The sequence below is a fragment of the Streptomyces sp. NPDC037100 genome (genome assembly GCF_055606225.1).
In genome coordinates, this window is the sequence record NZ_JBVJSX010000005.1 from 1 (window position 1) to 57671 (window position 57671).

Sequence of the window (57671 nt, forward strand, 5' to 3'; positions counted from 1 at the left end):
GCCCCGGCCCGCCCCGCGAGAGGGCTCCTCCCCGGAACGGCAGCGGCCCGGCCCGGGCCCCGCGAGGGGGCTCCGGACCGGGGCGCTGCCGGGGGCCCGGCCCCGCGAGGGGGCTCCGGGCCCGGGTGCGGCCGGTAGGGCTCAGGCGCCGTTGAACTCCGCCGGGTCCGGGCCGATGCGCCGGTCCTCGTTCAGGGCACTGATCGCCGCGAGGTCCTCGTCGTCGAGGCTGAAGTCGAACACCTCGATGTTCTCCTTGATCCGCGACGGCGTCACGGACTTCGGGATCACCACGTTGCCCAGCTGGATGTGCCAGCGCAGCACCACCTGGGCCGGGGTGCGGTCGTGCTTGCGGGCGATGGCCACGATCGCCGGGACCTCCAGCAGGCCCTTGCCCTGGCCGAGCGGGGACCAGGCCTCCGTGGCGATGCCCTGCTGCGCGTGGTACTCACGGGAGGCGGCCTGCTGCAGGTGCGGGTGCAGCTCGATCTGGTTCACGGCCGGGACGACCGACGTCTCGCCGATCAGCTTCTGAAGGTGCTCGGGAAGGAAGTTGGAGACACCGATGGCCCGAATCCGGCCGTCGGCGTGCAGCTTCTCGAACGCCTTGTAGGTGTCGACGTACAGACCCCGCTCCGGCGTCGGCCAGTGGATCAGGTACAGGTCGATGAAGTCCAGGCCGAGCTTGTCCAGCGACGTGTCGAAGGCGCGCAGCGTGGAGTCGTATCCCTGGTCGGCGTTCCAGAGCTTCGTGGTGACGAAGAGCTCCTCGCGGGGCAGACCGGCGGCGGCGATGGCCTTGCCGGTGCCCTCCTCGTTGCCGTAGATCGCCGCGGTGTCGATGCTGCGGTACCCGGCCTCCAGTGCCGTCCCGACGGCCGTCTCGGCCTCGGCGTCCGGCACCTGCCAGACGCCGAAGCCCAGCTGGGGCATCTCGACGCCGTTGTTCAGGATGATCGGGGGGACCTTGCTCACGAGCTCTCGATCCTTCGGTAAGTGGTCAGTGTGCTCCCATCGTCAACGATCACGGGCGGTGATGCATTCCTGACGGGAGAATTCCGAAGCCACACCTGCCCCGCGGGACGGAGGTCACGCCCGGTAGAGCGCGTCGACCTCGTTCTCGTACGCCTTCTCGATGGCCTTCCGCTTCAGCTTGAGGGACGGGGTCAGCAGCCCGTGCTCCTCCGTGAACGGCTGGGCCAGTATGCGGAAGGTGCGGATCGACTCGGCCTGCGAGACGAGGGTGTTGGCGGCGACCACCGCGCGGCGCACCTCCGTCTCCAGATCCGCGTCGCGCACCAGCTCCGCGGGGGACATCTGCGGCTTGGCCCGCATGGCCAGCCAGTGCTCCACGGCCTCCTGGTCGAGGGTGACCAGGGCGGCGATGTACGGGCGGTCGTTGCCGACGACGATGCACTGGTTGACCAGCGGATGGTCCCGGACGCGTTCCTCCAGCACACCGGGCGAAACGCTCTTGCCGCCGGACGTGACCAGGATCTCCTTCTTGCGGCCGGTGATGGTGAGGAAGCCGTCCTCGTCCAGCGCGCCGAGGTCGCCGGTGGCCAGCCAGCCGTCGTGCAGGGTCGCGTCGGTGGCCTTCTGGTTGTTGAGATACCCCTGGAAGACGTTCTCGCCGTGCAGCCAGATCTCACCGTCGTCCGCGATGTGCACGGTCATGCCCGGGATGGGCTGCCCCACCGTGCCGAACCGGGTGCGCCCGGGCGGGTTGGCGGTCGCGGCCGCCGTGGACTCGGTCAGACCGTAGCCCTCGTAGATGTGCACGCCCGCCCCGGCGAAGAACAGCCCGAGGCGGCGGTCCATCGCCGAGCCGCCGGACATGGCGTGCTTGATGCGGCCGCCCATCGCGGCGCGGATCTTGGTGTAGACGAGCTTGTCGAACAGCTGGTGCTGCATGCGCAGGCCCGCCGACGGGCCGGGGCCGGTGCCCCAGGCCTTGGCCTCCATCGCGTCCGCGTACCGGATGGCGATGTCGACGGCCTTCTCGAAGGGGCCGGAGCGGCCCTCCTTCTCGGCCTTGCGGCGGGCCGCGTTGAACACCTTCTCGAAGATGTACGGCACGGCCAGGAAGAACGTCGGCTTGAACGCGGCCAGATCCGGCAGCAGGGCCGCCGCGTTCAGCTGCGGCTGGTGGCCGAACTTCACCTTGCCGCGGATCCCGGCGACCTGGACCATCCGCCCGAAGACGTGCGCGAGCGGCAGGAACAGCAGGGTCGCCGCCTCGTCGCCGCGCCGGGAGTGGAACACCGGCTCCCAGCGCTCGATGACGGTGTCCGCCTCGTACATGAAGTTGCCGTGCGTGATGACACAGCCCTTGGGGCGGCCGGTGGTGCCCGAGGTGTAGATGATCGTGGCGACCGAGTCGGGCGTGACGGCCTGCCGGTGGCGGTGCACCACCTCGTCGTCGAGGTGCGCGCCCGCGTCGTACAGCTCGTGCAGGGCACCGGAGTCCAGCTGCCACAGCCGGCGCAACCGGGGGAGCCGGTCGATGACGGTGGCGATCGTCATCGCGTGGTCCTCGTGCTCCACGACCGCGGCCGTCACCTCGGCGTCGTAGAGCATCCAGAAGCACTGCTCGGCCGAGGACGTCGGATAGACCGGCACGACCTGGGCGCCGATCGTCCACAGCGCGTAGTCGAAGAGGGTCCACTCGTAGCGCGTGCGGGACATGATCGCGACCCGGTCGCCGAACCGGATGCCGCTCGCCAGCAGGCCCTTGGCCAGGGCGAGCACCTCGTCGCGGAACTCGGCGCTGGTGACGTCCTGCCATTGACCGGAGTCGTCCTTGCGGCCCAGCGCGATGTGCTGCGGGTCCTCCTGGGCATGCTCGAAGACCACGTCGGCCAGACCGCCCACCGGAGGTGCCAACGCGGGCGGAGGGTTGGTGAACTCGCGCAAACCCCGCTCCCCGTTCCTCAGCGCTCTTGTCGAGTGACGCCCCGCACAGCGCCGTGAAAGCTACCCCACCCGGCCAGGGGGCGGGAGGGGGTACGGAAGCGCACACCGTTCCGGTCCGCGCTGGTCAGCGAGGGAAAAAGCACTCACATGGGGAAGGGTCGGACACAAACCTGACGGTTGAGTAAGTTTCGGTGCCGTAATCTCCACCGAATCTGTACGAGTCCGGCCGGGGTGCGACGCGCCGCCGAACGGGGTCCCTTCTGTCAGCGGGACGGCGACGGATTCTGTCACTCCACTTCTGTCGGAGGCGACTGTCCGGCCAGGTCAGAGTCCCTTGCGCGCGCTGCCCCGCAGCCGGTCGCCGCCCGCCAGGACCGCCGCTGCCAGGGCGTCCGCCGCGCCCTGGGCGGAGGGGCGGCGCCGGCCGTGGACCAGGACGAAGTCGACCTGCCCCAGTTCCGGCAGCCCCGCCCGGTCAGGGACCCGGACCAGACCCGGCGGGATCAGGCCGCGGGAGTGGGCCATCACGCCGAGACCGGCCCGGGCCGCCGCGACGAGGCCGTTGAGGCTGCCGCTGGTGCACACCACGCGCCAGTCGCGGCCCTGCCGTTCCAGGGCCTCCAGGGCGAGTGCGCGGGTGATGCCGGGCGGCGGGTAGACGATGAGCGGCACCGGGCGGTCCGGGTCGAGCCGGAGACGTTCCGCGCCGATCCACACCAGCCGGTCGTGCCGGACCAGCTCGCCCCGTGGGTCCTCGGGTCGCCGCTTGGCCAGAACCAGATCCAGCTTCCCCGCGGCCAGTTGCTCGTGCAGCGTGCCCGACAGCTCTACCGTCAGTTCCAGGTCGACCTCCGGGTGCTCGTGCCGGAAGCCCTCCAGGATCTCGGGCAGCCGGGTCAGGACGAAGTCCTCCGAGGCGCCGAAACGCAGCCGGCCGCGCAGCCGGGTGCCCGTGAAGAACGCCGTCGCCTGCTCGTGCACCTCCAGGATCCGGCGCGCGAAGCCGAGCATGGCCTCGCCGTCCTCGGTCAGCTCCACGGAGTGCGTGTCCCGGGTGAACAGCGTCCGCCCGGTGGCGCCCTCCAGGCGCCGCACGTGCTGGCTGACCGTCGACTGCCGCACCCCGAGCCGCCGCGCGGCCTGCGTGAAACTCAGCGTCTGCGCCACCGACAGGAAGGTGCGCAGATGGGACGGGTCGTACATGAGCCCAGATTATCGCGGAACGCAATGACAGTGAGAGCGGTATGCGGGATTCCCGATCGCCGGTGGGCGAAGCAGGATGGAAGGGGGCCGCTACTGGCCCGGACCGACCGAAGTGCCAAAGCAAATGGAGCACCGTGAAACGCCTGCGCCGGCCGCATTGGATGCCGATCGACCCCTACATCCTGCTCCTCCTCGGGACGGTCGGCCTCGCCGCACTGTTCCCGGCGCGCGGGCCGGCCGCCGATGTCGCCTCGCGTGCCTCCACGGCGGCGGTCGCCCTGCTCTTCTTCCTGTACGGCGCCCGGCTGTCCACGCGTGAGGCGCTCGACGGGCTGCGGCACTGGCGGCTGCACGTGACGATTCTGGCCTGCACGTTCCTCATCTTCCCGTTGCTCGGCCTCGCGGCCCGCGGGCTGGTGCCGGTGATCCTGACGCACCCGCTCTACCAGGGCCTGCTCTTCCTCACCCTGGTCCCGTCGACCGTCCAGTCGTCGATCGCCTTCACCTCGATGGCCCGCGGCAACGTGCCCGCCGCGATCTGCGCGGGCTCCTTCTCCTCCCTCGTCGGCATCGTCGCCACCCCGCTGCTCGCGGCCTCGCTGCTCGGCGGCGGGGGCGGCTTCTCCGCCGACTCGCTGCTGAAGATCGTGCTGCAACTGCTGGTGCCGTTCCTGGCCGGGCAGTTGCTGCGCCGCTGCGGAGTCAGGAGGGGCCGCGCGAAGCGCGTCGGGCAGGGTGGTGGTGGGCGACGGGAGGGTGGCTTCGCCACGCGCCACAAGCAGGTCCTCGGACTGGTGGACCGTGGCTCGATCCTGCTCGTCGTCTACACCGCGTTCAGCGCGGGCATGGTCCAGGGCATCTGGCACCAGGTCAGCCCGGTGCGGCTCGGCGGCCTGGCCGTCGTGATGGCCGTGATCCTCGCCGTGATGCTGCTGCTCACCTGGTACGGCGGCAAGGCGCTGGGCTTCGGCCGGGCGGACCGGATCGCGATCCAGTTCGCCGGCTCGAAGAAGTCCCTGGCGGCCGGACTGCCCATGGCCGGCGTCCTGTTCGGCGCGCAGGCGGCGCTCGCCGTGCTGCCGCTGATGCTCTTCCACCAGATGCAGCTCATCGTGTGCGCGGTGATCGCCAAGCGGCGCGCGCGGGAGGCGGCGGCGGAGGTCACCGCACCGCAGCCAGTCGCAACGACACGAACCGCGGTCGGTACAGGGAGACGTTCCGGCTGAGCTGGGCGGCGGCGCCCGCCGTCTCCAGCCAGTTGACGTCATAGCTCAGGACGAGTCGCCCGTCACCGCTCAGCACCGGATGCGCCTGCGGGTTGTAGGCGGCCACCTGCCCCTGCGGCAGCGGCGGGCCGAACTCCTTCGCCGGGCCGTGCCACGGCCCGGCCGGGGAGCAGGCCCAGTAGGACGCCACGGTGGTCAGCCCCTTCGGGCCGGCGGCCATCGTGAACAGCACGTACGTACCGCCCTCCCGGACGACCGAGAACGCGCTGCCCACGCCCTTGCGCCGCCCGTCCCCGAGCACCGGCCGGGGGCGGGCGCGGGGCACCCACGCCGAGCCGCTCCAGTACTGCCAGGCCGCCGGATCCGCGAGCGCGCCCTCCGGCACCCGGGCCGCGTACGCGTGCGAGGCGGGCCTGGAGGCGGCCCGGCCGTCGTCACCGCCGAACACATAGGTCCAGCCGCCCTCCTCGACCAGCGTCGTGCCGAACAGCACCCGCCGGGACGGGTCGGGTACCGACTGCTGGCCGAGCACCTCGACGATCGACTCCAGACGCAGCTCGGGCAGCGACAGCGTGGCGACCTCGGTCGCGGTGGGCACCCCGTAGATCCAGGGGGCCTGCCCTGCCGTGCGCACCCACAGCAGCACCCGCAGGACCTGTTCCGGGGAGCCGGGGGAGCGGGGTTCGACGCGTGCGGCGACCGGCCAGCGCCACTGGTTCGGTGCCGGGTCGGCGAACAGCGGGGCGGGCAGGGTGGCCTCGAGCCGGCCGTCGCGCATCAGCACGGCCGAGTTGCGCACCAGCGGCGTGGTGGCGTCCCGCCAGGCGTAGGACTCACCGTGCGGGTTGGGCGGGCCGTACACCCGGCCCAGGAAGGTGTCCGAGAACAGCCACAGCACCCGGCCGTCCGGCAACCGCACCGAGTGGGTGCCGTCGCCACCGGTCCAGTCGTCCGTACGGCTCGCGTCGTCTCCGTAGCGGGCGAACTCGGCGTCGAGGGCGTCGTCCGTGTCCCAGGATCCGACGGTGAGCGCCTCACAGCTGTCGTCGTCGGAACCGTCGCCGCCGGGCAGGGCGATGAGCAGCGCCGCGCCGAGAACCAGGACCAGCAGCAGGCCGATCCCGGTTCCCGTGCGCTGTCGTGCTCGTAATGCTCCTGAGTCGTCGGGCACGTCCCGTGACGTTAGTTGCTGCCGCTCACCCGGTCCATGGGCAGCCACAGCACCGTGCCCCGGGAGGCCGCGCCCGAGGCGCCGGAGGCCAGCTCCTCGTCGCTCAGGGCCCGGTTCCACACCCGGACGTCGTCGATCGCCCCGGTGAGGAACGCCCGGCTGTCCATGCGCTGGCCGATGTGCACGCCGAACGGCGAGTTACGGCTGACCGATCCCGGCACGTCAGCGGCGGCGAGCGGCGTGCCGTCGAGGAACAGCGTCAGCCGCCCGCCGCCCCGGCGCAGCGCCAGGTGGTGCCAGTGGCCGTCGTTGTGGGCGCCGTCGGTCCACACCGAGGCCGACCTGACGGTCGTCGCACCGGACCTGGTGGTGATCAGCGCCCGGACCCGGTCGCTCGCGGGTTCCCCGCGCAGCCAGATCTGCGGCTGGGTGCTGCCGATGCCGCCCATCCACAGGAAGGGCTGCTCGCCGGCCGTGGCCGTGTAGCGGAAGTGCAGCGACGCCGTGAAGTCCCCTTCTCCGAGCGGCAACCTGGACCGGTACGGGAGCCGGACGGCGTCGTCGGCGCCGTCGAAGGACAGTGCGCCGCCCCGGACACCGTCCGTCCGCGCGGCACCGCCGAGCACGGCGGCGGGCCTGCCGCCCGCCGCGGCGTCACGCGTGGTCGGGTCGGCGCCCCGGCGTGGCTTCAGCCAGTCCTCGGTGAAGCGGGCGAAGCGGATCTCGTCGCGCGCGTCGACCGCACCGCCCTCGTACAGCAGCCCCACCGTCGTGCCGCCCAGGGCCGCCATGTCCGAGTAGCCGGACCAGTCCGTGGTGACGACGGTGCCCCGGTCCACGCTCTCCCAGGTGCGCCCGCCGTCGTAGGAGGAGCGGACCATCATCGTGCGGCGGCGGTCGGGGTCGGCCGGAGCGGACAGCAGCATCCGGTGGCCGAGGCGCAGGGTCGCGCCCTGGACCTGCGGGGTGTACAGGTCCGGCAGGTCGCGGAAGGGCGTGGCGAAGCTGTCGCCGCCGTCGAGGCTGAGGGTCTGGGAGCGGTGGCCCAGGTCGGTGCCGTCCTGTTCCCGGCCGCTGACGAGCAGGGCGCCGTCGGCGCGTTCGGTGAGCGTCACCTCGGACGGCTTCTGCCGGAACGTGCCGTCCTGCGCTATGGGCCAGGTGTCCGTGGCGCCGACCCGCCAGGCGTCGCCGCCGTCGTCGCTCACGACGAGCGCGGCGTGGTTGGCGGAGACCCGGCTGCCGTTCCACGTCTCGGTGTTGACGCCGAACACGAGCCGCCCGGCGTGTTTGCCGCGGGTCAGCTGGATGCCGTGCACGGGCCCGGTCGCGTACCAGGAGTTCCAGTCCTCCGGCAGGATCTCGCCGCTCAGGTCGCGCGGCTTCGACCAGGTACGGCCGTCGTCGTCGCTGTACTGCAGGTGCGGGGTGCGGTCGCAGGGGACGGTGCAGTTGCCGGCGTCCGTACGGCCGGTGTTGTACGTCTCGGCCAGCAGGATCCGGCCCGTCCTGCGGTCCACGACGGGCGCCGGGTTGCCGTGCGTGTCGCCCGCGCCCTCGGTGACGACCTGGAGCGGCCCCCAGGTACGGCCGCCGTCGGTGGAGCGCTTGACGACGATGTCGATGTCGGCCGCGTCACCGCAGTTGAGGACACGGCCCTCGGCGAAGGCGAGCAGGGTGCCGCTGGTGGTGCGCACCATCGCCGGGATCCGGAAGCAGGCGTAGCCCGGATCCTGGGACGCCTTGAAGAGCACCTGCTGCTCGAACTCCGTTGAGTCCGTGGCGGGTCGGCTGTGTGCCGGGGCGGTGGGCGCGAGCAGCGCCCCGGCGGCGACGGCGGCTGTCAGGGTGGATCTCAGACGTGCGCGAAGACTTGACGGCATGGTGCGACCTGCCCTTCATGCGTCTGTCGGCTGGACCACCGGGGCGTGGGAGAGGACATCCGGTCATCCGGACATTCCACGTCCAATGTCTGGGCCACAGACGGTACTTGGGTTCACAGACCCCCCACAAGAAGCGTGCGTCAGGGGATCAGGACGACCTTGCCCAGGTTGGACCGCCCCTCGATCTCCGCGTGCGCCTTCGCCGCGTCCTCCAGGGCGAACTCCCCGTGGACGACGGGCCTGAGCTCTCCGGCCGCGAACAGCCGCCACAGTTCCTCACGCCACTGCTCGTACAGCTCCGGCTTGCCCCGGGCGACGCGGGCCATCTGGAACCCGATGACCGACTTGGCGCCCACGAGCAGGTCGTAGGCCTGGATGGCGCCGCCGCCCGAGCTGTACGCAACCAGCCGCCCCTCGGGGACGAGTGCGTGCAGGGCGCGGGTGAGCAGCTCGCCGCCGACCGCGTCCAGGACGTAGTCCACCGGCGTTCCCCAGCTCGCGTCGCCGTAGGAGATGGCGTGGTCGGCGCCGAGACCGCGCACGAAGTCGGCCTTGCCCGGGTCGGATACGGCTCCCACCACGCGTCCGGCGCCGCGCGTCCTCGCCAGCTGTACGGCCAGCTGGCCGACGCCACTCGCGGCCGCCGTGACCAGGGCCGCCTCACCCGGCTCGGGGCGGGCCGCCTCCAGGGCGCCGAGGGCGACCAGGCCGCTGCGGACCAGGGCGACCGCGTCGACGGCGCTCGCGTGTCCCGGGACCGGGGAGGCCATGGCCTCGTGCAGCACCGCGAAGTCCGCGTAGCCGTGGCCGATGCAGAGCCCGGTCACCCGGTCGCCGGTGCCGAAGCGGGTGACGCCCTCCCCGACGGCCGTGACGTGCCCGGCGATCTCGCCGCCGAGCGGGACCGGTTCGGCCGCCTCGGTGACCTTGCGTACGACCGGGAGCGTGACGCCGATCGCCTCCGCGCGCACGAGCAGCTCTCCGGGGCCGGGCACGGGGAGCGGCGCCTCCTCCGTGAAGAGGGGGCCGCCTGGGGATTCGTAGCGGACGCGGCGCATCACACCTCCGGGTCGTTGGTGTCCCAACGAGATCGTTGGGATGCCCAACGGTATAGGAGGATCATAGGGAGAACCAACGATTTCTTGGCTAGGCTGCGGCCATGTCGGAAGCTCCCCTCCCCGCGATCCGCTCCCTGCCCAGCTGGCTGCTCGGCCGCGCCGCCGCCCGCGGCCGGGCCCTGGTGGTCGAGGCGCTGGCGGAGGAGGACATGCGGATGTGGCACCACGTGGTGCTGTCCGCCGTCCGCGACCTCGCCCCCGTGGCCCAGGCGGATCTCGCCCGCGGAGTCCGGCTGGACCCCAAGGACCTCGTCGGCGTGCTCGACGATCTCCAGTCGGCGGGTCTGGTGGTACGCGAGCCGGACCCGCGGGACCGCCGCAAGAACGCGGTGTCCCTCACCCCGCGGGGAGCCCGGCTGCTGAAGCGCTGCGAGAAGGCGGCCCGCGCCGCCAACGACGAACTGCTCGCACCGCTGTCGCCGGCCGAGCGGCAGCAGTTCACGGCGATGCTGGCCCGGATATCGGGTACGGCCGACTGAGGGCCCGGCCGGGGCCTGTCTTCGCGCCGGCAGGCCGAGACGAGGTCCTTCTCACCGAGCGGGGAACCGCCGTCGCTCTCATGGCCGCTCGATCACGGGGTGTCAGGGCAGGCCGAGCCAAGTCCCGGGCGGGTCTTCGTGAGGGCAGGCCGAGACGGGGCCCCTGCGGCGCAGGGGGCGCTCCCCGCCGGTCGGGGCCCCGCCGCCGTGCAGCGGAGGAACCTGCTCAGCCCTGGGCGGCCGCGGCCGGCAGGGCGATGCGGTCCCCACCCGCGTACACGTTCATGGAGCTGCCCCGCAGGAAGCCCACCAGCGTCAGGCCCGCCTCGGCGGCCAGGTCCACCGCCAGCGAGGACGGCGCCGACACGGCAGCCAGGACGGGTATGCCGGCCATCACGGCCTTCTGCGCCAGCTCGAAGGAGGCCCGGCCCGACACGAGCAGGATCGCCCGCGACAGCGGCAGCTCCCCGTTCTGCAGGGCACGGCCGACCAGCTTGTCGACCGCGTTGTGCCGGCCCACGTCCTCCCGGACGTCCAGCAGCTCCCCCTCCTCCGAGAACAGGGCCGCCGCGTGCAGGCCACCGGTCCGGTCGAAGACCCGCTGGGCGGCGCGCAGCCGGTCGGGGAGGCTCGCGAGCAGCTCGGGGGAGACCCGGACCGGGGGAATGTCGGCGACGGGCCACCGGGCCGTGGTGCGCACCACGTCCAGCGACGCCTTGCCGCACAGGCCGCAGGAGGACGTGGTGTAGACGTTGCGCTCCAGGGTGATGTCCGGGATCACCACGCCCGGGGCCGTCTTCACGTCGACCACGTTGTACGTGTTCGAGCCTCCCCCACTCTCGGCTCCGCTCGAGCGGGAGGTGCCCCCAGCCGTCGCCCCGGCGCAGTAGACGATGTTCTGCAGGTCCTGCTGCCCGGCCAGCACCCCCTCGCTCACCAGGAAGCCCGCCGCCAGCGCGAAGTCGTCGCCCGGGGTGCGCATGGTGATCGCCAGGGGCTTGCCGTTGAGCCGGATCTCCATCGGCTCCTCGGCGACGAGGGTGTCCGGGCGGTCGGAGACCACCCCGTCCCTGATGCGGATCACCTTGCGTCGTTCCGTGACTCGTCCCATGTCCTGATCAGCCCCGGTTCTGTACGTGCTGGTAGCCGAAGCGGCCCTTGATGCAGAGGTTGCCGTGGGTCACCGGGTTGTCGTGCGGCGAGGTGACCTTCACGATCTCATTGTCCTGCACGTGCAGCGTCAGGTTGCAGCCCACTCCGCAGTACGCGCACACCGTGGTCGTCTCCGTCTGCCGCGACTCGTCCCAGGTACCCGCCGCGCGCATGTCGAACTCGGACTTGAAGGACAGTGCCCCGGTCGGGCACACCTCGATGCAGTTCCCGCAGTACACGCACGCCGAGTCGGTCAGCGGCGCGTCGTGCTCCACGGCGATCCGGGCGTCGAAGCCGCGCCCGGCGACCGAGATCGCAAAGGAGTTCTGCCACTGGTCGCCACAGGCGTCGACGCATTTGTAGCAGAGGATGCACTTGTCGTAATCGCGGACATAAAGATCGTTGTCGACCCTCGGCTCCTCGTTCAGCCGCGCCGCGTCCGGACCAAAACGGTCCGGCTTCGCCTCGTACTCCTTGAGCCACCCGGCGACCTTCGGTGTCGTCGACAGGTCGACCGAGGACGCGAGCAGCTCGAGGACGACCTTGCGGCTGTGCCGGGCGCGCTCGGTGTCCGTACGGACCTCCATGCCCGGCTCGGCCTTGCGGGAGCAGGCAGGGACGAGGGTGCGGGCCCCCTCGACCTCCACGACACACACCCGGCAGGCGTTCTTCGGGCGCAGGGTGTCGCCCTCGCACAGGGTCGGGATGTCCTTCCCGGCCGCCCGGCACGCGTCCAGGATCGTCGAACCCTCGGGAACCCGCGCCTCCTCCCCGTCGATGGTGAACTCCAGCATGCGGCGCGGGATCCCCAGCGGTGTGACGGTCATTCGTACGCCCCCAGACGGTCGACGGCGGATTCCACGGCGTTCCACGCGGTCTGCCCGAGACCGCAGATCGAGGCGTCCCGCATGGCGCGACCCACCTCCCGCAGCAGTGCGATGTCGCCGGCGGCCTCGGCGCCCGTGCGCTCCACGATCCGGTGCAGCGCCTCCTCCTGCCGCGCCGTCCCGACGCGGCAGGGCACGCACTGCCCGCACGACTCGTCCCGGAAGAACTCCGCGATGCGCAGCAGCAGCCGGGGCAGCGGCACGCTGTCGTCGAAGGCCATGACGACCCCCGAGCCGAGCGTCGTCCCCGCCTCCCGCGTCCCTTCGAAGGTGAGCGGCACGTCCAGCTCGTCGGCCCGTACGAAACCGCCGGCCGCCCCGCCGAGCAGCACCGCCCGCAGCCCCTCGCGCACCCCGGCCAGGGCGAGCACCTCGCCGAGCGTCGCGCCGAACGGCACCTCGTAGACACCGGCCCGCTCCACACTCCCCGACACGCAGAACAGCTTCGGCCCGGTGGAGCGCCCGGTGCCGATCGCCGCGTAGGCCGGGGCGCCCATGGTCAGGATCGGCAGGACGTTGACCAGGGTCTCGACGTTGTTCTCGACCGTCGGCTTGCCGAACAGGCCCTTCTCCACCGGGAACGGCGGCTTGGAGCGGGGCTCGCCCCGATAGCCCTCGATGGAGTTGAACAGGGCCGTCTCCTCACCGCAGATGTAGGCGCCCGCGCCGCGCCGGATCTCGATGTCGAAGGCGTAGCCCTGCCCGAGGACGTCGTCACCGAGCAGTCCGCGGGCACGGGCCTGCGCGATCGCGTGCTCCAGCAGGCGCAGGGCGCGCGGGTACTCGCCGCGCAGGTAGAGGTACCCCTTGTGGGCGCCGGTCGCGTATCCGGCGATCGTCATCGCCTCGACCAGGGCGTACGGGTCGCCCTCCATGAGCACGCGGTCCTTGAAGGTGCCCGGCTCGGACTCGTCGGCGTTGCAGACGAGGTAGTGCGGACGGTCGGGCTGGGAGGCCGTGGCCTGCCACTTGCGGCCGGTGGGGAAGGCGGCGCCGCCGCGTCCGACCAGGCCCGAGCCGGTGACCTCGCGGATGACCCCGGACGGCCCCAGTTCGAAGGCCCTGCGCAGAGCGGCGTAGCCGCCGTGGGCGCGGTAGTCGTCGAGGGACGACGGGTCGGCCACGCCGACGCGGTGCAGCAGCATCAGCCCGTCCTGCCCGGCCTGGGGCACCGCCAGAGCGGCCGGCGGCTCCTCGGGCGCGGAGCCGGGCGAGCTCGCCGCGAGCACGGCGGCCCGGACGGTCGCCGGCGCCGAGACCGCCGTACGGACAGGGTCCCCCGCCTTGATCGCGAGCGCCGCCGGGGCGCGTTCGCACAGGCCCAGGCACGGGCTGCGCTCGACACTCACCCCGCTGCCGAGGCCCAGCCGCTCCTCGATCCCGGCGCACAGCTTTGGCGCCCCGGCCGCCGCGCACGCCAGGTCCGTGCACACGTGGAGCACGGTCGCCGGACGCGGCTCGACCGAGAACATGGCGTAGAAGGTGGCGACCCCGTAGGCCTCCGCCGGCGGCACCGTCAGCCGCCGGCACAGGTAGTCGAGGGCGCCCTCGCTGATCCAGCCGATCCGGTCGTTGACGGCGTGCAGCCCCGGCAGCAGCAGGTCGCGGCGGTCCCGGGCCTCGCGCCCGCCACGCGCCCACCTCAGATCGGCGGCTCGCATCTCGTCGCGGGCGGCTCCCTCCCAGGAGGACTCGGGAGGCCCGAGCAGGGCGTCGACGGCCGCCCGTTCCTCGTCCGTCGGTTTGCTGTCACCGAAGTGCAGGTCCACGTACGTTTCACCCCACGATGGTCGCAATGGGCAGCTTCTCGATCCGGATCGCCGACGCCTTGAACTCCGCCGTTCCCGCGATCGGGCAGTTCGCCTCGATCGTCAGCGAGTTGGTGTCCACCTCGTCCGGGAAGTGCATGGTCATGAAGGCGAGCCCCGGTCGCAGCGCGGGGTCCACCCACACCGGCGCCGTGACCGAGCCGCGCCGGGAGGTCACCCGGACGTGCTCGCCGACCACGACCCCGTAGCGTTCGGCGTCCTCCGGGCTCAGCTCGACGAACTCGCCGCGCCTGAGCGGCGAGGCGTAACCGCCGCTCTGCACCCCGGTGTTGTACGAGTCGAGCCGCCGCCCGGTGGTGAGCCGGATCGGGTACCGCTCGTCGGTGAGGTCCACGGGCGGGTCGTGCCGCACGAGGCCGAAGGGCGCGAGCCGGCCGCGCTTCGACGGGTCCCGTTCCCACAACCTGCCGTGCAGATAGGTCGGTTCGAGCTCGTCCGTGCTCGGACAGGGCCACTGGATGCCCTGGTGCGCCTCCAGGCGCTCGTACGTCATGCCGTAGTGGTCGGGTGAGACCGAGCGGAGTTCGTTCCAGACGGTCTCGGCGTCGGCGTACTTCCAGTCGTGGCCGAGGCGGGCCGCGAGGTCGCAGATGATGTCGATGTCCTCGCGAGCCTCACCGGGCGGGGTGACGGCCTTGCGGACGCGCTGCACCCGCCGCTCGCTGTTGGTGGTCGTGCCGTCGGTCTCCGCCCAGCCGGCGGTGGCCGGCAGGACGACGTCCGCGAGCTCGGCGGTCTTCGTGAGGAAGATGTCCTGGACCACCAGGAAGTCGAGGGCCTTCAAGCGCCGCACGGCCTGCTCGCTGTCGGCCTCCGACTGGGCCGGGTTCTCGCCGATGCAGTAGACGGCCTTGAGCGTGCCGTCCCCCATGGCCTCGAACATCTCCGTGAGGTTCAGGCCGTAGTGCGGCTGGATCACGGTGTCCCAGGCCGACTCGAACTTGATCCGCACATCCGGGTCGAGGATGTCCTGGAACCCGGGCAGGCGGTTGGGGATCGCGCCCATGTCGCCGCCGCCCTGCACGTTGTTCTGCCCGCGCAGCGGCTGCAGGCCCGAGCCGTAGCGGCCGACGTGCCCGGTGAGCAGGGACAGGTTGATCAGGGCGCGGACGTTGTCGGTGCCGTTGTGGTGCTCGGTGATGCCGAGGGTCCAGCACAACTGGGCCCGTTCGGCACGGGCGTAGGCGTGCGCCAGCTCCCGGATCGCCGCGGCCGGTACGCCCGTCACCTTCTCGGCGAGCGACAGCGTCCACGGCTCGACCAGTGCCCTGTACTCGTCGAAGCCGCTGGTCGCCCGCTCGATGAACGCCTCGTTCGCGAGCCCCGCGTGAATGATCTCGCGGCCGATCGCGTGCGCCATCGGAATGTCCGTGCCGACGTTGAGCCCCATCCAGCTCTCCGCCCACTCGGCGGTCGACGTCCGGCGTGGATCGACCACGTACATCCGGGCGCCGTTCCTGATCCCCTTCAGCACGTGCTGGAAGAAGATCGGGTGCGCGAACCGGGCGTTGGAGCCCCACATCACGATGACGTCGGTGTGCTCGATCTCCTCGTACGACGACGTCCCGCCGCCCGATCCGAACGCCGCCGACAGGCCCGCCACGCTCGGGGCGTGACAGGTGCGGTTGCAGGAGTCGACGTTGTTGGTGCCCATGACGACCCGGGCGAACTTCTGCGCCACGTAGTTCATCTCGTTGGTGGCGCGGGCGCAGCTGAACATGCCGAAGGCGTCGCGGTTGCGCCCGAGGCCCCGGGCGGCACGGTCCAGGGCCTCCTCCCAGGTGGCCTGCCGGAACGGCTCGTCGCGGGAGTCCCGGACGAGCGGGTGGCTGAGCCGGGTGTAGGTCTTGGGGGTCCGGTCGCGTTTCCTCATGCGGCGCTCCTCAGCGCGAGCAGGTCCGAGATGGCGTGCACGGTGCGCAGGGTGGGCACCTCCACGCCGGTGATCTCCGCCAGCTCGACGACCGCCGCGAGCAGCACGTCGAGTTCGAGCGGCTTGCCGCGCTCCAGGTCCTGGAGCGTGGAGGTGCGGTGGTCGCCGACCCGCTCGGCACCGGCGAGCCGGCGCTCGATGGAGACACCGACCTCGCAGCCGAGGGCCTCGGCGACCGCCAGCGTCTCGGTCATCATGATCTCGATGACCTTGCGGGTGCCGCCGTGCAGGCACATCTGCCGCATGGTCGCGCGGGCCAGGGCGCTGATCGGGTTGAAGGAGATGTTGCCGAGCAGCTTGACCCAGATGTCGCCGCGCAGGTCGGGTTCGACGGGGCACTTCAGGCCGCCCGCCTGCATGGCCTCGCCGAATTCGAGACAGCGGGCCGAGCGGCTGCGGTCGGGCTCGCCGATGGAGAACCGCGTGCCCTCCAAGTGCCGTACCACGCCCGGCCCTTCGAGTTCGGTCGCCGCGTAGACGACACAGCCGACGGCCCGTTCGGGCGCGAGCACCGCACTGACCGCGCCGTCCGGGTCGACACTCTCGACACGGTGGCCGTCGTACGGGCCGCCGTGCCGGTGGAAGTACCACCAGGGGATGCCGTTCTGGGCCGCGACGACCGAGGTCGTCGGGTGCAGCAACGGCGTGATCAGCGGCCCGCACGCCGCGTACGCGTTGGCCTTCAGGCCCAGGAAGACATGGTCGACCGGGCCGACTTCGGCCGGGTCGTCGGTGGCGTGGGGGCGCGCGGTGAAGTCGCCGCGTGGACTGCGCACCCGGACTCCGTGCTGCCTCATGGCCGTCAGATGCGGTCCACGGGCGATGAGATGCACCTCGGCGCCCGCGCGGTGGAGCGCGGCGCCGACGTAGGCGCCGATGGCACCGGCGCCGAGAACTGCGACTTTCACGGGAACACTCCGTTCGGTTCGAGGGATACCGCGGAGGTGGCTGCCGTCCCGCCGCTCACGGGTCGCGTATGGCTCACGGCGGCTTGTGTCGACGAAATATTGTCTACAGTATGGAGGTTGGGTGGGCAAGGGTGCGCGCGCCGACCGTTCGGCGCATGCCGGATACCGTTCACCGCATACGGTCGACGTGCCGACTTCCCAACTCCCGTGCGGATCCCTACCGTCCGGGGTTCATGAGTCCCCCAGTCGCGCCCCCGGGCTGGAGCCGCTGGCTCGTTCCGCCCGCCGCTCTCTCCGTCCATCTCTCCATCGGCCAGGCCTACGCCTGGAGCGTGTTCAAGCCGCCCTTGGAGTCCGCGCTCGGCCTCAGCGGCACGCAGAGCGCGCTGCCCTTCCAGCTGGGCATCGTCATGCTGGGTCTGTCCGCCGCGTTCGGCGGCACGCTCGTGGAACGCAACGGCCCGCGCTGGGCGATGACCGTCGCCCTGATCTGCTTCTCCTGCGGCTTCCTGCTCTCCGCGCTGGGCGCGTCCCTGGAGCAGTACTGGCTGATCGTGTTCGGCTACGGTTTCGTCGGCGGCGTCGGTCTCGGCATCGGCTACATCTCGCCCGTCTCCACGCTGATCAAGTGGTTCCCGGACCGGCCCGGCATGGCCACCGGCATCGCCATCATGGGCTTCGGCGGCGGCGCGCTCATCGCCTCGCCCTGGTCGGCCCAGATGCTGGAGTCGTTCGGCGGTGACAGCTCCGCCATCGCCCTCGCCTTCCTGGTGCACGGGCTGTCGTACGCGGTGTTCATGCTGCTGGGTGTGCTGCTGGTCCGGGTGCCTCGTACCGAGAAGCCCGTGGCGAGCGGGCCGAGTGTTCTTGCCGGCCCGCAGGTCTCCGCGAACCAGGCGCTGCGCACCCCGCAGTTCTGGCTCCTGTGGATCGTGCTCTGCATGAACGTCACCGCCGGCATCGGCATCCTGGAGAAGGCCGCGCCGATGATCACGGACTTCTTCGCGGACACCTCCACCCCGGTGTCGGTGACCGCCGCCGCCGGTTTCGTCGCGCTGCTGTCCGCGGCGAACATGGCCGGCCGTATCGGCTGGTCCTCCACGTCCGACCTCATCGGCCGCAAGAACATCTACCGCGTCTACCTGGGTGTCGGCTCCCTGATGTACGCCCTCATCGCCCTGTTCGGCGACTCTTCCAAGCCGCTGTTCATCCTGTGCGCGCTGGTCATCCTCTCCTTCTACGGCGGTGGATTCGCCACGGTTCCCGCCTATCTGAAGGATTTGTTCGGTACGTACCAGGTCGGTGCCATCCACGGGCGGCTGCTCACCGCCTGGTCCACGGCCGGGGTGCTCGGCCCGCTGATCGTGAACTGGATCGCCGACCGGCAGGAGGAGGCGGGCCGGCACGGCGCGTCCCTGTACGGGCTGTCCTTCGTGATCATGATCGGGCTGCTCGTCGTGGGCTTCGTCGCCAACGAGCTGGTCCGGCCCGTCGACCCCCGCCACCACGTCCCCGCCCCGAAGGAGGCCGCCCATGTCGAGCGACAGCAGTCAGAGTCCGCCTAGCCCGGACCGGCGGTGGCTGATCGCCCTCGCCTGGGTGTGGGTCGGCGTACCACTCGCCTACGGGCTGTACGAGCTCGTCCGCAAGGCCACCCAGCTGTTCACCGGATAGGCGCGGGTGTGCCCGGTGGGTGGTCGACAGGTGTCCGGGCGTCCGAGGTCCTGACCGAAGCTGACAACCCCGGCGCCTGTTTCCTGTCGCCTTGGCTGCCGTCGTACCCGTGAGTCACTGATCAGACTGGTGGATCCGCTACCCAAGGCAACGAGGGGGATCCACCCAATGAACGGCTCGCGCATCGCCGCCGTCGGCCACTACCAGCCCGCCAAGGTGCTCACCAACGAGGACCTGGCGGGCCTGGTGGACACCAGTGACGAGTGGATCAGGAGCCGGGTGGGCATCCGCACGCGTCACATCGCCGGCCCCGACGAGCCGGTCGACGAACTGGCCGCCCACGCCGCCGCCAAGGCCCTGGCCGCAGCCGGACTGACCCCGGCGGACATCGACCTGGTGCTGGTCGCCACCTCCACCGCCGTCGACCGCTCGCCCAACACGGCCGCCCGGGTCGCGGCACGCCTGGGCATTCCGCAGGCCGCCACCATGGACCTCAACGTGGTGTGCGCCGGGTTCACCCACGCCCTGGCCACCGCCGACCATGCCGTCCGCGCGGGGGGTGCGAGCCGGGCGCTGGTCATCGGGGCCGACAAGATGTCCGAGGTGACCGACTGGAGCGACCGCAGCACGTGCGTGCTCGTCGGGGACGGGGCCGGGGCGGCGGTGGTGGAGGCCGCGGGCGAGGCGGCCATCGGGCCGGTGCTGTGGGGCTCCGTGCCAGAGATGGGCCACGCGGTGCGGATCGAGGGCACCCCGCCGCGCTTCGCCCAGGAGGGCCAGAGCGTCTACCGCTGGGCCACCACACAACTCCCGCCCATCGCACGCCGGGCCTGCGAGCGGGCCGGGCTGGAGCCGGCCGACCTCGCCGGGGTCGTACTGCACCAGGCGAACCTGCGCATCATCGAACCCCTCGCGGAGAAGATCGGCGCCGTCAACGCGGTCGTCGCGCGCGATGTCACGGAGTCCGGCAACACCTCGGCCGCGAGTATCCCGCTGGCCTTCTCGAAGCTGGTCGAGCGGGGGGCGATCACCACGGGCGACCCGGTGCTGCTGTTCGGCTTCGGCGGGAACCTGTCGTACGCCGGGCAGGTCGTGCGCTGCCCGTGAGCGGCAGAGCGGTGTGACGCGGTCAACTCCCCGGAACCCTGGCTCTTGCGGGCCGTAGACTGTAGACGAAAGACAATCAATACTGACTCTGCGGCGACACCGGCTCGCGCCGTGTTGTGCACGGCCCTGCCGAGGAGGGGGACCGCGATGCTGTCGACAGGCCTGCCCCAGGGGGCGGTACCCAAGCTGGAACGCCCGGGTCCGCTGCGCGACCGTGTCTACGAGGCACTGCTCGAACTCATCACCACCCGTGCGCTGCAGCCCGGCCAGCATCTCGTCGAGAGCGAACTCGCCGGCCATCTCGGCGTCTCGCGGCAGCCGGTGCGCGAGGCGCTGCAGCGGCTCAACACCGAGGGGTGGGTCGATCTGCGGCCCGCCCAGGGCGCGTTCGTGCACGAGCCGACGGAAGAGGAGGCCGACCAGCTCCTCACGGTCCGTACGCTCCTGGAGGCCGAGGCGGCCCGGCTCGCGGCGGCGGGCGCGAACAGCGCGGGCATCGCCGCCCTGGAAGCGCTGTGCGCGGAGGGCGAGAAGGCCGTCGAGGCCGACGACGTGGACGGGGCCGTCGCCATGAACGCCCGCTTCCACGCCAAGATCATGGAGCTCGCCGGCAACGCGGTCCTCGCCGAACTCGCCGCCCAGGTCGACCGGCGCGTGCGCTGGTACTACACGCCGGTGGCCCGTCGGCGCGGTCACCAGTCATGGATCGAGCACCGCGAACTCATCGCCGCGGTCGCCGACCGGGACGAACAGCGCGCCACCCAGCTGATGCGCGCACACACCGAGCACACGCGGCGCTCGTACCACGCGCGTTCGCGTGCGTAGCACCGCTGCGCGTCCGTAGCGCCGCCACGCCTGCCCTGTGCTGCGGGGCAGGCGTGGCGGCTTCTTTGTCCACTGAGTGGAAAAAGTGGGGGGCAATTCCTGCGAGACTTCTTCCCACCCCCGGCAGCCACTGCTACGTTCCCTCCGAAAGCAAGCCACCGCGGTGGCGGGAACCCGGCGCGGACAGGCCGATCGAGGCGGGGAGGGGCTCGTGAGACGCATGACCGCACGACCCGGAAACGCCCACCAGGCCCGACTGCTCAAGCTGTTGCGTGACGGCGGCCCCAACTCCCGTGCCCAGCTGGGCGACCAGGTCGATCTCTCGCGGTCCAAGCTGGCCGTGGAGGTGGACCGGCTGCTGGAGACGGGGCTGGTCGTAGCCGACGGACTCGCCGCCTCGCGCGGCGGCCGCCGCTCCCACAACATCCGGCTCAACCCCGAGCTGCGCTTCCTCGGCGTCGACATCGGCGCGACCTCGGTCGACGTCGCCGTCACCAACGCCGAACTGGAGACCCTCGGACACCTCAACCAGCCCATGGACGTGCGCGAAGGCCCCGTCGCGGTCTTCGAGCAGGTCCTCGCCATGGCCGCGAAACTGAAGGCCTCCGGGCTCGCGGAAGGGTTCGACGGCGCCGGCATCGGCGTCCCGGGCCCGGTCCGCTTCCCCGAGGGCATCCCGGTGGCACCGCCGATCATGCCCGGCTGGGACGGCTTCCCCGTGCGGGAGGCGCTCAGCCAGGAGCTCGGCTGCCCGGTCATGGTCGACAACGACGTGAACCTGATGGCGATGGGGGAGCAGCACGCGGGCGTCGCGCGCACGGTCGCCGACTTCCTCTGCGTCAAGATCGGCACCGGCATCGGCTGCGGCATCGTCGTCGGCGGTGGGGTCTACCGCGGCACGACGGGCAGCGCCGGCGACATCGGGCACATCCAGGCCGTCCCCGACGGCCGCCCCTGCGCCTGCGGCAATCGGGGCTGCCTGGAGGCCCACTTCAGCGGAGCCGCCCTGGCCCGCGATGCCACGGAAGCCGCCCAGCAGGGGCTTTCGGCCGAACTGACCTCGCGGCTGGAGACGAACGGCGGTCTCACCGCCGTCGACGTCGCCGCCGCGGCCGCCGCCGGTGACGCCACCGCCCTCGATCTGATCCGCGAGGGCGGCAACCGCACCGGCCAGGTCATCGCCGGCCTGGTCAGCTTCTTCAACCCGGGCCTGGTGGTGATCGGCGGCGGGGTCACCGGCCTCGGTCACACCCTGCTCGCCGCGATCCGCACCCAGGTCTACCGCCAGTCGCTGCCGCTGGCGACCGGCAATCTGCCCATCGTCCTGGGCGAGTTGGGCCCCGCCGCCGGAGTGATCGGCGCGGCCCGGCTCATCAGCGACCACCTGTTCTCTCCCGCATAAGCGCACTCCAGTACGCCAGCACCACGCTTTCGGTACCGAGCTCTGCTCTGCCCTGCCCTGACACCGGCCCACCCGCCAAGGGGAATCAGCATGGCACCAGAACCACCGCTGCTCAGCATGTCCGGCATCACCAAGTCGTTCCCCGGAGTCCGGGCCCTCGACGGCGTCGACCTCGACGTCCAGGCCGGCGAGGTGCACTGCCTGCTCGGCCAGAACGGGGCCGGCAAATCCACCCTCATCAAGGTGCTGGCCGGCGCCCACCAGCCCGACACCGGCCGGCTCCGCTGGCGCGGCGAGGAGGTCACGCTCCGCTCGCCGATCGCCGCCATGCGCCTGGGCATCGCCACCATCTACCAGGAACTCGACCTGGTGGAGCACCTGTCGGTCGCCGAGAACGTCCATCTCGGGCACGAGCCGACCGCCGCGGGATTCGTCGTCCGGGGCAAGGCGGCCAAGGCGTCAACGGCCGCTCTTCTGAAACGACTTGGTCATCCCGAGATCGATCCGGCCCGGCTCGTGGGGGAGCTGTCGGCGGCGCAGCAGCAGATCGTGTCCATGGCGCGGGCGCTCTCCCACGACGTGCGGCTCATCGTGATGGACGAGCCGTCCGCCGCCCTCGACCCGGACGAGGTCGACAACCTCTTCCGCATCGTCGGGGACCTGACCGCGGCCGGAGTCGCCGTCGTCTACATCTCCCACCGCCTGGAGGAGATCCGCCGCATCGGTGACCGGGTGACGGTGCTCAAGGACGGACGGGCCGTCGCGCACGGGCTCCCGGCGAAGTCGACGCCGACCCGCGAGGTCGTCGCGCTGATGACGGGCCGCAAAGTCGAGTACGTCTTCCCCGACCGGCCCGTCTCGCCGCCACCCGGCGAACCCGTGCTGACAGTCCGAAAGTTGTCCAGGCAAGGGGAGTTCGAGCCCTTGGACCTGGAGGTCCGACCGGGCGAGATCGTCGGCCTCGCCGGACTCGTCGGCTCGGGCCGCTCCGAGATCCTGGAGACCGTCTACGGCGCCCGTAAACCGACGGCCGGTCAGGTTCTGGTCGAGGGAAGGGCGTTGCGGCCGGGCAGCGTACGCGCCGCCGTCCGGGCCGGACTCGGACTCGCCCCCGAGGAACGCAAGGCGCAGGCCCTGCTGATGCTGGAGTCCGTCACCCGCAACGTGTCGGTCTCCTCCATGTCCCGCTTCTCGCGCGGAGGCTGGATCGACCGGGGTGCCGAACTCGGTGCCGCCCGGGCCGCCACCCGCGAACTGTCGCTCCGGCCGGACAACCCGTCCGTGCCCGTGCGCACCCTGTCCGGTGGCAACCAGCAGAAGGCCGTACTGGCCCGCTGGCTGCTGCGCGGCTGCAAGGTGCTGCTGCTCGACGAACCCACCCGCGGCGTCGACGTGGGCGCCCGCGCCGAGCTCTACGCGGTCATCCGCAGGCTCGCGGACGAGGGCCTCGCCGTGCTGCTGGTCTCCAGCGAGGTGCCCGAAGTGCTCGGCCTCGCCGACCGCGTGCTGGTGCTGCGCGAGGGCCGGGTCGTGCACACGGCCCCCGCGCGCGAACTCGACGAACACCGCGTACTCGACCTGGTCATGGAAGGAAGCCCGGCGTCATGACGCAGCCCGTCTCCCCGCCGCGGGACGCCACCGCGAAGGTGCCCGAGGCCCGGCCCCCGGCCTGGCGCGGCCTGCTGGCCCGCGCCGACGTCCGCACCCTCTCCCTGCTCGGCGTGCTCGCCGCGCTGATCGTCGTCGGCGGCATCACCAAGCCCGACGAGTTCCTCGACACCCGCAATCTGCAACTGGTCCTCACCCAGGCCTCCGTGGTCGGCGTCGTCACCGTCGGCATGACCTTCGTCATCGTCTCCGGCGGTATCGACCTGTCGGTCGGCGCGATCGTCGCCCTCGCCTCGGTGTGGGCCACCACGGTCGCCACCCAGGAGTACGGCTTCGCCGGCATCCTCTTCACCGCGATCGTCGTCGGAGTCGGCTGCGGCCTGGTCAACGGGGTGCTCATCGCCTACGGCTCGATGGTGCCGTTCATCGCCACCCTCGCCATGCTGGCCTCCGCCCGCGGCCTCGCCCTGCAGATCACCGACGGCAAGACACAGATCGTCACCGTGTCCTCGGTCCTGGACCTGGGGGAGCGCGACGCCTACGTCCTCGGCATCCCGCCCCTGGTCATGGTGTTCGCCGTCGTCACGGTCATCGGCTGGCTGGTGCTCAACCGCACCACCTTCGGCCGCCGCACGGTCGCGGTCGGCGGCAACCCGGAGGCCGCGCGGCTCGCCGGTATCGACGTCCGCCGCCAGCGGCTCTACCTCTACCTGCTGTCCGGGCTGTGCTGCGGCATCGCCGCCTTCCTGCTGATCGTCCTGTCCGGCTCCGGCCAGAACACCAACGGCAACCTCTACGAACTCGACGCCATCGCCGCCGCGATCATCGGCGGCACCCTGCTCACCGGCGGCCGCGGCACCATCACCGGCTCCGTGCTCGGCGTCCTGATCTTCTTCACGATCACCAACATCTTCGCCCTGAACAACCTGCAGAGCGACGTCCAGCAGATCGCCAAGGGCGCGATCATCGTCGCCGCCGTGCTGGTCCAGCGCCGTACCGCGAGCACGACCTGAGGAAAGGGTTCCCCGCCATGCCAGAGATCACGAGCCGCAGAGGGCTGCTCTTCGGGGCCGCCGCCGTCTCCGCCGGTGCCCTCCTCACGGGGTGCACGAGCAACGAGCCGTCCGAGTCCAAGGACGAGCCGGCCGGCAACGACCAGCCGGCCGCCGACGACAAGCCCGGCAAGCAGGTCACCATCGGCTTCGCCGGCCCGCAGGCCGACCACGGCTGGCTCAACGCCATCAACGACAACGCCAAGAACCGCGCCGAGAAGTACTCCGACGTCACCCTGGAGATCACCGAGGGCTCCAACGACACCGCCCAGCAGATCGGCCAGATCGAGACCCTCATCAACAAGAAGGTCGACGTCCTGGTCGTGCTGCCCGCCGACGGCAAGGCCCTCACCCAGGTCGGGCTGAAGGCCATGCGCGCCGGTATCCCGGTCGTCAACCTCGACCGGATCTTCAACACCCCGCAGGCCTACCGCTGCTGGATAGGCGGCGACAACTACGGCATGGGCCTCAACGCCGGGCACTACATCGGCGAGAAGCTCAAGGGCAAGTCCGGCGCCCGCGTCATCGAACTGGCGGGCCTGGACAACCTGGAGCTCACCAAGCAGCGCACCCAGGGCTTCGACGACGCCCTGAAGAACTACCCCAACATCAAGAAGGTCGCCCGGCAGGCCGCCGAGTTCACCGTCGAGTCCGGGCAGGCCAAGATGGCCCAGCTGCTCCAGGCCCAGTCGAAGTTCGACGCGCTGTGGAACCACGACGACGACCAGGGCGTGGGCGCCCTGCGAGCCATCGAGCAGGCCGGGCGCGACGACTTCCTGATGGTCGGCGGCGCCGGTGCGCTCTCCGCCTTCCAGGCCATCAAGCAGGACGGCGGTGTGCTCAAGGCGACCGTGCTGTACCCGCCGACCATGGCCGCCTCCGCGATCGACCTGGCCCGCGCCCTCGGCCAGAGCAAGGGCATCGGGGGCCTCGCCGAGTTCGAGATCCCGTCGTCGCTCACCCTCTACTCGGCCGTCGTCGACAAGACCAACGTCGACCAGTACATGTCCACCGGCTTCAAGTGAGCCACCCCGCACCCCCCACGTGCGCCACCCCGACCAGGACGAGGAGGACACCCGTATGGGACAGCCGCAGGAGCAGCCGGAGGGGACCGAGGCAGGCAAGCCACCCCTGCGTGTGGGGATGGTGGGCTACGCCTTCATGGGCGCCGCCCACTCCCAGGGCTGGCGCACCGCGGGCCGCGTCTTCGACCTGCCGCTGAACCCCGTGCAGGCGGTGATCTGCGGCCGGGACGGCGCCGCCGCCCGGGCCGCGGCCGACCGGCACGGCTGGGAGTCCACCGAGACCGACTGGCGGGCCCTCGTCGAACGGGACGACGTCGACCTCGTCGACATCTGCACCCCGGGCGACAGCCACGCCGAGATCGCGCTGGCCGCCCTGGCCGCGGGCAAGCACGTCCTGTGCGAGAAGCCGCTCGCCAACACCGTCGCGGAGGCCACCTCGATGGCGCTGGCGGCCGAGGAGGCCCACGCGCGCGGCAAGGTGGCGATGGTCGGCTTCAACTACCGCCGGGTCCCCGCCGCCGCCTTGGCCCGCCGCATGGTCGCCGAGGGCCGCCTGGGCAGACTGCGGCACGTGCGCGTGACGTACCTCCAGGACTGGCTGGTCGACCCCGCGTTCCCGCTGACCTGGCGGCTGCGCAGGGAGCAGGCCGGCTCGGGCTCGCTCGGTGACCTGGGGGCGCACATCGTCGACCTCGCGCAGTATCTGGTGGGGGAGCCGCTGGCGGGCGTCTCCGCGCTGACGGAGACCTTCGTACGGGAGCGGCCCCTGCCCACCGGCCCCACGAGCGGGCTGTCCGCCGTCACCTCCGCCGGCACCGGGCAGGTCACCGTCGACGACGCCGCCCTGTTCACGGCCCGCTTCCTCTCCGGTGCACTGGCCTCCTTCGAGGCCACCCGCTACGCCACCGGCCGCAAGAACGCCCTGCGCATCGAACTCAACGGGGAGCGCGGCTCGCTCGCCTTCGACCTGGAGCGGCTGAACGAGCTGTCCTTCCACGACGCCACCGCGCCGGGCGCGGAGGCGGGCTTCCGACGGATCCTCGTCACCGAACCCGACCACCCCTACATGGACGCCTGGTGGCCGCCGGGCCACGGCCTCGGCTACGAGCACACCTTCGTCCACCAGGCCCGCGACCTCGTCCACGCCATCGCCGAGGGCCGCCGCCCCGAACCCTCCTTCGCCGACGGGCTGCAGGTGCAGCGTGTGCTGGCGGCGGTCGAGGAGAGCGCCGAGAAGAACTCCGTCTACACGCCGATCTCGGTCTGAGGAGGCCATGAGGATGCCGCGCACCTTCACCCTGTTCACCGGCCAGTGGGCGGACCTGCCCCTGGAGGAGGTCTGCCGCCTGGCCCGCGACTTCGGCTACGACGGCCTGGAACTCGCCTGCTGGGGAGACCACTTCGAAGTCGACAAGGCGCTCGGTGACCCGTCGTACCTGGACGGCCGCCGGGCCCTGCTCGACAAGTACGGCCTGAAGTGCTGGGCCATCTCCAACCACCTCGTCGGCCAGGCCGTCTGCGACGCCATCATCGACGAACGCCACCAGGCCATCGTGCCGGGTCAGGTGTGGGGCGACGGAGACCCCGAAGGAGTCCGGCAGCGGGCCGCGGACCGCATGAAGGACACCGCCCGGGCCGCGGCGGCCTTCGGCGTCAACACCGTCATCGGCTTCACCGGCTCCGCCATCTGGCACCTGGTCGCCATGTTCCCGCCCGCGCCCGAGGCGATGATCGAACGCGGCTACCAGGACTTCGCCGACCGCTGGAACCCGATCCTGGACGTCTTCGACGCCGAGGGCGTGCGGTTCGCGCACGAGGTCCACCCCAGTGAGATCGCCTACGACTACTGGACCACCCAGCGGGCTCTGGAAGCCGTCGGCCGGCGCCCCGCCTTCGGCCTCAACTTCGACCCCAGCCACTTCGTGTGGCAGGACCTCGACCCGGTCGGCTTCCTGTGGGACTTCCGCGACCGGATCTACCACGTCGACTGCAAGGAGGCCCGCAAGCGCCTCGACGGACGCAACGGCCGCCTCGGCTCCCACCTGCCCTGGGGCGACCCGCGGCGCGGCTGGGACTTCGTGTCCGCCGGGCACGGTGACGTCCCCTGGGAGGACGTGTTCCGCATGCTGCGCTCCATCGACTACGCGGGCCCGGTCTCCATCGAGTGGGAGGACGCCGGCATGGACCGGCTCCAGGGCGCCCCCGAGGCGCTGACGCGCCTCAAGGCCTTCGACTTCGAACCGCCCAGCGCGTCCTTCGACGCCGCGTTCAACAGCTGAACAGCGCGCCCGGCGCTGGTCGGGAGCGGGGACCGGCGGCATCGCCGATCCCCCCTCCGGCCTGCGCGGATCCCGCTTTGTCCTGAGGCGGGGGGAAGTTCGACCGAGTCGGTCGCAAGGGGTGTTCGCCCCGGACGGACGCGGTTACCGTCCTTGATGTGTTCAGGACACACACACCTCCGGGGTGCCGGCGCGCCCCGGCGCCCGCACCGCACGCTACGCACCCGCCCCGTACGGCCCACCCCGTTCCCGGAGGGACTTCGTGCACAGAATGAGACCCGGAAGCACCCGCGGCCCCAGGCGGCCCGGACTGCGCACCACCGTCGCCCTGTTCACCGGCCTGCTCCTCGCCGTCGGCACCCCGGCCACCGTCGCCGGCGCCCACCCCGGACACCCGGAACACGACGAACCCGCAGCCGCGGAGGGCCAGTTCCAGCAGGTGCCGCTCGCCAAGGGCGAACCCGAGACGGGCGAGCCCATGTCGCTCGCCGTGCTCCCCGACCGCAGCGTTTTGCACACCTCGCGCGACGGCACGCTGCGCCTCACCGACCAGGGCGGCGTCACCAAGATCGCCGGCAAACTCGACGTCTACAGCCACGACGAGGAAGGCCTCCAAGGCGTCGGGATCGACCCGGACTTCAAGAACAACCGGGCGATCTACCTCTACTACGCCCCGCCGCTCGACACCCCCGCGGGCGACGCCCCCGAGACCGGCACTGCCGACGACTTCAAGAAGTTCGACGGCGTCAACCGCCTCTCCCGCTTCGTCCTCAACCCCAACGGCACGCTGAACCTGTCCAGCGAGAAGAAGGTCCTGGACGTCGCGGCCTCCCGGGGCATCTGCTGCCACGTCGGCGGCGACATCGACTTCGACGCGGACGGCAACCTCTATCTGTCGACCGGTGACGACACCAACCCCTTCGCCTCCGACGGCTTCACACCCATCGACGACCGGCCGGGCCGCAACCCGGCCTTCGACGCCCGCCGCAGCTCCGCCAACACCAACGACCTGCGCGGCAAGATCCTCCGCATCAAGGTCGCCGAGGACGGCTCGTACACGGTCCCGGAGGGCAACCTCTTCGCTCCCGGCACGGAGAAGACCCGCCCCGAGATCTACGCGATGGGCTTCCGCAACCCGTTCCGGATGAGCGTCGACGACAAGACCGGCACCGTCTACGTCGGCGACTACGGCCCGGACGCCGGCGCCGCCGACCCCAAGCGCGGCCCCGGAGGGCAGGTCGAGTTCGCCAAGGTGACCAAGCCCGCCAACTTCGGCTGGCCCTTCTGCACCGGCGACAACGACGCCTACGTCGACTACGACTTCGCCACCAAGGAATCCGGCGAGACGTTCGACTGCAACGCCCCGAAGAACACCTCGCCGCACAACACGGGCCTCACCGACCTGCCGCCCGCGCAGGCCGCCTGGATCCCGTACGACGGCGGATCCCTGCCCGAGTTCGGCAACGGCTCCGAGTCCCCGATGGCGGGCCCGGTCTACCGCTACGACCCCGCGCTGAACTCCAGCGTGAAGTTCCCGGAGTCCTACGACGGGGACTTCTTCGCCGGTGAATTCGGCCGCCGCTGGATCAAGCGGATCGAGGAGAACGCGGACGGTTCCGTCGCGAAGATCAACGACTTCCCGTGGACCGGCACCCAGATCATGGACATGGAGTTCGGCCCCGACGGCGCGCTCTACGTCCTCGACTACGGCGTCTCCTGGTTCCAGGGGGACGAGAACTCCGCGTTGTACCGGATCGAGAACGCCGAGGACGGCTTCTCACCGATCGCCGAGGTGAGCGCCGACAAGACCTCCGGAGCGGCCGGCCTGAAGGTGAAGTTCACCGCCTCCGCCAAGGACGCCGACTCCCCGAACCTCACCTACAGCTGGGACTTCGGCGACGGCACCAAGGGCGAGGGCCTCACCCCCACCCACAGGTACAAGAAGGTCGGCACCTACAGCGCGACCTTCACCGCCAAGGACCCCGAGGGCAACACCGGCAACGCCAGCGTCCGGATCGTGGTGGGCAACACCGAGCCCAAGGTGACGATCGAGACCCCGGGCAACGGCAGCATGGCCGCCTTCGGCAAGCCCGTCCCGTTCAAGGTGAAGGTCACCGACCCCGAGGAGACGGTCGACTGCTCCAAGGTCAAGGTCACCTACAGCCTCGGCCACGACTCGCACGCCCACGAGCTGACCAGCGAGATGGGATGCGAGGGCACCCTGACACCGCCTCCCGGTGACGGCGGCCACGACCCCAACGCCAACATCTACGGCGTCGTCGGCGCCGGCTACACCGACGGCGGGGCGAACGGCCAGGAATCCCTGACCGGCACCGCCCGCACCGTGCTCCAGCCGCTGCACCGCCAGGGCGAGCACTTCACCACCCAGTCCGGCGTGTCGGTCATCGACAAGACCGGCGCCAACGGCGGCAAGACCGTCGGCGACATCAACGACGGCGACTGGATCTCCTTCAGCCCCTACCGGTTCGACGGGCAGAAGAAGATGACCGTGCGGGCCTCCTCCGGCGGCGCGGGCGGCTTCATCGAACTGCGCACCGGCTCGCCCGACGGACCACTGCACGGCTCGGCGTACATCCCGCCCACCGGCGGCTGGGAGACGTTCCAGAACGTCGACGTGCCGCTGCGGTCGCTGCCGAAGAAGACCACCGACATCTACCTCGTCTTCAAGGGCGGCGAGGGCGCGCTCTACGACGTGGACGACTTCGAGTTCTCCAAGGAGCCGTTCAAGGGCGGCAAGAAGGTTCTGGTCTTCTCCAAGACCGCCGGTTTCCGGCACGACTCCATCCCGGCGGGCATCACCGCCCTGAAGGAACTCGGCGGCCCGGCCGGCATCACGGTCGACGCGACCGAGGAGGCCAGGCAGTTCACCACGACCAACCTCGCCAAGTACGACGCGGTGGCCTTCCTGTCCACCACGGGTGACGTGCTGAACGCCGAGCAGCAGAAGGCGTTCGAGAACTACGTGGCCGGCGGTGGCGGGTACATGGGCATCCACGCGGCTGCCGACACCGAGTACGACTGGGCGTTCTACGGCGGCCTCGTCGGGGCCTACTTCGACTCGCACCCGGCCATCCAGAAGGCCACCGTCCGCGTCGAGGACCACGACCACCCGTCGACCGCGCACCTGGACGACGCCTGGGAGCGCACCGACGAGTGGTACAACTACCGCACCAACCCGCGGGAGAAGGCCAAGATCCTCGCCACCCTGGACGAGACCACCTACCAGGGCGGCACCATGAAGGGCGACCACCCGATCGCCTGGTGCCAGAGCTACGGCGGCGGCCGGTCCTTCTACACCGGCGGCGGCCACACCAAGGAGTCCTACGCCGACGCTGCCTTCCGGGCCCACCTGCTCGGCGGCCTGCAGTACGCCACCGGCCAGGTGAAGGCGGACTGCAAGCCCGGCAAGGACCACCGGAAGATCTTCAACGGCCAGACCCTGGACGGCTGGAAGCAGGCCGGACCCGGCAAGTTCGTCGTCAAGGACGGCGTGATGGAGTCCGAGGGCGGCATGGGCCTGCTCTGGTACCAGGCCAAGGAGCTGAAGTCGTACTCGCTCAAGCTCGACTGGAAGATGCGGGGCGACGACAACTCCGGGATCTTCGTGGGCTTCCCCGCCTCCGACGACCCCTGGTCCGCGGTGAACAAGGGCTACGAGATCCAGATCGACGCCACCGACACGGCCGACCGCACCACGGGCTCCGTCTACTCCTTCAAGTCGGCGAACATCAAGGCCCGTGACCAGGTCCTGCGGCCGCCCGGCCAGTGGAACTCCTACGAGATCAAGGTCCAGGGCGAACGCCTCCAGGTGTTCCTCAACGGAGTCAAGATCAACGACTTCACCAACAAGGACCCCCAGCGGAGCCTGACCGACGGCTACATCGGCCTGCAGAACCACGGCGCCGACGACCATGTCTCCTTCCGCAACATCCAGTTGAAGGAACTGCCCACCACGGGCGACTGAACGGCGGCGGGCGGGGGACGCCGGACCCCCGCTCGCCGTCTCCGCATCTCCCCCCAGGGCTCGCGCACGATCAGGAGGCTGCCCATGTCCGCGTCCCTCTCCCGACCGCGTGCGGGGGTGTGGCTCATCGGAGCGCGAGGCTCCGTCGCCACCACCGTCGTCACGGGCTGCGCCGCCGTCACCGCGGGACTGCACCCGCCCACCGGCATGGTGACCGAAACACCGGCGTTCACCGACAGTGGCCTGCCCGCGCTGTCCGGCCTCGTCTTCGGCGGCCACGACACCCTCGACTGCCCCCTGCCCAAACGCGCCGAGTCCCTGACCGCCGGCGGAGTCCTCCCACCCGGCGTGGCCACCGCGGTCGCCGCCGAACTCGCCGCCGCCGACCGCGAGATCAGGCCCGGCGGCCCCGCCCCGGGGGACACCAGGAGCGAGCCCGAACTGATCACGGCCTTCGCCGACGACATCCGCGACTTCATGCGCCGCCACGAGCTGGAGCGGGCCGTCGTGGTGAACGTCGCCTCCACCGAACCCGCCTCCCCGGGGCCCGACGCTCCGCTGCCGGCCAGCACCCTGTACGCGCTGGCCGCCCTGCGCGCGGGCTGCCCCTACGTCAACTTCACCCCCTCCGAGGGCATGCACCACCCGGTCGCCGCCCGAGAGACCGAGCGCAGCGGCCTGCCCCACGCCGGCCGGGACGGCAAAACCGGGCAGACCCTGTTGCGGGCCGTCCTCGGCCCGATGTTCGCGCAGCGCGCGCTGACGGTCCGGGCCTGGTCGGGTACGAACCTGCTGGGCGGCGGCGACGGCGCCGCCCTCGCCGACCCGGCCGCCGCCGCGGCGAAGAACGCCGGCAAGGAACGCGTTCTCGCCGACACCCTCGGCGCCGTCCCCGAGGGCGAGGTCCACATCGACGACGTCCCGGCCCTCGGCGACTGGAAGACCGCCTGGGACCACATCGCCTTCGACGGTTTCCTCGGCACCCGCATGATCCTCCAGACCATCTGGCAGGGCTGCGACTCGGCCCTGGCCGCACCTCTGGTGCTGGACCTGGCCCGCCTGACCGCCCGCGCCCACGAGGCGGGGCTGTCCGGCCCGCTCGGCGCTCTCGGCTTCTACTTCAAGGACCCGGTGGGCGACGGGCCGTCGGGGCTGGCCGAACAGTTCGGCGAACTGGTCCGTTTCGGGCGGAGCCTGGGGGAGCCCGACGCGGAGGGCCGCGGCACTCGGGCGGCGCGGGGCACGCAGGAGACAGGGGGAGCCCTGTGACGCTGCGCGGGCGCCTCGGCGGATGCTCCTACGGGACTCCCACGGCCACCCCGGGAGACACCGCCGCCGCCACGGCCCCCCAGGCACGCACCGGCGGATCCCGCCGACGCCACGCCTGGGCCGAACTCCTGCGCCTGCCTGCCTTGTTCAGCGTGCCCGGCGACGCCCTGGCTGGCACGGCGGCAACCGGCGCACCCCCCAACTCCCGCACCCTGCTCGCCATCGCCTCCTCCCTCTGCCTGTACGAGGCCGGCATGGCCCTCAACGACTGGGCCGACCGCGACATCGACGCCGTCGAAGGCCCGCACCGCCCCCTGCCCTCCGGCCGCATCCGCCCCGCCACCGCCCTCACGGCGGCCGGAGCCCTCACCGGAGCCGGACTGGCCCTGGCCGCCCGCGCGGGCCGCCCCGCCCTGGCCGTCGCCGTCCCCCTGGCGGCGACCGTCTGGGCGTACGACCTCGGTCTGAAACACACGCCCGCGGGCCCCCTCGCCATGGGCACGGCCCGCGGCCTCGACCTGCTTCTGGGAGCCGCGGCCACGACGGGCAGTACACGACCGGCCCTGCCCTCCGCCGCACTCCTCGGCACCCACACCCTGGCCGTCACCACGGTCTCCCGCCAGGAAGCACAGGGCGGCTCGCCCTTGCCCCCGCTGGCAGCCCTCGCAACGACCGCGCTGCTCACCCGACTGGTGACACACCGCTCCGCTGCCTCCGCGAGAGGCCGCAGGCAGGCAACCGCCCACGCGCGGACGGGCCCCCGAGCTCCCTGGCGCCCGGGCCAGGAGCCCGCGGCACTGCTCACCACCGCCCTCGGAGCCGCCTACGCCGCGACGACCGCCCGCCCCTACGTCCACGCCGTCTTGAACCCCTCACCTCCCCTCACCCAACGCGCCGTCGGCGCCGGCGTCCGCGCCACCATCCCCCTCCAGGCCGCCCTCACCGCCCGCTCCCGGGGCACGGCCACCGCCCTCCTCATCGCAGCCCTCGCCCCCCTCGGAGCCCGGTTCGCGAAGAAGGTGAGCGTCACATGAGCCCCGAGGCCAACGCCCACACCCCCAAGAGCCGTGCCGGCGCCGTCCCCTCCCTCCGCTTCGGCTACGGCACCAACGGTCTCGCCGACCTCCGGCTCGACGACGCCCTCGCCCTCCTCGCCGACCTCGGCTACGACGGCGTCGGACTGACCCTCGACCACATGCACCTCGACCCGCTCGCCCCCGGCCTCGCCGCCCGCACCCGCCGGGTCGCGCACCGGCTGGACGAACTCCAACTGGGCGTCACCATCGAGACGGGCGCCCGCTATGTGCTCGACCCGCGCCGCAAGCACGGCCCGTCCCTGCTGGACCCCGACCCTGACGACCGGGCCCGCCGCGCCGACCTCCTCGTGCGGGCCGTCCGGGTCGCCGCGGACCTCGGCGCGCACGCCGTCCACTGCTTCAGCGGGGTCGTCCCGCAGAGCACCGACACGGACACCGCGTGGAAACGCCTCACCGAGACCCTCGCCCCCGTCCTGGACGCCGCCGCCTGCGCGGGCATCCCGCTCGCCGTCGAACCCGAGCCGGGCCACCTCCTGGCCACCCTGGCCGACTTCCACCACCTCCGCAGCGCCCTCGGCGACCCCGGCCCCCTCGGCCTCACCCTGGACATCGGCCACTGCCAGTGCCTCGAACCCCTATCTCCGGCCGACTGCGTGCGGGCCGCCGCCCCCTGGCTACGGCACGTCCAGATCGAGGACATGCGGCGCGGTGTCCACGAGCACCTTCCCTTCGGAGACGGAGAGATCGACTTCCCCCCGGTCCTGGCGGCCCTCGCCGCCACCGGCTACCAGGGCCTGACCGTCGTCGAGCTGCCCCGCCACTCCCACGCCGGCCCGCACTTCGCCGCGCACTCCCTCCCGTTCCTCCGCCACGCCGAGCGGACCGCGGCCACGGCGTCGCCTGCTTCCGCTCCGGCCCTCCAGCAGGCCGCGCCACCCCACGGCGCTCCCTCCACCACCCATGAGGGGAGCAGCACCAGATGACCCAGCCCCGAGCCACCCCAGCGGCGAGCACCGAGAGCACCGACAGCACTGAGAACACCGAGAGCACCGAGAACACCCAGGACGCCCAGAGCCCCGAAGAGCCCGACCGGGCTGCCCAGGACCCCGGCGACGCCCGCACCCGCGCCCGCCTCCCCACCCGGGACACCGCCCCCACCCCCTCGCTCACCGACCTCCGCCACCACCTCACCACCCACCTCGACCCGCCCGCCCGCACCTGGCTCGAACGCGCCCTCGACGAGGCCGCCGCACACCCCGGCCTCCACGGACCCATCTCCGTCTGGGAGCTGCGCCTCGCCGAAGCCGGCCGGCGCTGCGGCCCCGCGCACGCCGACGCCGCACGCGTCCTCATCCTGGACGCGGCCCGCGCCGACGCCGACGCCCTGACCCGGGTGTACTTCCAGGGCACCGCCGACGAACGCCGAGCCGTACTGCACGCCCTGCCCCACCTCGTGTCCGGCCCGGGCGCCCTCCCGCTGATCGAGGACGCCCTGCGCACCAACGACACCCGGCTCCTCAGCGCCGCGGTCGGCCCCTACACCGCCCGGCACCTGACCGCCCACGCCTGGCGGCACGCCGTGCTGAAGTGCCTGTTCGCCGGGGTCCCGGTCGATGACGTGGCGGACCTGCCCCGGCGCGCCGGCGGCGACGGCGAACTCGCCCGCATGCTGGTCGACTACGCCGCCGAACGCACCGCTGCCGGCCGCACCGTCCCCGAGGACCTGTACCGCGTCCTGGACCTGACCGAGTCCGTCACCCCGGCCCCCGGCACGGACCACCCCCACGGCAAGGAGTCCTGATGCGCATCTTCGACCCCCACATCCACATGACGTCCCGGACCACCGACGACTACGAGGCCATGTACGCCGCCGGTGTCCGCGCCCTCGTCGAACCGTCCTTCTGGCTCGGCCAGCCGCGCACCTCGCCCGCCACCTTCCGTGACTACTTCGACTCCCTCCTCGGCTGGGAGCCCTTCCGCGCCGCCCAGTACGGCATCGCCCACCACTGCACGATCGCCCTCAACCCCAAAGAGGCGAACGACCCCCGCTGCCTGCCCGTCATCGACGAACTGCCCCGGTATCTCGTCAAGGACAACGTCGTGGCGGTCGGAGAGATCGGCTACGACTCCATGACCCCCGCCGAGGACACCGCCCTCGCCGCGCAGCTCCAGCTCGCCGCCGACCACGGCCTGCCCGCCCTCGTGCACACCCCGCACCGCGACAAACTCGCCGGACTGCGCCGCACCCTCGACGTCGTCCGGGAGTCGGCACTGGGACCGGAGCGGGTCCTCGTCGACCACCTCAACGAGACCACCGTCAAGGAGGCCCGGGACAGCGGCTGCTGGCTGGGCTTCTCCGTCTATCCCGACACCAAGATGGACGAGGAACGCATGGTCGCGCTCCTGCGCGCCTATGGCACCGAGCAGGTCCTGGTGAACTCCGCCGCCGACTGGGGGAAGAGCGACCCCCTCAAGACGCGCAAGGTCGGCGACCTCATGCTGGCGGAGGGCTTCGACGAGGACGACGTCGACCAGGTGCTGTGGCGCAACCCCGTCGCCTTCTACGGGCTCAGCGGACGCCTGAACCTCGACGTCACCGGCACGGGAACCACCCACGAGGGCAACTCCGTCCTCCGCGGCGTCCCGAAGGACCCGCACGAGCCGGACACCGGCCCCGGCACACCGGCCCGTGTCCCCGCCGCGGAGGCGTGAGCCATGCGCTTCCGCCACCCCGACGGCTCCGTCGTCCACCTCGCCTACTGCACCAACGTCCACCCGGCCGAGACCCTGGACGGGGTCCTCGCCCAGCTCCGCGACCACTGCGAGCCCGTCCGCCGGCGCCTGGGCCGTGACCGACTGGGCATCGGGCTGTGGCTCGCCAAGGACGCCGCACACGCCCTCGTCACCGACCCGTCCGCCCTGCGCGGCCTGCGCACCGAGCTCGACCGGCGCGGCCTCGAGGTCGTCACCCTCAACGGCTTCCCCTATGAGGGCTTCGGCGCCGAGGAGGTCAAATACCGCGTCTACAAGCCGGACTGGGCCGATCCGGAGCGCCTCGACCACACCACCGCCCTGGCCCGCGTCCTCGCCGGTCTCCTCCCGGACGACGTCACCGACGGGACCATCTCCACGCTGCCCCTCGCCTGGCGCACGGCGTACGACGGCACCCGCGCGGAGACCGCCCGCACCGCGCTGCGCACACTCGCCGAACGCCTCGACGCCCTCGAGGAACTGACCGGCCGCTCCATCCGCGTCGGCCTGGAACCGGAACCCGGCTGCGTCGTCGAGAGCACCCACGACGCCATCGCCCCGCTCACCGCGATCGGCCACCACCGCATCGGCATCTGCGTCGACACCTGCCATCTCGCCACCTCCTTCGAAGATCCGCACACCGCCCTGGACGCGCTCACCGCAGCCCGCGTCCCCGTCGTCAAATCCCAGCTCTCCGCCGCCCTGCACGCCGAGCACCCCCATCTCCCCGAGGTGCGCGAAGCACTGGCCGCCTTCGCCGAACCCCGCTTCCTGCACCAGACCCGCACGGCGACCGCCGCCGGCCTGCGCGCCACCGACGACCTCGACGAGGCCCTCGCCGGACACGCCCTGCCGGACGCCTCACCCTGGCGCGCCCACTTCCACGTCCCGCTGCACGCGGCCCCCGCCGCGCCCCTCACCTCCACCCTCCCGGTCCTGAAAACCGCACTGACCCGGCTGGTCGGCGGCCAGGTCCCGCTCACCCGCCATCTGGAGGTCGAGACCTACACCTGGCAGGCCCTTCCGCCCGAGCTGCGCCCCAAGGGCCGCACCCAGCTCGCCGAGGGCATCGCCGCCGAACTCTCCCTCGCCCGCGACCTGCTGACGGACCTCGGCCTGAAGGAGCTGCCATGAGCACCGGCCCCCATGAGCACCCCGACCCGGCCGTCACTCAAACGCCCGCCCCGCTTCCGGCGGCCACGGACCACCCCACCCCGCTCCTCGTGCTCGACGTCGTCGGCCTCACCCCCCGCCTCCTCGACCACATGCCCCACCTCAAGGCGCTCGGCCAGTCCGGCTCCCGCGCCCCGCTGGGCACCGTCCTGCCCGCCGTCACCTGTGCCGCCCAGTCCACGTTCCTCACCGGCGCCATGCCCTCGGAGCACGGCATCGTCGGCAACGGCTGGTACTTCCGCGAACTCGGCGACGTCCTGCTGTGGCGCCAGCACAACGGGCTCGTGACCGGCGACAAACTCTGGGACGCCGCCCGTCGCGCCCACCCCGGCTACACCGTCGCGAACATCTGCTGGTGGTACGCCATGGGCGCCGACACCGACATCACCGTCACCCCCCGCCCCGTCTACTACGCCGACGGCCGCAAGGAACCCGACTGCTACACCCGCCCGGCCGCGCTCCACGACGAACTCACCGACAGGTTCGGCACGTTCCCCCTGTTCCACTTCTGGGGCCCCGGAGCCGACCTCGTCTCCAGCCGGTGGATCATCGACGCCACACGCCACATCATCACCACCCGGCACCCCGACCTGACGCTCTGCTACCTCCCTCACCTCGACTACGACCTGCAGCGCTTCGGCCCCGACGACCCGCGCTCCCTGAAGGCGGCCGCTGACCTGGACACCGCCCTCGCTCCGCTGCTGGACGACGCCCGCGCCGAGGGCCGTACCGTCGTCGCCCTGTCCGAGTACGGCATCACCCGCGTGAACCGGCATGTCGACATCAACCGCGCCCTGCGCCGGGCCGGCCTGCTGGAGGTGCACACACAGGACGGCATGGAGTACCTCGACCCGATGGCGTCGCGTGCCTTCGCGGTCGCCGACCACCAGATCGCCCATGTCTATGTGCGCCGCCCCGAGGACCTGGACGCCACCCGGGCCGCCCTCGACGGTCTGCCCGGCATCGAGCAACTCCTCGACGACGAGGGCAAGAAGGCCCATCACCTCGACCATCCGCGCGCCGGCGAGCTCGTCGCCGTGGCGGAAGCCGACGCCTGGTTCACGTACTACTACTGGCTCGACGACGAGCGCGCGCCCGACTTCGCGCAACTGGTCGAGATCCACCGCAAACCCGGGTACGACCCGGTCGAACTCTTCATGGATCCCCTCGACCCCTACGTCAAGGTCAAGGCGGCCACCGCACTGGCGCGCAAAAAGCTCGGCATGCGCTACCGCATGGCGGTCGTGCCCCTGGACCCCTCACCTATTCGCGGCAGCCACGGCCGCCTACCGCAGAGCGACGACGACGGTCCGCTCCTCATCTGCTCCACCCCCCGCGCTGTCGGCGACCGTGTCGCGGCCACCGATGTGAAGTCACTGCTGCTCCGACTCGCCGGTCTCGCCTGAGGCCAGAGCCCTCAGCACCGACCGCTCACAAGTGAAGCACTCACCACTGACAACGCCCCGCGATCACGAGGAGTTCCCCGCATGAGCCGCTTCTCCCAGCCCGACCCCGAACTCGGCCTCCGCCTCAGCAGACGAGGCATGCTCGGCGTGGCCGCCGGTGCCACCGCCGCCGCCCTGCTCGGCGCCGCGGCCCCGGCGAGCGCCGCCACCGGCAACGCGACCGCCGCCACCGGCAACGCCACGCCTGCCACCGCCTCCGGTGCCAAGGGCCGCGGCCGCCCCGTCCTGCCGCCCGGTCGCCTGGGCATACAGCTCTACAGCCTGCGCGACAAGGTCTCCACCCTCGGCTTCGGTCCCGTCTTCGCCGAACTGGAGCGCTACGGCTACGACGAGGTCGAGTTCGCCGGCTACACCCAGGGCTCCGCGGGCCCCATCACACTCGCCCAGCTCAAGCGGCTGGCCCGCAACCACGGCCTGAACTCGATCGGCAGCCACGTCGGCTACTACTCCAGTGACCCGAACGCCTACACCTTCGCCCAGAACCTCACCAAGGTCCTCGACGACGCCCAGGCCCTCGGCCTCAAGCACATCGGCACGGCCTCCGGCCCGTTCCGCTACGGCTCGACCGTCGACGCCTGGAAGCGCGCCGCCGAGGACTTCAACACCTACGGGGCCGCGGCCAGGGCCCGGGGCATGAAGTTCTACCAGCACAACCACTCCGAGGAGTTCTCGTTCGCCACCGACAACCCCAAGGTCCGCCTCTACGACATCCTGCTCCAGGAAACCGACCCGGACCTGGTGTTCCTGGAGATGGACATCTACTGGGCGTACGTCGGACAGTTCCGCTTCTCCAAGCGGCCCGACGGCACGCCCGCCCCGTTCGAGCCGTTGAACTACGTCCTGCGGCAGCCCGACCGCTACCCGCTCTTCCACGTGAAGGACGGCGAGAGCGACCCGTCGAACCCGTACGGCTACCGCATGACCGACGTCGGCGACGGGGACATCGACTACCAGCGGTTCATCTCCGCCGTGACCCGGCTGCGCGGCCACCGCATGGCCCACCACTGGCAGGCCGAGCACGACAACCCGGCCGAGTCCTTCACCTTCGCGCGCCGCTCCAGCGCGCACCTGCACTCCCTGAGGGAGAAGTGCTGACCGCAGTACGGACATGAGGGGGCCCCTCCCCGTACAGGGAGGGGCCCCCTCATGGGTGCCGCGGCCGTCAGCCGCGGTCCCTGCAATGCCACCTGCGAGCCGTGCCCGAGTCGGTGCGCGACCCGGCCGGCGCAGCAGCAGGGCCACCAGAGCGGCGAGCATCGACACGGCGCCGGTGAGCGCGTACGCGCCGTTGTAGCCCCGGGCCGCGACCACCATCGGGCCCAGTCCGCCGCTGAACAGACCACTGCACAGGCCGCTGATCAGCTTGCCGCTGCAGACCAGCCCGTGGTGGGTGGCGTTGTGGTTCTCGCCGAAGGGACCCGTACGCGGGCGATCCATGGCAGATACACCATGATCTTGCGGGAGTGGCCGAGGATGTCCCGGTCGGTCTCGCCGAGGCGGCAGACACGGCCGTGGGAGTCGGTCACCTCGCGGCAGGGACGGTGTGCGGCGTCGGATGGTAAGGGAGCGGTGCGTGCTTCCTGCGGATCTGCCGTCATGTCAGGCTGTGTCCTCGCCGAGCGGTCGCGGGTTGGGGGAGATGCGGCGCGTTTCCTTGTCGCGTCCCGGCGGCGTCAGAAACAGCGCCACGCAGCCGGCGAAGAGGGAGATGGAGCCGGCCAGGATGAAGGCACCGGAGTGCCCCCAGGCGCCGACGACCACGGCACCCATGCCGGCGCCCAGGCCGGAGACGAGCTTGGCGCTGTAGACCATGCCGTAGTTGGAGGCGTTGTTGTTCTCACCGAAGTAGTCGGCGGTGAGCGCCGCGAACATCGGGAAGACGGCACCGCCGCCGAAGCCGGAGATCGCGGAGAAGATCAGGAAAAGGGTCAGGTTCTCGCTCTCGGCCGACCAGAGGATGCCGTACTGGGCGAGGCCCAGGATCAGGCAGACGACGAGCAGGCACCGCTTGCGGCCGTACAGGTCGGACAGCCAGCCGATGACGCCGCGGCCCGTTCCGTTGACGACCGCCTTCAGGGACATGGCCGTGGCCACGATCCCGCCGGCGAATCCGGCCTCCTCGCCGATGTCCACCTGGAAGGCGATACCGAAGATGTTCACGCCGGAGGTGCACGCCAGGCAGAACCACATCAGGGCGACCCGGCCGGTCTTCCACGCCTCCTTGGGGGAGTACTGGCGCACCGCCGGCGGGTTCATCCGCAGCGAGCGGGCCGCGCGCGGGTCGTCCGGAGGGTTCAGCGGGTCGATCGTGGAGGGCCACCAGTTCTTCGGCGGGTCCCTGAAGAAGTAGCCGGAGCACGCGACCGTCCCGGCCAGGAACACACCCACCGAGACCAGCACCCAGCGGAAGTTGGTCAGATCCATGTAGCCGTTGAAGAGGAAGACGAAGGGCACCGAGCCGTAGGCGAAACCGCCGTTGACGAAGCCGGTCTTGCCGCCCTTGCGTTCCGGATACCACTTGCCGACCATGTTGACGCAGGTGGCGTACACCATGCCGGCGCCCATGCCGCTGAACATGCTGAAGCCGATGTAGGCGAAGATCACGTGCGGCGCGAAGGCGAGGGACAGGTAGCCCAGCAGGGTGCCCGTCGCGCCGAGCATCATGGCCCAGCGGGCCGGCAGTTTTCCGCTCTCACGCAGCTTGCCCGCGGGGAAGGCCACCGCGGCCTGGAAGAAGACCCAGACGGTCATCATCCAGAAGATGTGCATGCTGTTCCAGCTGTGTGCCGTGTGCAGGGTGTCCTCGGCCGACGCGAACGCGTACTCGGCGGAGGAGATGCCCATCATGCCGATCCAGGGCAGGACCACCATCCACTTGCGCTTGCGGCCCATGATGTCGATGTCGGTCTCACCGAGGCGGTAGACGCGGCCGTTCGCGTCGGTGACCTCCCGGTAGGGAACCGTGGTGGGCAGATCGGTCGTTGTCATGTCGTGTCGCACCCCTTGCGTCGAAAGATCTGGCCAGCGCCCCCTGTCCCATGCCTTTCGTGCGCGTGCGGGTCCCGGGGCCGGCCGACGCGCACCGTCGGCCGGCCCCCCGCTCAGTCACCTCATGTACCGCCCCCCAGCCGTCCCGCCTCCCGCGCCCAGCGGTACTTCGCGCCGAGCACGGCCACCGGCTTCTCGGTCGTGTACGGGTACGCCACGACCCCGCGCTCGAAGAGGTACTGGCAGGCCTCCTCGACCTCCACGTCCCCCGCGAGCGACGCCACCACCGGCTTGACGATCCCGCGCTCCCGGAACTCGGCCACCACGCGCGCGGTGAGCTCCGCGAAGACCATCGGGGGAGTGACGATGGTGTGCCAGTAGCCGAGGACCAGCGCGTGGATGCGCTCGTCCTCCAGACCCAGCCGGATCGTCGCCTCGTACGTCGACGGCGGCTCGCCCCCGGTGATGTCCACCGGGTTGCCCGCGGCCCCGAAGGGCGGGATGAACATCCGGAACGCCTCGTCCAGGTCCGGCGGGATCTCCATCAGCGACAGGCCGTTGTCCGTCACCGCGTCGGAGAGCAGCACACCACTGCCACCGGCGCCCGTGATGATCACGACGTTGTCGCCCTTGGGCGCGGGAAGCACCGGCAACGCGCGCGCGTACTCCAGCATCTCGTTCAGCCCCGGCGCCCGGATCACCCCGGCCTGCCGCAGGATGTCGTCGTACACGGCGTCGTCACCGGCCAGGGCTCCGGTGTGCGAACCGGCCGCCTTGGCCCCCGCCGCCGTCCGCCCGGCCTTCAGCACGACCACCGGCTTCTTCGGCACGGTCGCCCGTGCCGCCTCCACGAAGGCGCGGCCGTCCTTGAGGTCCTCCAGGTGCATCGCGATGCAGTCGGTGTGCGGGTCCTCACCGAACCAGGTCAGCAGGTCGTCCTCGTCCAGGTCCGACTTGTTGCCGAGCCCGACGATCGCCGACACACCCGTCTTGGTGGTGCGGGCGAAGCCCAGGATGGCCATCCCGATGCCGCCCGACTGCGAGGTCAGCGCCACCCCGCCCTTGACGTCGTACGGCGTGCAGAACGTGGCGCACAGGTCCTGCCAGGTCGAGTAGTAGCCGTAGATGTTCGGCCCCAGCAGCCGGACGCCGTGCCGCTCGGCGATCGCCACGATCTCCGCCTGGAGTTCGTGCTCGCCGGTCTCCGCGAACCCGGAGGGGATCAGCACGGCGTTCGGGATCTTCTTGCGTCCCACGTCCTCCAGGGCCGAGGCCACGAACTTGGCGGGGATCGCGAAGACCGCCACATCCACCTCACCGGGAACGTCCGTGACACTCTTGTACGCCTTGCGGCCCAGAATGTCATCGGCCTTGGGGTTCACCGGGTGGATCTCGCCCGCGAAGCCCCCGTCGACGAGGTTGCGCATCACCGAATTGCCGATCTTGCCCTGCTCGTTGGAGGCGCCGATCACGGCGACCGAGCCGGGCTGCATCAGCCGGCGCATCGAGGTGAGGATCTCGTCGCGCAAGTACCTCCGGCGCGGCGCGGGCTGCGACTCGGCGAGGATCACCCGGATGTCGGCCGCGACGGCCCCCTCCGCCGTCGCGATCACCGGATTGAGGTCCACCTCGGCGATCTCGGGGAAGTCCGCCACGAGTTGGGACACCCGGCGGATCTGCTCGGCGACGGCCCACCGGTCCACACCCGCCTGGCCGCGCACCCCGCGCAGGATCTCCGCCGACCGGATCGAGTCCAGCATCGACAGCGCCTCGTCGGCGGTCACCGGCGCGAGCCGGAAGGTGACGTCCTTCAGGACCTCGACGAGCACCCCGCCGAGCCCGAACGCGACCACCTTGCCGAACGTCGGGTCCGTGACCGCCCCGACGATGACCTCCTGCCCCTGCGGCAGCAGTTCCTGCACCTGCACGCCCGAGATGCGGGCATCGGCGTCGTACGCACGCGCGTTGTCGATGATCGTGTGGAACGCGGCCCGGACGTCGGTCGCGCCCTCGACCCCGACGATCACTCCGCCGGCGTCGGTCTTGTGCAGGATGTCCGGCGAGACGATCTTCATCACGACGGGACCGCCGAAGCGCGCGGCGAACGCCACGGCCTCGTCGACGTCCGTCGCCAGCTCTTCGCCCGGTACGGCGATCCCGTACGCGTCGGCGATCACCTTGCCCTCGGGCGCGGTCAGCGCGGTCCGCCCCTCGGCCCGCACGGACTCCAGGAGGGACCGCACCCGCAGGACCCGGTCTTCCGCCATCACGTCAGATCACTCCGTTCGACTTGAGCAGGCGCACTTCCTCGTCGCCGAGGCCCAGTTCGCCGACGTAAACCTCTTCGTTGTGCTCGCCGAGCAGGGGGGAGCTGGTCACCTCGACGGGGGAGTCGGACAGCTTGAGCGGGCTGCCCACGGTCACGAAGTCGCCGCGCTCGGGGTGCGGGACGGTGACGACCATCTCGTTGGCGACCAGCGAACGGTCCTCGATGATCTCCCGGGTGGACAGGATCGGCCCGCACGGGATGTTGTGCGCGTTGAGCCGCTCCAGCACCTCCCACTTGGGCAGTGTCGAGGACCACTCCTCGATCAGCTGGAACATCTTGCCCAGCTTGGGCAGCCGCGCCTCGGGCGTCGCCCACTCGGGGTCGGCGGCCAGCTCGGGCCGGCCGATCAGCTCGCTGAGCGGCTGCCAGCCGACGGGCTGCACGATGACGTACACGTAGTCGTTCGGGCCGCCCGGCGCGCACTTGACCGCCCAGCCGGGCTGCCCGCCGCCGGAGGCGTTTCCGGACCTGGGAACCTCGTCGCCGAAGTCGTCGTTGGGATATTCAGCGAGCGGCCCGTGTGCCAGGCGTTGCTGATCCCGCAGCTTCACCCGGCACAGGTTGAGTACAGCGTGCTGCATGGCCACGTTGACCCGCTGCCCGCGCCCGGTGCGCTCCCGTTGGTAGAGCGCGGCGAGGATGCCCGCCACGGCGTGCACACCCGTCCCCGAGTCCCCGATCTGGGCCCCCGTCGCCAGCGGCGGTCCGTCCTCGAAACCGGTGGTCGACATCGACCCGCCCATGGCCTGCGCGACGACCTCGTACGCCTTGAAGTTGGTGTACGGGCCCTCGCCGAACCCCTTGATGGAGGCGTAGACGATCCGTGGATTGATCTCCTGGATGCGGTCCCAGGTGAAGCCCATCCGGTCCACCGCGCCCGGGCCGAAGTTCTCGACCATGACGTCGGAGCGCCGGATCAGCTCGGTGAGGATCTCTTTGCCGCGCTCGGTCTTGGTGTTGAGGGTGATGCTCCGCTTGTTGCAGTTGAGCATCGTGAAGTAGAGGGAGTCGACGTCCGGCAGGTCACGCAGCTGCCCCCGCGTGATGTCGCCGGTCGGAGCCTCCAGCTTGACGACGTCCGCGCCGAGCCAGGCGAGCAGCTGGGTCGCCGACGGCCCGGACTGGACGTGGGTCATGTCCAGGACGCGGATGCCTTCGAGGGCCTTGGTGGACGGAGAAGTCATCGGGGGGCACCTCACTTGTACATGGTCTGGTTCATGGTTCCGGGGGCGTACGCGTCCGGGTCGACCCAGACGTTGATCAGCGACGGCTTGCCGGACTCGCGGGCACGCAGCAGGGCCGGGCCGATGTCGGCGGGGTCGCGGACCTCCTCGCCGTAACCGCCCAGCATCTGGGCGAACTTGTCGTAGTGGACGTCGCCGAGGGTGTTGCCGACCCGGTCCCGGTCCTTGCCGTACTTGGCGGCCTGGCCGTAGCGGATCTGGTTCATGGAGGAGTTGTTGCCGACGATGCCGACGAACGGGAGGTCGTAGCGGACGAGGGTCTCGAAATCCCAGCCGGTCAGGGAGAAGGCGCCGTCGCCGAAGAGCGCGACGACCTCCTTGTCGGGCCGTGCCTGCTTGGCCGCGAGCACGAAGGGGACGCCGACGCCGAGCGTGCCGAGGGGACCGGGGTCCATCCAGTGGCCGGGCGACTTGGGCTGGACGACCTGCCCGGAGAAGGTGACGATGTCGCCGCCGTCGCCGATGTAGATCGAGTCCTCGGTGAGGAAGTCGTTGATCTCGCTGACCAGGCGGTAGGGGTGGATCGGTGAGGCGTCCGACTTCAGGTTCGGCAGCCGCTTCTCCAGAGCGGTCTGCTCGGCCGCCCGCAGCTCGTCCAGCCACTCCTTGCGCCTGGACGCACCGCCGTTGACGCGCCCGGAGGCCGCCTCGGTCACCGACTTCAGCACCAGCCCGGCGTCGCCCACGATGCCGAGGTCGATGTCGCGGTTCTTGCCGACCGTGCGGTAGTCGAGGTCGATCTGCACGACGGTCGCGTCCGGGGAGAGCCGCTTGCCGTAGCCCATGCGGAAGTCGAAGGGCGTCCCGACGACGACGATGACGTCGGCGCTCGAGAAGGCGTACCGGCGGGAGAGCTGGAAGTGGTGCGGATCGCCGGGCGGGAGGGTGCCGCGTCCCGCGCCGTTCATGTAAGCAGGGATGTTGAGGGTCCTGACGAGCTCGATGGCCGACTCGGTGCCCCGGGTCGTCCACACCTGGCCGCCGAGCAGGATGGCCGGCTTCTCGGCGTGCACCAGCAGGTCGGCGAGCTTCTCGATCGCCTCGGGGTCGCCGGCCGAGCGGGTCGAGGCGCGGTAGGCGCCGCCCTGCGGCACGCGCGCCTTGGCCGCCGGGACCTTGGCGTCCAGCACGTCGCGCGGGATCTCCAGGAAGGAGGGGCCGGGCGCGCCGTGGAAGCACTCGCGGAACGCCATGGACACCATGTCCGCGGCGCGGGCCGTGTCGGGCACGGTCGCCGCGAACTTGGTGATGGGGTTCATCATGTCGACGTGCGGCAGGTCCTGCAGGGACCCCATCTTGTGCTGGGTGAGGGCCCCCTGACCGCCGATCAGCAGCATGGGGGACTCCGCGCGGAAGGCGTTGGCGACACCGGTGACGGCGTCGGTCGTGCCGGGCCCCGCGGTGACCACCGCGCAGCCGGGCTTGCCGGTGATGCGCGCGTACCCGTCGGCGGCGTGGGCGGCGACCTGCTCGTGGCGTACGTCGACGACCTCGATGCCCTCGTCGACGCAGCCGTCGTAGATGTCGATGATGTGGCCGCCGCACAGCGTGTAGATGCGATCGACTCCCTCGGCCTTCAGCGCCTTGGCTACGAGATGACCACCGGAAATCAAGTCCTGGGTGTCGTCGGGCATGGCGAAGTCCTGTCCCTTCATAGGGGGTTGGAGCTGCTCGCAGTACATTGCATACAGTCGACGAATACTGTATGAAGCTTGTTATCCCGCATCCGGTGGGTGGTGTCCAGGGGGCGTGCGGCATTTTCGGGCGACTGGGGTCGCTCCCCAGAAGACACAGCAGTCAGGAGCCGAAATGGACCTGTACGAACACCAGGCAAGGGAACTCTTCGAGGAGCACGGCATTCTGGTGCCGCGGGCCGAGGTGACCGACTCGCCCAAGGAAGCCCGCGAGATCGCACGCCGGCTCGGCGGGCGAGTCGTGGTGAAGGCCCAGGTGAAGACCGGTGGACGCGGCAAGGCGGGCGGGGTGAAACTCGCCGCCGATCCGGCCGCCGCCGAGCTCACTGCCCGTCAGATCCTCGGCATGGACATCAAGGGCCACATGGTCGGCAAGGTGATGCTGGCCCAACCCGTGGACATCGCGGACGAGTTCTACGTGTCCTACGTACTCGACCGCGCGGCGGGCCGCTTCCTCGCGATCGCCTCGGCCGAGGGCGGCATGGAGATCGAGGAGGTCGCCGCCACGAGGCCGGAGGCGGTCGCCCGCATTCCCGTCGACCCGGCCGAGGGCGTGATCTCGGCCAGGGCCACTGAGATCGCCGACGCGGCCGGGCTGCCGCCCCAGGCCGTCGACGTCCTCGTACGCCTGTGGCAGGTCCTGGTCCGCGAGGACGCCGTCCTCGTCGAGGTCAACCCTCTCGTCCGCACGACGCAGGGCCGGATCCTCGCGCTCGACGGCAAGGTCACCCTCGACGACAACGCCCGCTTCCGGCAGGCACGCTGGGGCGCGGACGACACCGGGCACGACGACCCGCTGGAGGCGGCCGCCGCCGCGAAGGGCCTCAACTACGTCAAGCTGGACGGCGAGGTCGGCATCATCGGCAACGGCGCCGGCCTCGTCATGTCGACCCTCGACGTGGTTGCCGGGTGTGGCGCGCGGCCGGCCAACTTCCTCGACATCGGCGGTGGAGCGAGCGCCCAGGTGATGGCGGACGGGCTGTCGGTCATCCTCTCGGACCCGGCAGTGAAATCCGTCTTCGTCAACGTCTTCGGCGGGATCACCGCCTGCGACGCCGTCGCCGACGGCATCGTGCAGGCCCTGGAAACCGTCCGGCTGACCAAGCCACTCGTCGTCCGCCTGGACGGCAACAACGCGGCCCGGGGCCGGGCCGTCCTCGACGAGCATGCGCATCCGCTGGTCCAGCAGGTCACCACCATGGACGGCGCCGCCGCCCGTGCCGCCGAACTCGCCACCACGGCCTGAGGAGAGGGAACGCCATGGCCATCCACCTCACCGAGGAGAGCAAGGTCCTCGTCCAGGGCATGACCGGCGGCGAGGGCATGAAGCACACGCGGCGGATGCTCGCAGCCGGCACGAACGTCGTCGGCGGGGTCAACCCTCGCAAGGCGGGCCACACCGTCGACTTCGACGTCCCCCAGTGCCTTGAGGGCCTGGGAGGTGCCCCCAGGGCCGTGCCCGTCTTCGGCTCGGTCGCCGACGGCATGCGCGCGACGGGAGCGGACGTCACCGTGGTCTTCGTGCCGCCCGCCTTCGCCAAGGCGGCCGTCGTCGAGGCCGCCGACGCAGGCATCGGCCTCGCCGTCGTCATCACCGAGGGCATACCCGTCCACGACTCCGTCGCCCTCACCGCCTACGCGAAGGACAAGGGCACCCGCATCATCGGCCCCAACTGCCCGGGCCTCATCACGCCCGGCCAGTCCAACGCGGGCATCATCCCGGCCGACATCACCAAGCCGGGCCGCATCGGACTGGTCTCCAAGTCGGGCACGCTGACGTACCAGCTCATGTACGAGCTGCGCGACATCGGCTTCTCCACCTGCGTCGGCATCGGCGGCGACCCCGTCGTCGGCACCACCCACATCGACTGCCTCGCCGCCTTCCAGGACGACCCCGACACCGAACTGATCGTCCTCATCGGGGAGATCGGCGGCGACGCGGAGGAACGGGCGGCGGCGTACATCCGTGAACACGTCATCAAGCCGGTCGTCGGCTACATCGCCGGTTTCACCGCACCCGAGGGCAAGACCATGGGGCACGCGGGCGCCATCGTGTCCGGCTCCTCCGGCACCGCACAGGCGAAGAAGGAGGCACTGGAGGCGGCCGGGGTGAGCGTGGGCAGCACACCGACCGAGACGGCGAGGCTGGTGCTCGCGCGGCTCGAAGGCCGCTAGCGGCCACCCGCGCCGCCTCTCCGGCCGGTTACCGACCGGCCCACCCGCGCTGACTCCTGGCCGGTTACCGGCCTGCCCACCCACGGTGACCCCCTGGCCCCTTACCGGCCCACCCACGTCGACTCCCTGGCCGATGAGCGTGCTCGTTCACGCAGTGCTGGTCCAGGCCCTGGCAGGCAACGCCGTCATCGCCAAGACCCCGACCGACGGCGGTGTCGCCTGTCTGACCCTGGCCTGCGCCCTCGCCGCCCGCGAGGGAATCCCCGTGACCCTCGTCAGCGGCAGCGGAGGCGAGCTGTCGCAGGCGCTGGTGCGGGCGCCCGAGATCGGCTGCGTCTCCTTCGTCGGCGGCCGTGACACGGGCGCCGCCGTGGCCACGGCCGTCGCCGACCTCGGCAAACGACACGTACTCGAACCGGAAGGACTCAACACCTGGGGCGTCTGGAACTACTCCGACTGGGACACGCTCACCGCGGTGATCCCCAAGCTCTTCGACTACGGCAAGCAGCGCTGCACGGCGTACCCGCGCTTCGTCGTCCAGCGGCGGCTGTTCGACGCGTTCCTCGCGGCGTACCTCCCGGCGGTGCATACGCTCAGGGTCGGGCATCCGCTCGCCGTGGAGCAACGGGACGACCCCTACCCGGAGCTGGACTTCGGGCCGGTGATCAATGCGGCCAAGGCGAAGGAACTGCGGGACCAGGTCGCCGAGGCGATCGAGCGCGGCGCCGTCCCGCTGCACCGCGCGACGCCCGGCGACGCCCGCTTCCTGTCCGGCCAGGACACCTCCGCCTACGTTCAGCCGGTCACACTCCTCAGCCCGCCCTCGTCCTCCCCACTGCACCACGCGGAGCCGTTCGGCCCGGTCGACACGATCGTCCTGGTCGACACGGAGGCGGAGCTGCCGGCCGCGATGAACGCCTCCAACGGCGCGCTGGTCGCCACGCTGTCCACGGACGACCGGGCGACGTACGACCGGCTCGCCCCGCACATCCGCGCGTTCAAGGTCGGCCACGGCACGCCCCGCTCCCGGGGGGATCGTGACGAGTTGTCCGGTGGGCTCGGCGCGTCCTGGCGCGGCGCGGCGCGTTCGTCGGCGGCGACCTGCTCGTGCGTGCGGTGACGCGGGGACCGGCGGGGGAGCGGCTGCCGGGCAACTTCCCGGAGTACCAACTGCTGCCCTGACGAATGGGGGTTGCGTCCGACGTCGATTCACCGCGCACCGGGGGCGTCGCTCAGCCGATGCCCTGCCGGTCCGGGCGCAGGGCGAAGTCCCGGTCCGGCGCGGTCGCCGCGGCGGCATCGACCGCCTGCCGGAGCAGTTCGCGATGGCGCAGCAGCGGCTCGCGGCGTTCCGGCGGCGCGAGCAGGAGCAGGTCGTCGAGACCGGCCAGCATGCGCCGGGAGATCTGGGGGCTGCCGACGGCGCAACCCCGTACCTCGGCGAACCCGAGATCCACCAGCTCGGTCCAGTCCGGCACCGGCTGCACCAGCCGCACCGCACCGGCCCGGTCCCGGTGCAGGGCGGCGTCCAGCGGCCGTCGGCTCAGCGCGGCCAGGAACTGGACGACACGGTCCAGCGCCTGCACGGCGGTCGTCGGATCGTTGACCGCGGACGACAGGGCGCGCAACGCGATGTCGGACAACTGCCGCAGCCCGAAACCGAGATCCTGGTGGTAGGTCCGCTCCACCCCCACCGAGACCGCGTACCGCAGCACCCGGCGCGGCGGGACCGGCCCGCCGTGGACCGCCAGCACGGGCATGCCCGGCACCACGAAGTCCCCGATCCGCGGGATCAGCCGCAGCACGACCCCGTGCTTGCGCGCCACCCGCACCAGCCGCGCGACGTGCACGTCGCGCAGCACCCCCGCCCGGCCCTCGTGCGGCACCCACGCGGTCTCGGTGCCGAGGCCGGGAGCGTCCTGCCCGACCGCCGGCACGGGCATCGAGGCGACCACCCGGAACGACTCCGAGGCGATCCGCGCGATCACATGGCTGATCCGCATCAGCCGCAGGGTGGAGTTCACGTACAGCACGAAGAGCAGGAGGCTCAGGGCCACCATGCCGAGGGTGAGGACCGACTGCACCAGAGGCACCGTCGTGACGGCCCGGGGGTCGTCGACGGTGTCGAAGCTCGTCAGGACCAGCAGGGTCAGCACGAAGGTCGACAGGAAGACCGCGAAGGTCGCCTTGGTGATCCGGCTCCGCACGAAGAGCCGCACCACGCGCGGGGTGAACTGCCCGCTCGCCATCTGCACGGCCACCAGCGAGATGCTGAAGACCACACCGATGAAGGTCATCATCGCCGAGCCGACCGCGCTCACCACGGCCTTCGCGTCCTCCGCGAACCGCAGCAGCTCGTCGAGCGTCTCGTAGTCCCGGTCCTCCTGGAGCGCGTCGACGATCGCCGTGTCGAGCGCCTCGGCCCCGACCCAGACCACGAAGACACCGACCATCGCCGCGGTCGGGGCGAACCAGAACGTGTCCCGCAGATGTTCCCTGAGTGGCGACAGTGCACGGGGGCGACGCCCGGCCGAGGGGCTCTGCGTAACCATCCAGTCACTCATGGTGCGACCCTAGAGGTATCGGAGGGTGAGGTCCCGGACCCCCGCCAGGCGCACGGAAACGCAGGTGAAAGGCGCTCCGAAAGCTTGGTATTGTTGTCCATGTCGCCGCGGGGAACGCCCCTGGCACGGCGGCAGACACCTGGTCCGGGTGGCGGAATGGCAGACGCGCTAGCTTGAGGTGCTAGTGCCCTTTATCGGGCGTGGGGGTTCAAGTCCCCCCTCGGACACAGACCAGCTCGGGCGGGTCGAGATCTTCTCGACCCGCCCGAGCTGTCGTGCATCACTCCGCCACCCGGGATCAGCGCCGGTATCCCCGCAGCTTGCGGTACAGCGTCGCCCGGCCGATCCCCAGCGCAGTCGCCGCGCGCGCCTTGTTGCCCCCGTGGCGGCGCAGCGCCTCCAGGATCGCGGCCCGCTCGGCGTGCTCCATCGGGCTGAGCGGACGGGCGGCCGGTCCTTCCCGGACGGCGTCCGGCAGCTCCGCCCGGCGGACCGGGCCGGACACCCGCCGGTGCTCCGCGAGGGCCCGTACGACATGGGTCAGCTCGGTGACGTTGCCGGGCCACGGGTACCGCTCCAGCGCGTGCAGGGCGTCCAGGGTCCAGGTCAGCGGCGGCTGCCCGGGCGCCGGGCGGGGGGTGAGGGCCGGCAGGAGTTCCCGTATGTCCTCGGCGCGTTCCCGTAGCGGTGGCAGGGTCACCGAGCGGGCGGACAGTTTGTCCAGCAGGCGCTGCAGGCAGGGGCCGGCGGGCGCGCCGGGTGTGTAGGTGATCAGCAGTGGGGTGTCCGGGTGCTGGTCGAGCAGGGAGTTGAGCGCGGCCACGCCGGGCTGCGCGAGGCGCTCGGCGTGACGGAGCAGGAGGGGGTGATCGGACCGCCACGCGGGCAGGGCCTGGTCGAGGCCGGTGTCCCGCGCCGCGTCGGCGACCTGGACGGGGCCCGGCCCGAACAGCTCCCGCGCCAGCGCGGACTTGCCCGTACCGCGCTCACCGGTGAGCAGCAAAGGCTCCCGGGAACGGGCCAGTTCGACGGCGTGACCGACGGCGTGCCGCCAGGGGAGCGAGGAGCCGGTCAGGGCGACCGGCGGGGAGGAGGCCGAGGCCTTGGGCGCCGGATCGTCGAGCGGTTCCAGGACGGCCACGATCCCGATGGTCCTGCCCTTCAAACGCACCGGAGTGACGCGCGCGGTGCAACCGGCTCCCTCCGGCAACTCCGCGAAGCCCGTGACGTCCGTATCCCGCGCGTCGACCGCCGTACGCTCCAGCACCCCGACCGCCTCGGGCGTCAGCAGGCGCTGGGCCGCCTCACTGACCAGCCGGTTGCGGCCGTCGAGTGCCGCCACGGCCCGGTCCGGCCCCCGCGCCGCCCGCACATAGGCGTCCAGCAACACCCGCTCGTCCCACCGGGCCCGTGCCCGCAGCTCCGTCTCGATCGCCGCGACCGTCGCCTCGGCGAAGGCGGCCTGCGGGTGCGGCGCTCCGGCGGCACACAGCTGTGTCACGACAGTCAGGGTGCCCAGCACCTGCCCGCTCTCCGGCCCGAGCACCGGGACGCTGACTGCGGACACGTCCTGCCACCGGTCGAGGAAGTGCTCGGGACCGTGCACCTCGGCCCGGCCCCGGGTACGCACGGCGAGAGCCGCGCTGTTGTTGCCGACCTCCTGCTCCGACAGGACGGCGCAGGCGCCGAACCCCGGTACGTTCCCCGCCGTCCACAGCACGCGCAGCCGCTCATCGGTCAGGACGAGCAGTGCCCCGTCCACGCCCAGCGCCGGGACGATCCGGTCGAGCACCGGCCGGGCGGCGCCGAGCAGCGTCGACTCCTCGTCGAGCGGGAGACAGGTCGGCGGCTCCGCCAAGTCGTGCGGTACACCGAAGAATCGCGCACGCCGCCACGCCGCGACGACCTCCTCCGGCACGCCCCGGGGCAGCGGACGCCCCGACAGGAACCGCTCGCGGGCGAGGCGCAGCGAGGGCCGGGCGGTGGCTGCGGGGGAGGGGTCTGTGGTGGTCACGGCACGCCCACCGTAGCGGGTTCAGTTGAACGGGAAACAACTGCGGGTCCCGGCGCCGCCCTCGAGGGCTCCGCGGTGTCTCGTCATGAGGAACCCGGCGCCGCCCTTCGTCGACAACCCGGTGTCTCGTAATGAGACACCCGCGCCCGGCGCGAACCCCCCATGATCATGCACGTTCCGCATCCGCCGCCCGAACCCCCTTTTCCGCAGGAGCGCCGCATGGCCACCGTCGTCGAGACCGACGTCCTGATCGTGGGCAGCGGCCCGGCCGGTGCCTCGGCCGCGCTGGCCCTGAGCACCTACGGCGTCCCCAACATCGTGGTGACCCGCCACGCGAGCCTCGCCGACACCCCCCGCGCGCACATCACCAACCAGCGCACCATGGAGGTGCTGCGCGACCTCGGCGTGGAGGAGGAGGTCGTCGCGCAGGCCACTCCGCAGCACCTGATGGGCAACACGACGTTCTGCACCAGCCTGGCGGGCGAGGAACTGGGCCGGGTGCGCTCCTGGGGCAACGACCCGCTCGTGCAGGCCGAGCACGAACTCGCCAGTCCCACCCGCATGTGCGACATGCCGCAGCACCTCATGGAACCGGTCCTCGTGAACGCTGCCGTCGCCCGCGGCACCCGGCTCCGCTTCCAGAACGAGTACCTCTCCCACACCCAGGACGCCGACGGCGTCACGGCCACCGTCCGCGACCGGCTGCGCGGGGACACGTACGAGATCCGCGCCAAGTACCTCATCGGCGCCGACGGCGGACGGTCGAAGGTCGCCGCGGACGCCGGGCTGCCGATGGGCGGTCAGATGGGGGTGGCCGGCAGCGTCAACATCGTCTTCGAGGCGGACCTGAGCAAGTACACCGCCCACCGCCCGTCCACCCTCTACTGGGTCCTCGCCCCGGGCGCTACGGTCGGCGGCATCGGCGCGGGTCTGGTGCGCTGCGTGCGCCCGTGGAACGAGTGGCTGATCGTCTGGGGCTACGACGTGAACGCCGGCGCGCCCGACCTGACCACCGAGTACGCCGAGTCGGTCGTCCGGCAGCTCGTCGGCGACGACGACATCCCCGTGACCGTCAGATCGTCCTCGGCGTGGACCGTCAACGAAATGTACGCCGAGACGTACGCCAACGGCCGGGTCTTCTGCGCCGGCGACGCCGTGCACCGGCATCCGCCGTCCAACGGCCTCGGCTCCAACACCTCGATCCAGGACGCCTACAACCTCGCCTGGAAGCTCAAGCTGGTCCTCGACGGAACCGCCCACCCGAGGCTGCTCGACAGCTACACCGCCGAGCGCGCCCCGGTCGGCCGGCAGATCGTCACCCGCGCCAACCGGTCCATCCGCGAGACCGCCCCGGTCTTCGAGGCCCTCGACGGTCTCGCCCCGCAGACCCCCGAGCAGCTGTGGGCCAACATCGCCGCACGCAAGGACACCACCGAGGCCGCCGAGAAGCAGCGGGCGAAGCTGCGCGAGGCGATCGCCTTCAAGACCTACGAGTTCAACGCGCACGGTGTCGACCTCAACCAGCGCTACTCCGCCGACAGCTCTACCGCGATCGTCCCGGACGGCACGCCCGACCCCGGCTTCGCCCGCGACCAGGAGCTGTACCACCAGCCGTCCTCCCGGCCCGGCGCCCGGCTCCCGCACGCCTGGATCACCTCCGGCACCCGCACGCTCTCCACCCTCGACACGATCGGCCGGGGCCGCTTCACCCTGCTGACCGGCATCGGGGGAGAGGCCTGGGTGCGGGCGGCCGAGGAGCAGAAGGTGGAGATCGCCACGGTGGTGATCGGCCCAGGGCGGCAGTACGAGGACCCGTACGGCGACTGGGCGCGGCTGCGTGAGATACCGGACGCGGGCGCCCTCCTGGTCCGCCCGGACGGGTTCGTCGCCTTCCGGCACGCCTGCTGCGGTCCGGACACCGGGAAACTGCTCGCGGACGCGCTGCGGCACATCCTCGGGCATGCCTGAGCGCGCCATCATGGAAGCTGCGGAAGAGCTGGAAGCAACGGAAGAGCCGGACGAAGCGGACGTCGACGACGAGGAGCCGGGATGACCACCGACGCGACCGGGGCCGGCGTCACCGAGCAGGCCCTCGCCAGCCTGCGCGGGACCGCGGACCCGAGGCTGGGTGAACTGCTCACCGGTCTCGTCCGCCACCTGCACGACTTCGCACGCGAGACCCGTCTCACCCAGGACGAGTGGGAGCGGGCGATCGCCTTCCTGACGGCGACCGGCAAGGCCTGCACCGACACCCGGCAGGAGTTCATCCTGCTGTCGGACGTCCTGGGCCTGTCCATGCTGGTGGAGACTCTGCACGGCGACCGCACGGCGGGGGCGACCGAGTCGACCGTGCTGGGACCCTTCCACCTGACCGAGTCGCCGGTCCGCGCGCTCGGCGACGACATCGACCTGGTCGGCGGTGGCGAGACGTGCGTGGTCAGCGGCCGGGTGCGGTCCGCCGACGGCACGCCGCTGCCCGGCGCCGTCGTCGACGTCTGGCAGGCCGACGACAAGGGCTACTACGACGTCCAGCAGCCCGGCGTCCAGCCCGCGGGCAACGGACGCGGGCTGTTCACCGCCGACGCCGAGGGCCGGTTCTGGTTCCGCACCTGCGTCCCGGCGGCGTATCCGATCCCGACCGACGGCCCCGTGGGCGTGCTGCTGGGCGCGACCGGGCGGCACCCCTACCGCCCCGCGCACATCCACTTCATCGCCGAGGCCGAGGGCCACACGCCCGTCACCACGCACATCTTCGTGGCCGGGGGCGACTACCTCGACTCCGACGCGGTGTTCGCCGTGAAGCAGAGCCTGGTCCAGGACTTCGCGGAGACGGACGATCCTTCGCTGGCCCGGGAGTTCGGCGTGCCGAACCCCTTCCGGCACGCCCGTTTCGACCTCGTCCTGGAGCGGACCGCATGACGTTCCAGGAGCAGTTCACGTACGAGACCCGGCCCGTACGGGTGGTCTTCCGGCCCGGCGCGGCCGTCACCGCGACCCCGGACGAGGCGGCACGCCTGGGCCTGAGGCGGCTGCTCGTGGTGTGCGGCAGCCGGGGCGAGCGGGTGGCGCGGACGGTCGCGGACGCGCTCGGCGACAGCTGCGCCGGGCTGCACGCCGAGGCTCGGATGCACGTGCCCGTCGAGGACGCCGACCGGGCCGTCGCGGCAGTGCGCGCGGCCGGTGCGGACGGCTGCGTCGCGGTCGGCGGCGGCTCCGCCATCGGGCTCGGCAAGGCGATCGCCCTGCGCACCGGACTGCCGCTCATCGCCGTGCCGTCGACGTACTCGGGCTCCGAGATGACCCCG

The 57671-nt window shown here is 71.4% G+C and carries 43 protein-coding genes, 1 tRNA gene and 1 pseudogene (1 of these 45 running past the window's edge); 28 read left to right on the forward strand and 17 right to left on the reverse strand.

The features are described from left to right. Nucleotides 1-141 precede the first annotated feature (141 nt). The 3 genes from ACZ7EG_RS17470 to ACZ7EG_RS17480 all read right to left on the reverse strand — a co-directional run bounded on the left by ACZ7EG_RS17470 (nt 142) and on the right by ACZ7EG_RS17480 (nt 4119). Entirely contained in the window at nt 142-933 is a 792-nt protein-coding gene (locus ACZ7EG_RS17470) for an aldo/keto reductase (RefSeq protein WP_471080358.1), read from the reverse strand. A 156-nt stretch (nt 934-1089) separates the two neighbouring features. After that, the gene (locus tag ACZ7EG_RS17475) at nt 1090-2916 is read right to left on the reverse strand and encodes an AMP-dependent synthetase/ligase (RefSeq protein ID WP_471078876.1); all 1827 of its coding nucleotides are present in this window, start codon (nt 2914-2916) and stop codon (nt 1090-1092) included. A gap of 324 nt (nt 2917-3240) precedes the next feature. Continuing rightward, complete coding sequence (locus tag ACZ7EG_RS17480) at nt 3241-4119, reverse strand: LysR substrate-binding domain-containing protein (RefSeq protein WP_471078879.1); 879 nt, start codon at nt 4117-4119, stop codon at nt 3241-3243. A gap of 161 nt (nt 4120-4280) precedes the next feature. Here ACZ7EG_RS17480 and ACZ7EG_RS17485 point away from each other — a divergent pair, with 161 nt between their 5' ends. Continuing rightward, nucleotides 4281-5345 (forward strand): bile acid:sodium symporter family protein, encoded by a 1065-nt coding sequence (locus ACZ7EG_RS17485; protein WP_471080361.1) that lies wholly within the window; start codon nt 4281-4283, stop codon nt 5343-5345. Here the strand turns inward: ACZ7EG_RS17485 and ACZ7EG_RS17490 are convergent. The 3 genes from ACZ7EG_RS17490 to ACZ7EG_RS17500 form a co-directional block, all read right to left on the reverse strand. Then, nucleotides 5281-6516 (reverse strand): DUF4185 domain-containing protein, encoded by a 1236-nt coding sequence (locus ACZ7EG_RS17490; protein ID WP_471078882.1) that lies wholly within the window; start codon nt 6514-6516, stop codon nt 5281-5283. The genes ACZ7EG_RS17485 and ACZ7EG_RS17490 overlap by 65 nt on opposite strands. 11 nt (nt 6517-6527) lie before the next feature. Continuing rightward, nucleotides 6528-8399, reverse strand: coding sequence for an exo-alpha-sialidase (locus tag ACZ7EG_RS17495; RefSeq protein ID WP_471078885.1), 1872 nt, complete (start codon nt 8397-8399; stop codon nt 6528-6530). Nucleotides 8400-8539: 140 nt separating this feature from the next. Beyond that, nucleotides 8540-9457 (reverse strand): quinone oxidoreductase family protein, encoded by a 918-nt coding sequence (locus tag ACZ7EG_RS17500; protein WP_471078888.1) that lies wholly within the window; start codon nt 9455-9457, stop codon nt 8540-8542. A gap of 101 nt (nt 9458-9558) precedes the next feature. Between ACZ7EG_RS17500 and ACZ7EG_RS17505 the strand changes: the two genes are divergently transcribed. Continuing rightward, nucleotides 9559-9996, forward strand: coding sequence for a MarR family winged helix-turn-helix transcriptional regulator (locus tag ACZ7EG_RS17505; RefSeq protein ID WP_471078891.1), 438 nt, complete (start codon nt 9559-9561; stop codon nt 9994-9996). Between the two features lie 226 nt (nt 9997-10222). Here ACZ7EG_RS17505 and fdhD read toward each other — a convergent pair whose 3' ends face one another. From fdhD to ACZ7EG_RS17530, 5 genes are read right to left on the reverse strand one after another with little or no spacing between them, the layout of a single operon-like run. Beyond that, nucleotides 10223-11107, reverse strand: coding sequence for a formate dehydrogenase accessory sulfurtransferase FdhD (gene fdhD / locus ACZ7EG_RS17510; protein ID WP_471078894.1), 885 nt, complete (start codon nt 11105-11107; stop codon nt 10223-10225). A 7-nt stretch (nt 11108-11114) separates the two neighbouring features. Then, nucleotides 11115-11975, reverse strand: coding sequence for a 2Fe-2S iron-sulfur cluster-binding protein (locus ACZ7EG_RS17515; protein ID WP_471078897.1), 861 nt, complete (start codon nt 11973-11975; stop codon nt 11115-11117). Continuing rightward, nucleotides 11972-13804: an NAD(P)H-dependent oxidoreductase subunit E gene (locus tag ACZ7EG_RS17520; RefSeq protein ID WP_471078900.1), complete on the reverse strand. Its 1833-nt coding sequence runs from the start codon at nt 13802-13804 to the stop codon at nt 11972-11974. The genes ACZ7EG_RS17515 and ACZ7EG_RS17520 overlap by 4 nt, the downstream gene beginning before the upstream one ends. A gap of 7 nt (nt 13805-13811) precedes the next feature. Further along, nucleotides 13812-15737 carry a molybdopterin oxidoreductase family protein gene (locus tag ACZ7EG_RS17525; protein ID WP_471078903.1) on the reverse strand — a complete coding sequence of 642 codons (1926 nt, stop codon included), beginning with the start codon at nt 15735-15737 and terminating at the stop codon, nt 13812-13814. After that, nucleotides 15734-16705, reverse strand: a complete 972-nt coding sequence (locus ACZ7EG_RS17530) for a 2-dehydropantoate 2-reductase (protein WP_471078906.1) — start codon at nt 16703-16705, stop codon at nt 15734-15736. The genes ACZ7EG_RS17525 and ACZ7EG_RS17530 overlap by 4 nt, the downstream gene beginning before the upstream one ends. Before the next feature lie 233 nt (nt 16706-16938). On the opposite strand from ACZ7EG_RS17530, the gene ACZ7EG_RS17535 reads away from it, so the two are divergent. The 19 genes from ACZ7EG_RS17535 (at nt 16939) to ACZ7EG_RS17625 (ending at nt 40453) form a co-directional block, all read left to right on the forward strand. Continuing rightward, nucleotides 16939-18270, forward strand: a complete 1332-nt coding sequence (locus ACZ7EG_RS17535; protein ID WP_471078909.1) for an OFA family MFS transporter — start codon at nt 16939-16941, stop codon at nt 18268-18270. Beyond that, nucleotides 18239-18379 (forward strand): MFS transporter small subunit, encoded by a 141-nt coding sequence (locus tag ACZ7EG_RS17540; protein WP_167526639.1) that lies wholly within the window; start codon nt 18239-18241, stop codon nt 18377-18379. Before ACZ7EG_RS17535 ends, ACZ7EG_RS17540 begins: the two co-directional genes overlap by 32 nt. 168 nt (nt 18380-18547) lie before the next feature. Next, complete coding sequence (locus ACZ7EG_RS17545; RefSeq protein WP_471078912.1) at nt 18548-19486, forward strand: beta-ketoacyl-ACP synthase III; 939 nt, start codon at nt 18548-18550, stop codon at nt 19484-19486. Nucleotides 19487-19633: 147 nt separating this feature from the next. After that, entirely contained in the window at nt 19634-20311 is a 678-nt protein-coding gene (locus ACZ7EG_RS17550; RefSeq protein ID WP_471078915.1) for a GntR family transcriptional regulator, read from the forward strand. 220 nt (nt 20312-20531) lie between these two features. Next, a complete protein-coding gene (locus ACZ7EG_RS17555; RefSeq protein WP_471078918.1) occupies nt 20532-21713 on the forward strand; it encodes an ROK family transcriptional regulator in 1182 nt (393 codons plus the stop codon). Nucleotides 21714-21803: 90 nt separating this feature from the next. After that, nucleotides 21804-23321 (forward strand): sugar ABC transporter ATP-binding protein, encoded by a 1518-nt coding sequence (locus tag ACZ7EG_RS17560; RefSeq protein WP_471078921.1) that lies wholly within the window; start codon nt 21804-21806, stop codon nt 23319-23321. Continuing rightward, complete coding sequence (locus ACZ7EG_RS17565) at nt 23318-24334, forward strand: ABC transporter permease (RefSeq protein WP_471078924.1); 1017 nt, start codon at nt 23318-23320, stop codon at nt 24332-24334. The genes ACZ7EG_RS17560 and ACZ7EG_RS17565 overlap by 4 nt, the downstream gene beginning before the upstream one ends. A gap of 17 nt (nt 24335-24351) precedes the next feature. Further along, entirely contained in the window at nt 24352-25398 is a 1047-nt protein-coding gene (locus tag ACZ7EG_RS17570) for a substrate-binding domain-containing protein (RefSeq protein ID WP_471078927.1), read from the forward strand. A 55-nt stretch (nt 25399-25453) separates the two neighbouring features. Next, a complete protein-coding gene (locus ACZ7EG_RS17575; RefSeq protein WP_471078930.1) occupies nt 25454-26665 on the forward strand; it encodes a Gfo/Idh/MocA family protein in 1212 nt (403 codons plus the stop codon). 13 nt (nt 26666-26678) lie between these two features. After that, nucleotides 26679-27677 (forward strand): sugar phosphate isomerase/epimerase family protein, encoded by a 999-nt coding sequence (locus tag ACZ7EG_RS17580; protein ID WP_471078933.1) that lies wholly within the window; start codon nt 26679-26681, stop codon nt 27675-27677. Between the two features lie 271 nt (nt 27678-27948). Continuing rightward, nucleotides 27949-31662, forward strand: a complete 3714-nt coding sequence (locus ACZ7EG_RS17585; RefSeq protein WP_471078936.1) for a ThuA domain-containing protein — start codon at nt 27949-27951, stop codon at nt 31660-31662. A gap of 84 nt (nt 31663-31746) precedes the next feature. Beyond that, nucleotides 31747-32931: an inositol-3-phosphate synthase gene (locus ACZ7EG_RS17590; protein WP_471078939.1), complete on the forward strand. Its 1185-nt coding sequence runs from the start codon at nt 31747-31749 to the stop codon at nt 32929-32931. A gap of 2 nt (nt 32932-32933) precedes the next feature. Further along, nucleotides 32934-33965 (forward strand): SCO3242 family prenyltransferase, encoded by a 1032-nt coding sequence (locus ACZ7EG_RS17595; protein ID WP_471080364.1) that lies wholly within the window; start codon nt 32934-32936, stop codon nt 33963-33965. Further along, nucleotides 33962-34951, forward strand: a complete 990-nt coding sequence (locus ACZ7EG_RS17600; protein WP_471078942.1) for a sugar phosphate isomerase/epimerase family protein — start codon at nt 33962-33964, stop codon at nt 34949-34951. Before ACZ7EG_RS17595 ends, ACZ7EG_RS17600 begins: the two co-directional genes overlap by 4 nt. Beyond that, on the forward strand, nt 34948-35769 hold the full coding sequence (locus ACZ7EG_RS17605; RefSeq protein ID WP_471078945.1) for an EboA domain-containing protein: 822 nt from the start codon (nt 34948-34950) through the stop codon (nt 35767-35769). Before ACZ7EG_RS17600 ends, ACZ7EG_RS17605 begins: the two co-directional genes overlap by 4 nt. Further along, nucleotides 35769-36680, forward strand: a complete 912-nt coding sequence (locus ACZ7EG_RS17610; RefSeq protein WP_471078948.1) for a TatD family hydrolase — start codon at nt 35769-35771, stop codon at nt 36678-36680. Before ACZ7EG_RS17605 ends, ACZ7EG_RS17610 begins: the two co-directional genes overlap by 1 nt. A 3-nt stretch (nt 36681-36683) precedes the next feature. After that, the gene (eboE, locus tag ACZ7EG_RS17615; RefSeq protein ID WP_471078951.1) at nt 36684-37853 is read left to right on the forward strand and encodes a metabolite traffic protein EboE; all 1170 of its coding nucleotides are present in this window, start codon (nt 36684-36686) and stop codon (nt 37851-37853) included. Next, nucleotides 37850-39298 carry a nucleotide pyrophosphatase/phosphodiesterase family protein gene (locus tag ACZ7EG_RS17620; protein WP_471078954.1) on the forward strand — a complete coding sequence of 483 codons (1449 nt, stop codon included), beginning with the start codon at nt 37850-37852 and terminating at the stop codon, nt 39296-39298. The genes eboE and ACZ7EG_RS17620 overlap by 4 nt, the downstream gene beginning before the upstream one ends. Before the next feature lie 81 nt (nt 39299-39379). Continuing rightward, nucleotides 39380-40453, forward strand: coding sequence for a sugar phosphate isomerase/epimerase family protein (locus ACZ7EG_RS17625; RefSeq protein WP_471078957.1), 1074 nt, complete (start codon nt 39380-39382; stop codon nt 40451-40453). A gap of 504 nt (nt 40454-40957) precedes the next feature. On the opposite strand, the gene ACZ7EG_RS17630 is transcribed toward ACZ7EG_RS17625, so the two are convergent. From ACZ7EG_RS17630 to ACZ7EG_RS17645, 4 genes are all read right to left on the reverse strand, one after another. Beyond that, on the reverse strand, nt 40958-42346 hold the full coding sequence (locus ACZ7EG_RS17630) for an OFA family MFS transporter (RefSeq protein ID WP_471078960.1): 1389 nt from the start codon (nt 42344-42346) through the stop codon (nt 40958-40960). Between the two features lie 122 nt (nt 42347-42468). Next, nucleotides 42469-44613, reverse strand: coding sequence for an acetate--CoA ligase family protein (locus tag ACZ7EG_RS17635; protein ID WP_471078963.1), 2145 nt, complete (start codon nt 44611-44613; stop codon nt 42469-42471). Between the two features lie 4 nt (nt 44614-44617). Beyond that, nucleotides 44618-45859: a formyl-CoA transferase gene (gene frc / locus ACZ7EG_RS17640; protein WP_471078966.1), complete on the reverse strand. Its 1242-nt coding sequence runs from the start codon at nt 45857-45859 to the stop codon at nt 44618-44620. A gap of 11 nt (nt 45860-45870) precedes the next feature. Then, the gene (locus ACZ7EG_RS17645) at nt 45871-47553 is read right to left on the reverse strand and encodes a thiamine pyrophosphate-binding protein (RefSeq protein WP_471078969.1); all 1683 of its coding nucleotides are present in this window, start codon (nt 47551-47553) and stop codon (nt 45871-45873) included. 175 nt (nt 47554-47728) lie between these two features. Here ACZ7EG_RS17645 and sucC point away from each other — a divergent pair, with 175 nt between their 5' ends. The 3 genes and pseudogenes from sucC to ACZ7EG_RS17660 form a co-directional block, all read left to right on the forward strand. After that, a complete protein-coding gene (sucC, locus tag ACZ7EG_RS17650) occupies nt 47729-48859 on the forward strand; it encodes an ADP-forming succinate--CoA ligase subunit beta (protein ID WP_471078972.1) in 1131 nt (376 codons plus the stop codon). 14 nt (nt 48860-48873) lie between these two features. Continuing rightward, a complete protein-coding gene (gene sucD / locus ACZ7EG_RS17655) occupies nt 48874-49788 on the forward strand; it encodes a succinate--CoA ligase subunit alpha (protein WP_471078975.1) in 915 nt (304 codons plus the stop codon). A 124-nt stretch (nt 49789-49912) separates the two neighbouring features. Then, nucleotides 49913-50970, forward strand: a pseudogene (locus ACZ7EG_RS17660) (aldehyde dehydrogenase family protein); the annotation flags it as partial. Between the two features lie 50 nt (nt 50971-51020). Here ACZ7EG_RS17660 and ACZ7EG_RS17665 read toward each other — a convergent pair. Next, a complete protein-coding gene (locus ACZ7EG_RS17665) occupies nt 51021-52352 on the reverse strand; it encodes a DUF2254 domain-containing protein (protein WP_471078978.1) in 1332 nt (443 codons plus the stop codon). Nucleotides 52353-52494: 142 nt separating this feature from the next. Between ACZ7EG_RS17665 and ACZ7EG_RS17670 the strand changes: the two genes are divergently transcribed. Further along, nucleotides 52495-52579, forward strand: a tRNA-Leu gene (locus ACZ7EG_RS17670). A gap of 71 nt (nt 52580-52650) precedes the next feature. Here the strand turns inward: ACZ7EG_RS17670 and ACZ7EG_RS17675 are convergent. Then, the gene (locus ACZ7EG_RS17675) at nt 52651-54366 is read right to left on the reverse strand and encodes a sigma-54-dependent Fis family transcriptional regulator (RefSeq protein ID WP_471078981.1); all 1716 of its coding nucleotides are present in this window, start codon (nt 54364-54366) and stop codon (nt 52651-52653) included. 219 nt (nt 54367-54585) lie between these two features. Here ACZ7EG_RS17675 and ACZ7EG_RS17680 point away from each other — a divergent pair, with 219 nt between their 5' ends. The 3 genes from ACZ7EG_RS17680 to ACZ7EG_RS17690 all read left to right on the forward strand — a co-directional run. Continuing rightward, a complete protein-coding gene (locus tag ACZ7EG_RS17680) occupies nt 54586-56334 on the forward strand; it encodes an FAD-dependent oxidoreductase (RefSeq protein ID WP_471078984.1) in 1749 nt (582 codons plus the stop codon). A gap of 81 nt (nt 56335-56415) precedes the next feature. Next, complete coding sequence (locus tag ACZ7EG_RS17685; protein ID WP_471078987.1) at nt 56416-57285, forward strand: dioxygenase family protein; 870 nt, start codon at nt 56416-56418, stop codon at nt 57283-57285. After that, nucleotides 57282-57671, forward strand: the 5' portion of a protein-coding gene (locus ACZ7EG_RS17690) for a maleylacetate reductase (protein ID WP_471078990.1). It continues 711 nt past the right edge of the window; only the first 390 of its 1101 coding nucleotides appear in the window; it begins with the start codon at nt 57282-57284; the stop codon falls past the right edge of the window. Before ACZ7EG_RS17685 ends, ACZ7EG_RS17690 begins: the two co-directional genes overlap by 4 nt.

What these genes read in the sequence shown, in the direction of transcription:
- ACZ7EG_RS17470 (WP_471080358.1), bottom strand. Translation starts at nt 933, where the DNA reads ATGCCCCAGCTGGGCTTCGGCGTCTGGCAGGTGCCGGACGCCGAGGCC.
- ACZ7EG_RS17480 (WP_471078879.1), bottom strand. Translation starts at nt 4,119, where the DNA reads ATGTACGACCCGTCCCATCTGCGCACCTTCCTGTCGGTGGCGCAGACG.
- ACZ7EG_RS17485 (WP_471080361.1), top strand. Translation starts at nt 4,281, where the DNA reads ATGCCGATCGACCCCTACATCCTGCTCCTCCTCGGGACGGTCGGCCTC.
- ACZ7EG_RS17495 (WP_471078885.1), bottom strand. Translation starts at nt 8,399, where the DNA reads ATGCCGTCAAGTCTTCGCGCACGTCTGAGATCCACCCTGACAGCCGCC.
- ACZ7EG_RS17500 (WP_471078888.1), bottom strand. Translation starts at nt 9,457, where the DNA reads ATGCGCCGCGTCCGCTACGAATCCCCAGGCGGCCCCCTCTTCACGGAG.
- ACZ7EG_RS17505 (WP_471078891.1), top strand. Translation starts at nt 9,559, where the DNA reads ATGTCGGAAGCTCCCCTCCCCGCGATCCGCTCCCTGCCCAGCTGGCTG.
- fdhD (WP_471078894.1), bottom strand. Translation starts at nt 11,107, where the DNA reads ATGGGACGAGTCACGGAACGACGCAAGGTGATCCGCATCAGGGACGGG.
- ACZ7EG_RS17515 (WP_471078897.1), bottom strand. Translation starts at nt 11,975, where the DNA reads ATGACCGTCACACCGCTGGGGATCCCGCGCCGCATGCTGGAGTTCACC.
- ACZ7EG_RS17525 (WP_471078903.1), bottom strand. Translation starts at nt 15,737, where the DNA reads ATGAGGAAACGCGACCGGACCCCCAAGACCTACACCCGGCTCAGCCAC.
- ACZ7EG_RS17535 (WP_471078909.1), top strand. Translation starts at nt 16,939, where the DNA reads ATGAGTCCCCCAGTCGCGCCCCCGGGCTGGAGCCGCTGGCTCGTTCCG.
- ACZ7EG_RS17540 (WP_167526639.1), top strand. Translation starts at nt 18,239, where the DNA reads ATGTCGAGCGACAGCAGTCAGAGTCCGCCTAGCCCGGACCGGCGGTGG.
- ACZ7EG_RS17545 (WP_471078912.1), top strand. Translation starts at nt 18,548, where the DNA reads ATGAACGGCTCGCGCATCGCCGCCGTCGGCCACTACCAGCCCGCCAAG.
- ACZ7EG_RS17550 (WP_471078915.1), top strand. Translation starts at nt 19,634, where the DNA reads ATGCTGTCGACAGGCCTGCCCCAGGGGGCGGTACCCAAGCTGGAACGC.
- ACZ7EG_RS17555 (WP_471078918.1), top strand. Translation starts at nt 20,532, where the DNA reads ATGACCGCACGACCCGGAAACGCCCACCAGGCCCGACTGCTCAAGCTG.
- ACZ7EG_RS17560 (WP_471078921.1), top strand. Translation starts at nt 21,804, where the DNA reads ATGGCACCAGAACCACCGCTGCTCAGCATGTCCGGCATCACCAAGTCG.
- ACZ7EG_RS17565 (WP_471078924.1), top strand. Translation starts at nt 23,318, where the DNA reads ATGACGCAGCCCGTCTCCCCGCCGCGGGACGCCACCGCGAAGGTGCCC.
- ACZ7EG_RS17570 (WP_471078927.1), top strand. Translation starts at nt 24,352, where the DNA reads ATGCCAGAGATCACGAGCCGCAGAGGGCTGCTCTTCGGGGCCGCCGCC.
- ACZ7EG_RS17575 (WP_471078930.1), top strand. Translation starts at nt 25,454, where the DNA reads ATGGGACAGCCGCAGGAGCAGCCGGAGGGGACCGAGGCAGGCAAGCCA.
- ACZ7EG_RS17580 (WP_471078933.1), top strand. Translation starts at nt 26,679, where the DNA reads ATGCCGCGCACCTTCACCCTGTTCACCGGCCAGTGGGCGGACCTGCCC.
- ACZ7EG_RS17585 (WP_471078936.1), top strand. Translation starts at nt 27,949, where the DNA reads ATGAGACCCGGAAGCACCCGCGGCCCCAGGCGGCCCGGACTGCGCACC.
- ACZ7EG_RS17590 (WP_471078939.1), top strand. Translation starts at nt 31,747, where the DNA reads ATGTCCGCGTCCCTCTCCCGACCGCGTGCGGGGGTGTGGCTCATCGGA.
- ACZ7EG_RS17600 (WP_471078942.1), top strand. Translation starts at nt 33,962, where the DNA reads ATGAGCCCCGAGGCCAACGCCCACACCCCCAAGAGCCGTGCCGGCGCC.
- ACZ7EG_RS17605 (WP_471078945.1), top strand. Translation starts at nt 34,948, where the DNA reads ATGACCCAGCCCCGAGCCACCCCAGCGGCGAGCACCGAGAGCACCGAC.
- ACZ7EG_RS17610 (WP_471078948.1), top strand. Translation starts at nt 35,769, where the DNA reads ATGCGCATCTTCGACCCCCACATCCACATGACGTCCCGGACCACCGAC.
- eboE (WP_471078951.1), top strand. Translation starts at nt 36,684, where the DNA reads ATGCGCTTCCGCCACCCCGACGGCTCCGTCGTCCACCTCGCCTACTGC.
- ACZ7EG_RS17620 (WP_471078954.1), top strand. Translation starts at nt 37,850, where the DNA reads ATGAGCACCGGCCCCCATGAGCACCCCGACCCGGCCGTCACTCAAACG.
- ACZ7EG_RS17625 (WP_471078957.1), top strand. Translation starts at nt 39,380, where the DNA reads ATGAGCCGCTTCTCCCAGCCCGACCCCGAACTCGGCCTCCGCCTCAGC.
- ACZ7EG_RS17630 (WP_471078960.1), bottom strand. Translation starts at nt 42,346, where the DNA reads ATGACAACGACCGATCTGCCCACCACGGTTCCCTACCGGGAGGTCACC.
- ACZ7EG_RS17635 (WP_471078963.1), bottom strand. Translation starts at nt 44,613, where the DNA reads ATGGCGGAAGACCGGGTCCTGCGGGTGCGGTCCCTCCTGGAGTCCGTG.
- frc (WP_471078966.1), bottom strand. Translation starts at nt 45,859, where the DNA reads ATGACTTCTCCGTCCACCAAGGCCCTCGAAGGCATCCGCGTCCTGGAC.
- ACZ7EG_RS17645 (WP_471078969.1), bottom strand. Translation starts at nt 47,553, where the DNA reads ATGCCCGACGACACCCAGGACTTGATTTCCGGTGGTCATCTCGTAGCC.
- sucC (WP_471078972.1), top strand. Translation starts at nt 47,729, where the DNA reads ATGGACCTGTACGAACACCAGGCAAGGGAACTCTTCGAGGAGCACGGC.
- sucD (WP_471078975.1), top strand. Translation starts at nt 48,874, where the DNA reads ATGGCCATCCACCTCACCGAGGAGAGCAAGGTCCTCGTCCAGGGCATG.
- ACZ7EG_RS17665 (WP_471078978.1), bottom strand. Translation starts at nt 52,352, where the DNA reads ATGAGTGACTGGATGGTTACGCAGAGCCCCTCGGCCGGGCGTCGCCCC.
- ACZ7EG_RS17680 (WP_471078984.1), top strand. Translation starts at nt 54,586, where the DNA reads ATGGCCACCGTCGTCGAGACCGACGTCCTGATCGTGGGCAGCGGCCCG.
- ACZ7EG_RS17685 (WP_471078987.1), top strand. Translation starts at nt 56,416, where the DNA reads ATGACCACCGACGCGACCGGGGCCGGCGTCACCGAGCAGGCCCTCGCC.